The sequence below is a fragment of the Acetobacter sp. DmW_136 genome (assembly GCF_008690365.1).
Taxonomy (GTDB): Bacteria; Pseudomonadota; Alphaproteobacteria; order Acetobacterales; family Acetobacteraceae; genus Acetobacter; species Acetobacter oryzifermentans.
The window spans coordinates 115,344-162,091 of sequence record NZ_VHON01000027.1 but is presented as its reverse complement, the minus strand read 5'-3'; the positions used below and the strand labels follow the sequence as shown (position 1 = coordinate 162,091).

Here is a 46,748-nt window from a genome sequence, read left to right as displayed (position 1 = left end):
GGGTTCCCAGATCAGCACGGCACCTATCAGCACCGCAGCACCCAACAGGTAAGTGGCGGAGCAGAAGGCAATAATCTGGGCTATGGCAAAGGAATTAAGGCCCCAGTTGCGGTAAAGCCGATACCGCACGGCAGCGCCAGATACAGCGGAAAAGCCCAGATTGTGTGAAAGCACATAGGAACAGAACGCCGCAAAAGCCGCCCGCCGAAAAGGCAGCTTACGATACCCTACCTGAATGACAGCAAGCTGATCATAAAAGGACAAGATAAAGTAAGACAGCAGCGTGCAGCCAACCGCCATCCACATCTGCCGGGCCGGAATAGCCTCCATAGCGTGGCGGATGTCTGAAATGCGCAGATGCCGCAGTTCGTGCTGCACCACCACAATGGCGGCCACCATAAGCAGCAAACCAAGAATATGCGGCAGATGCTTGAGCCACTTTTTCCATCCCCCTCCGCCCGGAAGCGAAGAAGGGGGAGCTGGTGGGGGTGGGGTCTGCGTCATGTAACTTGCGGCGCTACGTTTTAAACCTGCGTCTCGCGCAGGAGGGCTGTATCTATCAGAGCCACGGTTTCTGCCACGCCATACAACGCAACAAAGCCACCAAAGCGCGGCCCTTCCTTTTGCCCCAGCAGCACTTCATACAGGCAGGTAAACCAGCTCCGCAGCGGTTCAAACGCGTGGCGCTTGCCTACTTCAAACACCAGATTCTGCAAGGTGCCAGCATCTGCGGCTTCACCTTCATAGCCACGCAGGCATTCTGCCAGATCAGTCAGGGCAGCGCGTTCCTGTTCGGTGGGCGCACGGAAGGTTTTGGCCGGGCGCACAAAATCTGCGTAATACGCTACAGCATGTTTCACCAAGCATGCCAGCATGGGGTGTGTTTCAGGCGAAACGGCAGCATCATACCGGCGGATAAAGCCCCACAGCACTTCTGGCGTATCTGCATTGGCAACGCTGGCAAGGTTGAGCAGCATGCTAAACGGCACCGGGCTGCCTGCATCTTCTGGAATGTGGCCCTTATGGATAAACCATGCCGGGTTGGCACGCAGATCATTCCCCGTGGGGTTTTCGGCCTGCAACACCTTGGCTTTATCAACGTGTGTAAGATATTCATCCGCCGTTTTGGGGATAACATCAAAATATAACCGCTTGGCGCGCTGCGGCTGGTTGAACATAAACTGTCCAAGGCTTTCTGGCGGAGCGTAACGCAGCCATTCTTCAACAGAAAGCCCGTTACCCTTGGATTTGGAAATTTTCTGGCCTTTTTCATCCAGAAACAGCTCATACGTTAAGCCCGCTGGCGGAGTGCCGCCCAGAATCTTACAGATACGACCCGAAAGCCGCACGCTGTCTATCAGATCCTTGCCAGACATTTCATAATCAACACCCAGCGCATACCAACGCATGGCCCAGTCGGCCTTCCACTGCATTTTGGCATGGCCGCCGGTTACGGGTGTTTCAAACACCTCACCGTTGGAAGGGTCTGTCCAGCGCACAATACCGGCTGCGGCATCTATGGCGTCCATCTTCACTTGCATCACCTCACCTGTACGGGGGTGAAGCGGCAGAACGGGGGAATAGGTGGCGCGCCGGTCTGCCCCCAAAGTGGGCAGAATAACCTTTAGAATGTCATCATGCACTTCCAGCACGCGGCGGAGTGCCGCATCAAACCGACCAGAGGTGTAATACTGGGTGGAAGACGCAAACTCGTATTCAAAGCCGAAGCTGTCCAGAAACGCGCACAGGCGGGCATTGTTATGCGCGGCAAACGATTCGTGCGTGCCGAACGGATCTGGCACGCGGGAAAGAGGCTGACCGATATATTTTTCCAGCATGTCACGCTGGGGCACGTTATCGGGCACCTTGCGCAAGGCATCCATATCATCGGAAAAAGCCAGCAGGCGCGAAGGGCGGCCTGTTAGGGCTGTGTAGGCCTGCCGCACCCATGATGTGCGGGCTACCTCACCAAACGTGCCAATATGCGGCAGGCCGGAAGGGCCATAGCCCGTTTCCAGCAGCGCCGGGCGTGCATCGTCCTCACCGTTGGTGGTGCTGCGCACACCAACATGATCGGCTAGTTTACGCGCCTCCTCAAAAGGCCAGGCACGTGGAAGATCGGAAACGGGAGCGGATCGGCTTTCTGACATGGCGGGAAGCTATGAACTGGACACGCTGCGGTCAATCCAAAAACGCGCAGCACAGGAAGGATAAGGGCAAATTTTACCATATCATTGACGTTAACAGCCCTGCGTTTCATGCTTTACACCTAAATAAAGAAGGCTTCAGCAAAGGACAGGCCCAACCCATGCGCCGCACCTCCGCCCTTATTCTTATTGGCAACGAAATCCTTTCCGGTCGCACAAAAGATGAAAACATCCAGTTTCTGGCCCTCCGCTTAGGTGAACTGGGGATTCCTCTGCGCGAAATCCGTGTGATTCCGGATATTCGGGAAACCATCATCAACACCGTGACAGAAATGCGTGCGAAATATGATGAGGTTTTTACCACCGGCGGCATTGGCCCCACGCATGATGACATCACAGCCCCCTGTGTTGCCGAAGCTTTTGGGGTGCCGTGGGAGTTCCACCCCCCCACCTTCAAACTGCTGGAAACCTATTTTGGGCCAGAAGAGTTTAACGCTGCCCGCCAGCGTATGGCCAAGCTGCCGCAGGGGGCCATACCCATTGTAAACCCTGTTTCACTCGCGCCCGGCTTTAGCATTGGCAATGTGCACGTTATGGCAGGCGTGCCGCGTATTATGCGCGGCATGTTTGATGCCCTTGCCCCTAGCTTGCAAAAAGGCGCGCCTGTTTTTTCCCGCACATGGCACACCACATCACTTTTTGAAGGCACGTTGGCCGATGGGCTGGAGGCCATTCAGAATCGCTTTCCGGATCTGGATATCGGCTCCTACCCTTTCCACCGGGAAGATGGCCGCCGGGGTGTGGCCCTTGTGGCCAAAGGGCAGAACCGAGCCGAAGTGGAAGAAGCCGCCAGTGCTATCCATGATCTTATCAAAACAAAAGGCGGCACCCCTGTAGAAGGAGAGCCGCCTGTCTAACGCCTTGGCTTCCTCCCCACCGCTTTTGCACCCGGGGGGAGGAAAAATGCGTGTGTTAGCTTAGAGCTTCACGCCCCATTGCCAGAAACTTTTCACGCCGCAATTCTTTCAGGCGTGCCGGTGCAATTGGCAGAAGCGTTTTAAGTTCTTCTGTCAGCGCTGTGCGCACAGATTCGATTGCAACAGCAGGCTCCCGCTGTGCCCCGCCTACGGGCTCAGGAATAATCCGGTCAATCAGCCCCAGCTTCTGCAAATCCTGCGCGGTCAGCCGCAGCGTTTCTGCTGCCGTGCTGGCCTGCTTGGGATCACGCCACAAAATGGACGCACAAGCTTCGGGCGAGATAACGGAGTAGATGGCGTTTTCCAGCATCATCACCCGGTCACCCGCACCCAGCGCCACGGCGCCACCAGAACCACCTTCACCAATTACGGTGGCAACAAGTGGCACGGGCACTTCAAAACAGGTGGCAATAGAACGGGCAATGGCTTCGGCCTGCCCGCGCTGCTCGGCATCAATACCGGGCCATGCGCCTGCGGTATCAATAAATGTTAGAATCGGCATGTTAAAGTGCCCGGCCATTCTCATCAGCCGTTGCGCCTTGCGGTAGCCCTCTGGCCGCGCCATGCCAAAATTATGCTGAAGCCGGGTTTCAAGGTCTGAACCGCGTTCAGTCCCGATCACCATAACCGGTGTGCCGTCAAAACGGCCCATGCCACCAATAACAGCTTTATCATCTGCAAACAGACGATCCCCCGCCAGCGGCGTAAAGTCTGTTATCAGCGCATTCACATAGTCCTGCGTGTGCGGACGTTGCGCATGGCGGGCCACCTGCACCTTCTGCCACGGCGTAAGCTTGGCATAGATGGCACGCAGGTGCTTTTCCGCCTTTTCAGAAAGACGGGCCGTTTCTTCTTCTATGTTGACCCCTTCAGGGTCAGTCATTTGCCGCAATTCGTCGATCTTGTTTTCAAGTTCGGCGACGGGCTTTTCGAAATCCAGGAACTGACGCATGCAGAAGCCGATAGCACAATGACGTGTAAAACCAAGTCACTTCATGCAACCAAACATATCTGAATGTCGATTTTTCACTTGGTGTGGGCAGAATCCGCCGCCAATGGGTGATGCGCCTGCACAGCTTTTTGCAGGCGTTCTGTCTGCACGTGCGTATAAATCTGGGTGGTGGCGATGTCTGCATGCCCCAGCAACATCTGCAAAGCCCGCAAATCCGCCCCATGCGCCAGCAAATGCGTTGCAAAGGAATGGCGCAGCACGTGGGGAGAAAGACGTGCCGGATCAATTTCTGCCCGTATGGCCACTGTGTGCAGAATCCGGTCGAACGCCTGCCTTGTCATGGGTTTTGCAGGGTCACGACCGGGGAAAAGAAAGGCGCTTTCCAAATGCGCATCCACTTCCAGCAGCGCTTGTGCGGCTTCCCGCGCGCTATCTGAAAGCGGCACAAGGCGTTCCCGCCCACCTTTGCCGCGCACCATAATCATCCGTTGGTCACCAGCTATAGCTTTGCGTGGCAAGGCCAATAATTCAGAAATACGCAAGCCAGAGGCATACAGCAGCTCCAGCGCTGCCTTGGCCAAAATACCGCGTCGTTTTTTAGGCAAAGATGCCCCATCTGGTTCAGCACAGGCATTCAGCAGTGCAAGCACTTCCGATTCGGATAAAAAACGCGGCAAAGGCGTGCGGGGTTTGGGGCTATCCAGATGCGCCGCCGGGTTATCGGCCCGCATGCCTTCACGCAGCAAAAACAGATAAAATTGCCGGATGCAGGACAAACGCCGCGCAACCGTGCGCCGCGCCTGCCCGCTGCCTACCAATGCAGCCATCCAGTTCTGCAACCCCTCGGTTGTAGCCGTTTGCAGGGTTTGCCCCTCCCGCGCCAGACTTTCAGCGCAGGAGGTTAGGTCTGCTTCATACGCAGCCAGCGTGTTGGGGGCGGCTGCGCGCTCGGCAGCCAGCATCTCCAAAAAAAGATCAACGCCCCCACTTATCATGGCTTACGGATGTGCAGGTGCTGCCGGGGCCGGAGCGGCAACCGGTGACGGAGGGGCCACAGGCGGTGGCGGCGCAACAGCCGCAGGCGGGGCAGCAGGCGCAGCAGGCGTGATGGTGGGCTGGGCAGGCGCTGCTGGCACAACAGCGGAAACCACCGGGGCCGGAGGTGCGGCAGGCACCGCCACGCTGGTAGCAGCGGCAGATGTGGCCGGGGCGGCCAGCGGCAGATCACGATGCACTGGCTGGGGGATAGGTGGGTGTGCGCTTAGGCCCAGCGCGGCAAAACCGCCCAGAACAACCGCAAACACTGCGGCGGCAACAATCAGAACCGTGCGGTTCATGCAGCTTGGCTCCCTTAACTGATATAGGTGTGTTCTGTCTGCTGTATGTTAAGCTGTGTTCCATGTCATCACGTATCTCTTCTCCCCACTCCGAAACAACGGACCCGCCGCCCATTCCGCTTGATCTGGAACGGGTCAGCCGTAGCCACGGTTCTGGCATCATCCCCTTTGGCCGCAGCATTGTGCTTGTCGGCCTTATGGGGGCAGGAAAAACCACCATTGGCCGCCCCCTCGCCACGCGGCTGGGGCTGCCATTTGTTGATGCCGATGTAGAAATAGAACGCGCGGCGGGCTGCTCTATTGCAGATGTTTTTCGCCTGTACGGTGAAGCCGCTTTTCGTGATGGAGAACGGCGGGTGATTCGCAGGTTGCTGGAAGGCCCCCCCATGGTACTGGCCACTGGCGGCGGCGCGTTTATGGATTCCACCACCCGCGCCTTGGTGCGTGAGCGTGCAGTTTCCATTTGGCTGCGTTGCCCTCTGCCCGTGCTGGTGCGCCGTGTTAGCGGGCGCACGCATCGCCCGCTTTTAAACACGACATCCCCGCGTGACGTGCTGGAAAACCTTATGGCCATCCGCCATCCGGTTTACGCCGAGGCAGATATTATTGTTGATTGTGGAGACAACAACGTGGAGCACACAACCACGCGCGTTATGGAAGCCCTTGCCCTTTCGCGCCGTCCGTTAAGGTTACCTGTTACCTTGGCGCATACATCCTATGATGTGGTGATCGGCACGAATCTGATCAGCCGCGCGGGTGCCTTGCTGGCCCCGGTGCTGCCGCAGAAAAACGTTGTCATTATTACAGATGAAAACGTGGCGCCGCGCTACCTGCATCAGTTGGAAACCGCCTTGGCGGAAACCGGCATTACCTCCCGCAGCCTGCGCGTGCCGCCGGGGGAACAGACCAAGTGTCTGGAAATGTATCAAAAGCTGACAAACAACATTCTGGAGCACGGCATAGAACGCCGCACCAGCATTATTGCGCTGGGTGGCGGCGTGGTGGGGGATCTGGCCGGATTCGTGGCGGCTACCACGTTGCGGGGTCTGCCTTTTGTGCAAATTCCAACCACGCTGCTCTCTCAAGTCGATTCTTCGGTTGGGGGCAAAACGGGCATCAACACCCGTTGGGGCAAGAATCTGTTGGGGGCGTTTCATCAACCACTTTGCGTGCTGGCAGATGTTTCTACCCTTGCAACCTTGCCGCGCCGTGAGCTGGTGGCCGGTTATGCCGAAATTGTGAAGTCCGGACTCATTGGGGATGAAGCACTGTTTGCATGGTGCGAAGAAAACGGCGCCGCCGTGCTGGATCAAGACCCCGAAGCACTGGCAATGGCTGTACAGCAGGCTTGCGCCTTTAAAGCCCGCGTTGTGGCGGCCGATGAGCGCGAGCAACAAAAAAGCAATGGCCGCGCCCTGCTCAATCTGGGCCACACATTTGGCCATGCACTAGAAGCCGAACTGGGTTATGATGGCCGCCTTTTACATGGAGAGGCTGTTTCCATCGGCCTGAATCTGGCTTTTGCGCTTTCCGTCCGTTTAGGCCTGTGTCCCCGCGCGGATATGGAACGCGTGAATCGCCATCTGGAAGCCTTGGGTATGCCCGCACACATCCGGGACCTGCCCCACACCTTCCGCACGCAGGATCTCATGGCCCATATGCAGCGCGATAAGAAGATGCAGGATGGGCGCCTTTCCTTCGTGCTGGCACACGGAATCGGTCAGGCATTCACCACGCGGGATGTACCCGCAACAGCCGTAAAAGAGGTGTTGGAAGCAGATGGTAGCGTGGCTTAAAAGCGGCTACGCACAGCCGCTGTTAAGCATCGGGTTGTAAATGTGTCACCTTGCCGCAATTCCGCCTTAATCAGACGAGAATGAGGGCGAGATACATGCTTTTGCAACATGTTATGGAAAGAGCCAGAAACCGTGGAAATACTTTTGCGCCAGAAACATATTCGTCCCACGAAATGAACTGTTGCAAATACAACACGGTTATGGCTTGTAATCACTAAGAGTATGAAGCTTCGGGTTTCTATTTTGGAACTGATCGTTTTATACGGCTTTAGGCATCTAGCTGGACCTGCCCGCTGAAATGGTTGGTGGGTTAGTCGAACAGATGAAATATTGAGGACCAAAAAATGCGTCTCCGCACGGCGTTACTTGCAACGACACTGATGGCAGCGGCTCCGGCGGCCGCATCTGCCACCACGATTACAGGCCCGTATGTAAACGTGGCCGGTGGTTATAACCTGGTTCAGAATCAGCACGCTCACCTGAACGGTGCAAACGCTGCTGGCGCCCCTCCGGGTGGAACCTCCTCTCAGCTGCGCCACAACACCGGCTTCACCGGTTTTGGTGCGTTTGGCTGGGGCTTCGGCAACGGCCTGCGCGCTGAAGTTGAAGGCGTTTACAACTACTCCAACATTGACCACCGTCCGGGCACATCCCTTCCTGGCCATACCCGTGGTTCCGACCAGTCCTACGGCGGTTTCGTGAACGTGCTGTATGATATCGACCTGAAGCAGTTCGGTATTGATGCACCTGTCACGCCGTTTGTTGGTGTTGGTGCCGGTTACCTGTGGCAGCACTACAACCCGATTGACACCAACTATGCTCACGGCGCTGGTCATACCCGCATCGGTGGCACAAACGGTGGCTTCGCTTATCAGGGTATCGTCGGTGCCGCTTACGACACAGGCATCCCGGGCTTCCAGGTGACCACAGAATACCGCATGATCGGTCAGCCGGGCTCCTTCTCTGACGGTGCGTTCCACTACTCCGGTTCCAAGGGCACCGGCGGTAACGTGAACTTCGATCACCGCTTCAACCACCAGTTCATTCTGGGCCTGCGTTATGCGTTCGATACGGCTCCGCCGCCGCCGCCGCCGGCTCCGGTTGTTGCTGCTCCGGCTCCGCTGCCAGCTCGTTCCTACCTGGTGTTCTTCGATTGGGATAAGTCTGTCCTGACCGCTCGCGCTCGCCAGATCGTGGCAGAAGCTGCTCAGGCTTCCACCCACGTTCAGACAACCCGCATCGAAGTTAACGGTTACACCGATAACTCCGCAGCTCACCCCGGCCCGCGCGGTGAAAAGTACAACTTGGGTCTGTCCCTGCGTCGTGCTGACAGCGTGAAGGCAGAACTGATCCGTGACGGCGTTCCGGCTTCCGCCATTGACGTGCACGGTTACGGTGAAGCTCACCCGCTGGTTCCGACCGGCCCGAACACTCGCGAACCGCAGAACCGTCGCGTGGAAATCATCCTCCACTAATCGGCCTGCTTCCGGTTTCGGAAAAAAGAAAGGGGTGCCTTCGGGCACCTCTTTTTTTATGTCTGCTTTTTCTGCATTCCAGTTTAAAGCTTTATGCCATGAACACTGCATCCCCTTCTGCTTCCGCCGCCACAACCAAGCTTATCCGTCTGATAAAGTTTGGCATGGTGGGCAGCCTTGGTTTTTTGTGGGATTCTGGCACCGTTTACGCATTGCGCCCTCTTATCGGGCTTACGGCTGCAACATTGGTGGCGTATTTTGTAGCCGCCACGCTTAACTGGATTTTTAACCGAATCTGGACATTCAAAGGCGCAGGCCACCATGAACATCCTGTGCTTCAGTGGCTCAGATTCCTGAGTGCCAACAGCCTTGGTTTTTTTCTAAACCGCGGCACGGTTTACCTGCTTTTCTATATTTTCCCGTTTTGCATGCAGCACCCCATTATTGCGCTGGCCGCAGGAGCCGGGGCAGGCATGCTGGCCAATTTCAGCATGAGCCAGAAAGTAGTCTTTCGGGAAAAACCGCCAGCTTCTGCGCTGGAACTGGCGGAAATGTCGGTGGAAATTTCACCGCCAACTTCGCATCAAACCTCTGATACGTAATTTAGCCATATCACGGGCCATTCTCTGCCCTCTTTCAGATCAGCGCAGTGTGCGCTACATCTGGAACACAGGTTAAGAGAACCTTGCCGTTTTCATCTGGCCGTGAGGTCCCTTTCCGCAAGTGTGGAAGCATCACGTGCCCAACCAGTTTCAGGATCGTCTGCCTCACGCCATGCTGACAACAAACGAAATTCGCACCGCTTTTCTGGAGTATTTTGCCAGCAACGGTCACCAGATTGTACCTTCATCGTCTCTGGTTCCCAAGAACGACCCCACCCTGCTGTTTACCAACGCGGGCATGGTGCAGTTCAAGAACGTGTTTACCGGCCAGGAAACCCGCCCCTACTCTCGCGCAACCACTGCGCAAAAGGTTGTGCGCGCCGGCGGTAAGCATAACGATCTGGACAATGTGGGCTATACAGCACGGCACCACACGTTTTTTGAAATGATGGGCAATTTCTCCTTCGGTGATTACTTCAAACCCGAAGCGATTGAATTTGCATGGAATTTGGTAACCAAGGGCTTCAACCTGCCCAAAGACAAGCTTTTGGTCACCGTTTTTGCAGAAGATGAAGATGCCGCAGGCCTGTGGCGCTCCATTGCCGGGCTGGATGACAGCCGCATTATCCGCATTCCCACATCAGATAACTTCTGGCGTATGGGGGATACCGGCCCCTGCGGCCCTTGCTCCGAAATCTTTTTCGATCACGGCCCAGATGTTCCCGGTGGCCCGCCCGGCTCCCCCGATGAAGATGGGGATCGGTTTGTCGAAATCTGGAACCTCGTGTTCATGCAGTATTTCGAAGACCCACCGGGCACACGTTCTCCTCTGCCGCGTCCCTCTATTGATACAGGGCTGGGGCTGGAACGCTTTGCCGCTATCATGCAGGGCAAGCGCGATAACTACGATACAGATACGTTTGTAGCCCTTATTCAGGCTTCGGCGGATCTCACACATCAGGCTGCTGAGGGCCCATTCAAAGCCAGCCACCGCGTGGTGGCCGACCATCTGCGCTCCACTGCCTTCCTGATTGCTGATGGCGTGCTGCCTTCCAAGGATGGCCGAGGCTATGTGCTGCGCCGCATCATGCGCCGCGCCATGCGCCACCTGCACATGATGGGCACCACAGAACCCACCTTCTACAAGCTCCTTCCTGCCCTTATTCAGCAGATGGGTGGCGCGTATCCTGAACTGGTGCATGGTGAAGCCCTTATCCGTGAAACCATGCGTGGTGAAGAAGAACGCTTTAAAGCCATGCTGGATCGTGGCCTGCACTTGCTGGAAGAAGAAAAATCTCATCTGGCCAGTGGTGCGCCCCTGCCGGGTGATGTGGCCTTCCGTTTGTATGATACGTTCGGCTTCCCGCTAGATCTTACGCAGGACGCCCTGCGCGGTTCTGGCCATGATGTGGACGTTAAAGGGTTTGAAGATGCCATGTCTGTGCAGCGCCAGCGCGCCCGCGCAGCTTGGACAGGCTCTGGCGATACAGCTGTAGAAACCATCTGGTTTGAAGCACGAGACAAGTTCGGGGCTTCCGAATTTCTGGGCTACAGCACAGAACAGGCAGATGGTGAAGTTCAGGCCGTTATTGCTGGCAATGCGTTCCTGAAAGAAGCCCCGGTTGGATCTGAAGTGGCCGTGCTGCTCAACCAAACCCCTTTCTATGGTGAAAGCGGTGGTCAGGCGGGGGATACAGGCTTTCTAACAGCCTCTGGTGTTAAAGTTGCCATTACGGATACGCAGAAAAAAGCAGGGGATCTGATCGTGCATTACGGCACGGTAACAGAAGGCACGCTGCGCCCCGACATGGCTGTAACCGCTACGGTGGATCATGACCGCCGCAGCGCCATTCGCGCGCATCACTCCGCCACCCACCTGCTGCACGAAGCCCTCCGCCGCCATTTAGGTGCGCATGTAGCGCAGAAAGGTAGCCTGAACACGGCTGAACGCCTACGCTTTGATGTAAGCCAACCCCGCCCGATTACGGATGAGGAACTGGCCGCCATTGAGGCAGAAGTGAACAACCGTATCCGCGAGAACTCGCAGGTTGTCACACGCTCCATGACACCGGATGAAGCCATTGCCGAAGGGGCCACCGCCCTGTTTGGTGAAAAATACGGTGATGAAGTGCGCGTGGTTTCCATGGGTGCTGGTGCAGACAACAAGGCCCCGTGGTCTATGGAGCTGTGCGGCGGCACGCACGTCAACCGCACGGGGGATATCGGGCAGTTCCGTATTGTTTCGGAAAACGGCGTTTCCGCCGGTGTGCGGCGTATTGAAGCTGTTGCAGGCAAAGCTGCGCAGGATCTTACTGTTTCCAACGAACAGCGCCTGACACAGATGGCCACCATGATGAAGGTTTCTGTGGCCGATGCGCCAGAGCGTTTGGCCGCAGTGCTTGAAGAACGCCGCCAGATGGAAAAACAAATTGCCCATTTGCAGCGCCAGTTGGCAACAGGCAACGTGGCAGCTGCGGGTGTAGATAAAATTGGCGCGGCACGTCTGGCTACCCGCAATGTGGGTGAAACGCCCCCGCGTGAACTCAAAGGGCTGGCAGAAACCATTCTCAAGCAGGGCAATGCCGATGTGGTGGTGCTGATTTCCACCGCAGATGGCAAAGGCAGCGTTGTTGCCGCCGTTGGCCCGGAAATGGTGGAAAAAGTGGATGCCGTAGCCCTTGTGCGTGCTGCCAGTGCCGCCATGGGTGGCAAAGGTGGCGGCGGGCGGCGCGATATGGCGCAGGCTGGTGGCCCGGATGCACAGGCTGCTGATGCTGCATTTGCCGCCGTGCGTGAAGCCCTGAAGACCATGGCCTGAAACATCGGCCAAACGGGAAGGAACTCCTAAGCGCCTTCCCGTTTTCTTTCCTTCATGTTGGCTTTCGCGTAAGGATTACTCCATGTCGCTACTTGCTTCGCTTAAACTTGTTATTGCGCGCCCGCACCGGGAAGCGCGCCCCTTCCTTTTGGCATCTGGTGCCACGGCTGCTTTGGCCTATTGGGCTGGCTGTAAACTGCGCTGCCCCGTATTGCGCCGCGTGGGCCATGCCAGCACAGGCTTTTTTGGCTTCTGCCTGTATTTCTTTCGTGATCCAGAGCGGGTTACCCCTGCCCGTAACGATGTAGCTGTAGCCCCGGCTGATGGACACATTGTTTCCATCGAAAAAGTGGCCCCACCGGCAGAACTGGATATGGGCACAGCACCGGTATGGCGCATTGCCACCTTTCTTTCCGTGTTAGATGTGCATGTTAACCGCATGCCTGCCGCTGGCACGGTTACACGTGTTGCCTACCACCCAGGCTTGTTTCTGAACGCCAGCCTGGACAAGGCTTCTGAACAAAATGAACGCAACGCCCTAAGCCTTACCCTGCCGGATGGCCGCATGATGGCTGTGGTGCAGATTGCCGGGTTGGTGGCGCGCCGCATTGTGTGCTCCGTAAAGGAAGGAGACAAAGTGGAAGCTGGCGAACGCTTTGGTATTATCCGCTTTGGTTCGCGCACAGATCTGTATCTGCCACCGGGTGTGGAACCTCTGGTTTCTGTCGGGCAGACAATGGTAGGCGGTGAAACCGTCATGGCGCGGTTGTAAAACAGAGCAATCGTGACACAACCTTCCTCATCTCCTTCTGCTCCTGCGCAGCAGACTTCCGAAACACCGCGCCGTCGTCGTCGTTTACGGCGGCGGGTACGCAGTAAAATACGCGGGCCATCCTTTAACCGGCTTATCCCCAATATACTCACCATGTTGGGGCTTTGCGGTGGCCTTATGGGTATGCGCTTTGCTGTGGATGGGCGTTTTCAGGCTGCTGCCGTGGCCTTGCTGATTTCCGCTTTTATTGATGGGCTGGATGGCCGTATTGCCCGCCTGCTACGCGGTTCCACCCGTTTTGGCGCAGAGTTTGACAGCCTTTCCGACTTTTTGTGCTTTGGGGTGGCTCCTTCCTTCTTACTGTATTTCTGGGCGCTGAAGGATGGAGGGCGTTACGCTTTTCTGCCGTGCATTATGTTTACCGTGTGCATGGCGCTCCGGTTGGCGCGGTTTAACGCCAATCTGGATGGCGAACATCATCAGCCCAAATATGCCAGCAACTTCTTTACTGGCGTGCCTGCACCCGCAGGTGCCGGGTTAGCTCTTTTCCCGCTTTTTTTGGGGCTGGAAGCACAAAAGCTTGGCATAGACTGGCTTTACCGGCTCACGCGTCTGCCGTGGATTCCTACACTTACCTTGGCAAGCACAGGGTTGCTGCTGGTTTCCACTTTGCCGGTCTGGTCATTCAAGAACTTCAAGGTGCCAGCTCAGTATGTTCTGCCGCTTATGCTGGGTACCGGGCTTTATGCTGTGGTGCTGGTGGCGGATCCGTGGGCTGCTCTGGCCGCTGCGGGCGTGATTTATATGTTCCTATTGCCCCTCAGCCGCCTAAGCTTTCTGCGGCTTAAAAAAGCAGCAGAAGACCTGCAAACCGATGAAGACGATATAGAAGAAACCCCAGCACCTTCACACAGCTGAGGTTTCAGGTTCCTTTGGAGGAACGGCCTGTTTGCCAAACAGGGAACACAGGCCATTTAGAACATCCTGAGGCGCAGGCGGGCAGCCGGGTATTTTCAGATCTATGGAAACCCGGCGCTCCAACCCACCCAATACCGTATAATTTTCGGGAAACATGCCGCCATCCAAGGCGCAGCTTCCTACGGCAATCAGCCCTTTAGGGGTAGGCATGGCCTGCCATGCGGCTTCCAGCACCGGAGCCATGGCACGCGTAAGCGCGCCGGTTATGAGCAGCACATCAGCATTGCGAGGCGATGTTACAAAACCAAAGCCCGCGCCTTCCATATCATATGGCGCATAACGCAGGGCCTGTAGCTCCATCCCACAGCCGCCACAGCCACCTGTATCCACATGGAACAAAAGCAGCGGCCAGCGCGGGCCTACGGGCTTCATGCGCCGGATATCCTGCTTAAAGGCTGCATCAAATACTGCCCGTATCAGCCCCATGTGTTTTTGCCTTTCATTCCGCCCACGTGCACTGTTTACCTATCCAGCGCTGCTGCGTTGATATCCAATGACCGTGCAAGCAAGGCAACATCATCTGGCTGATGCCCCGGCAATATCGCCTCAAACGTCAACAAAGCGGCGGAAGATGGGGTGCGGGTAAAAACCTGTTCTACCCGGCCATCACGCAGGCGCACCCAGTACAGAATACCGCCCCACGGGCCTTCCACCATGCCTGTGCCTTCACCATCCTGCATGGAAAGCTGCACGCTGCCACCAGCCGTTAACCCAATGCGGGAGGCCACTTCATCCAGCATACGCAGGCTTTCCCCCACCTCCTCCAATAAAAGCATGGCGCGGTCTTCTACCGTGCCATCCTGCCTACCAGAGGTGAAGCGCCATATACCTTCGTACCCCGGCATCATACGGCGGCCATCACAATCCCACCCGGCGGCACGTGCTGTGGGGCCATCCAGCCCCACACGCTCCAGCAAATCTGCCGTAACCTTACCCATGCCCGCCAGTTGCATGGAAAGACCCGGATATTCTTGCCACAAAGCCAGCAAGGCTGGGTAATCACGCGCGGCCACCTCGCACAGGCGGGCGCACATATCGCCCATTTGCGTGGCGTGGCGCAGGGAAAGGCCACCCGGCACACATACATCCATCAACAGGCGTGAGCCGGTAATAGGGGCGGCCTCCTGTATCATCCGCTCTCGTAACGCCATGCAGCCAGAGGCTACCAATCGTGCCCCTGCCAGACGTGCCATATCCGCCAGTAGAAAAAGATGGTGGTAAATGCGTTCCAGTTCCAGCAATGCAACACGCAACAGCCGAATTTCCGGGCCGACCTGCTCCTTGCAGGCATCTTCCACAGCCAAACAGAACGCCACCTGCTGCGCAACAGATTGCCCAGCCGCCACACGTGCGCTGAGTTTACACGCATCTTCTACCCGGCTGTGACGCCAGCGCAGTTCCATGCCCCGATGTGCATAACCGGTAACTGTTTCCGTTGCGCGAATACGCCCTTCTCGCAGGGCCAACGCCACATGCAAAGGTGGTTCCATGCCGCCTGTGGCAGGCCCCCAGCCATCCGCCATATCACCCTCTTGGTGCATATGTTCCGCAGGCTGAAAGTGGATAAGCCCCTTCTGCCCTCCGCCAGCCCCCGGATGCTCCGCCAAAGGCATGGAAGAAGACCACACATCATGGTCCAACAAAGGCCTGACATCCGTAGCCCACATACCCTCTGCGCCGTACAGATCGTAAATGCGGCGTTCATACAGGCAGGAAATATCTCTTGCGGGAGAAAGTGCGGGGTATCGCCCATCTTCCAGCGCCAATGTGGCTGCCAGCGGTTGGCCATCTGGTAAAAACAGCGCATGTACATCTGTGCCATCACACCACAGGCCTACAAACGGCAGATCATCATGCTTGAGCGCATCTACCAGATCGCGCCATGCCATTTCTTGTAGCCGAAAGCGCCACGGGGTTTCTGTTTCCTCCCCCGCCCAGATATGAGAAGCCGCGTTCATTTCAGAAAGCTCCCAGCATCATAGCCAGTGGCACCAGCAGCCCCGTAGCTGTCAGCACGGAACAGGCTACACGCCCGGCAGCATCCTGCGGCCAGAAATGATGCGTAATGTCCCGCGCAGGCACAGCACGCGTAACTGCCGCCAAAATACCCGCAACTGTCAGTAACGCCAGCGGCCATGACCAATCACTCATCATGGAAAGCAGGAGCAGGCAGCCCACAAATGGCGCGCCGGGCGGAAAACAGGCCAAGGTATTAACAGCCCAACCACGGCCTGCACGCCCGCCACCGGCAAGGCACCAACCGCATAAAAACAGCAACGCTGCCACATCGGCCTGAATACCAACCGCTATCAACGCCAATGCAGATGGAAAGGTGCGGAACAACCTTTGCCTATCGGGAAAGCGCCCGGCACAGGCCGTAAGCCACACAGAAAGCAGACCACACAGCACAAGGGCGGTTTCAAACGCCTCTCCCCCATGTGTGCGCAGGCGCATGGCCAGCAACAGGGCCGCCCCGGCAAATGGCAGAAACAGAAAAGTATCATTTTCATCCTGCCAAAATTGCCCAAAGGGAGAAAGGCCGGTTAACACCACCAAGCCGCAAGCCATCATCAGGCCAGAAACAACGGTATTGGCTGGAAGCAGCAAGCCGGAAAGCACCAAAAACGTGCCAACCGAGCCATTACGGATAAGCCCCCACCCCATTCTGGCCTGCCCGGCTGGGCGGGTAAAAACAAATACCCCCCATGCCAAAGCGGCTTCTAAAATACCCAACCCCACAGCGGGATCTGGCGCAACACAGGCCAACCCCGCCAAAGCGGTGGAAACATGCGGCAGGCTACGTACCAGCCTGTCATGCAAGATGCCGTTTTCAAGCACCATCAGCAGCAGGCCAAAAGCCAGCATGACACGCCCGGCACGCTGCACGGGGTCATCATCCCACCCAGCGGCCACAGCGCCCGATGCCGGAAAAACAAAAACTGCCAACGCCAGCACACAGCCTATGGCAGACATCCATATTGCCAGTTCACGGCTACGCGCCACAGGCACCGCACATACTGCGGCCGCCCCCAAAAAGGGCCACACAAATGCCAGTGCCGCCAGAAACATGCCTGCCCCTGCTGTGCCTGTCATGCTGCATCTCCGTTCTTTTCTGGAGAGTCGGGGGAAGATTTTTTACGGGCGGAAGGTGGGCGCAATGGCACCACGCGCGGCATAATACGGTGGATGCACATCCCCCCAAGCATGGCCACAACAGCACCAGCCAAACCGGCCACACCCACCACAGAGGGTTGATGCGCCTGCACGCCACACAGCAGCACACCTTCAACACACGTAAGCAACCCGGCCCATTGCCATACCATGCTATGCTGGCAGATAACCGAAACCAGGCCAGCCACAACCACACATAAACTGGCAGGAAACACCGCAACACCTGCGCGCGTGCAGGCCAGAAGCAACAACACCATCAGGCCAAGTGCAAAAAACGGTATGGCGCTGCCTGTGCGTTCCCGCGCGGCATCATGCTGATAGCGCAGTAAAAACAGCACTGGCCCTATGGCAAAAACTGCGGCCATCGCCGCCCCTGCCTGCTGTAAAGGGGTATGCCCGTCCACCAGCATAGCAGCAGCGGCAACCAGCCCCAGCAAAGGCAAAAAACCGATACCCCGCGCCACAACGCATAGCGCCAGCAAGGGCATGAGAATGGCGGCCAGTGTCATGAAGGTTCTCCTTCCGGCGCTGGCTCTGTTGAATAGCCTTGGGTGTTTTCATCCTCAACGTTGTGGTTTTCAGGCTCAGATGGGGGGGCTGCAACGTGAGAAGAAGTGACCTGCCATGCCAGAACGCCCAGCAGAAAAATAGCACCCAACCGCACACGCGCCCTACGCCCTGCAGGCAGCAGAGCCATACGCAGCACCGCCAGCATGAAAGACGCCACAAGCAGCTTGAACATCCATAGACCCAAGCCTTCTACACATTGGGTTAGCCAGTTTTCGGCCCCGCTTTCTCCCGGCATGGCCAAGCTGCCTGCCCAGGCCACATCTGCCGCCAACGTAACCCAGCACATCTGCATGCAATCTGCTGCTAAAAGCCACATGGCTCTATCCGGGCCGGAAAGTGTGGCAGAAGCTGTTTGCTCATCCCGCCGTGCCAAGGCTGTTGCCAAAAACAACGCCACACCAGCCAGCACGTAAGGTGCGCCTTCTGTAATAGGAGAAAGCACATGCAGCCTGCCCAAAAACGCAACCAGATCATGCGCCCCGGTTAGCAACAGCACGGGCGTTAACACCGGCAAGAGCAACGCATCCGCCACAATGGCCGCGCATCCTTGTTGTGCGGCAGAGGCCTCCTGCACAGCCTGAGGCAAGTCCAGCAAAACACCTACGGCCACCAGAATGGTGCATACAAGCAGCATGCCCGGTGCGGGAAAGCCCGGCATTGTAAGTGTAAATACCGGCACCAACCCACAGGCCAACACTGCCAGCACCAACGCCAAGGCACAAAAAACGCCGTTCAGCCCATCTTGCCGCCCATATAAGGACGGACGGCGGAACTGGTGCCAGATTTCCTGCCACCTCCCCCCTGCAGGAAAGCGCGGTTCACCCACCAATCGGCCAGCAAGACGATGCACCCACCCCGCAAACCACGGTGCTACAAGCACCATAAGGGCTGCCTGAATGGCCAGAGCAGCAACACAGCCAAATGCCCAGCCCCATGTTAAATCCTGCTTCATTTTCCTACAAACAGCCCCACCAGCAGGCCGCCACCCAAAAGCAGCAGAATCAACACCAAGCCCTGTGTTTCACACCATTCGGCACCCCGGAACAACCAACGCCTGCCGTAACGCAGGGCAACACGGCTACGGCGGGCCAGCCGTTTGTCCTTTCGGGTTTCAGCCGCCAACCCAAAAAGCGCCATGCAGGCAGGCCATAAAGGCGCCGCGCCTTCGTAAGAAACTGTGCGCCCTTCTGCGGGCTGTATGATGGGTGCGCCTTGGCGCCATACTGGCACCGGCTTGATAACACGCCCAAAGGGCAGAAAACCCAGCAACCTTACCAGCATGGCAGCCGCCGCCAAGGCCGCACCCAACGCCAAAAATGTAAAAACAGGGGTAAAACTGGCCCCGCCGCCTTCCAGCCAGATTGTAGCAATGCGGCTCCACTTCAGCGGCGGCACAACAGGCCCCACCACCAAATGATCCGCCAGCGAAAGCCATAGCCCCGGTAAAAGCACAAGCAACATGGCGGCCCCAGCACATATCCAGCTAGGCCACACAAACTCGGCAGCCACGGGGGCCTGATTTGGCTGAAAAACAGTGGAAGGAAACAGCAGGGCCGCACCTGCGCGCAGCAACCCGGCCCCCATAAGCACCATAATGCTGCCCAGCAGTGCAAGCAGCAGCATTATGGTAAGCGCGCCAACGGGTTGCGCCACGGCAATGGCATCATACGCGCCAACAAGCAGGCTCCATAAAACGGCAAACCCGCCAAAAGGCGGCATAATGGAAAACAGCATTAACAAGCCAGCAACCAGCACATGGCCAGAAAGGGAGGCAATGCGGCGCTTTGGTTCTACCTGCTGCCATTGCGCCAGCCATAACAGGCCAATAAGGACCAACATGGGGGCGCCCATACCCAGAATAATGGCCATACGGAATGTTTCCATACCGCCAAAACTGGAAACCAAAGCCAGCGCAACAGCCACCACCAATATGCCATACCATGCCGCACATAGCCCAGATGCAATACGCGCCAGACCTTTATCGCGCATGGCTTGCAAAGTGCCTGTTGCCGCCACCAAACATCCGCTGGCCACCAGCATAACCTGTGGCAGCACAGAAAGCTCACCCACTTCGGCCAAAAGGCGGCCCAACAAAAACAGCCCCACCATACCGGGCAGCACAGCTGTAGGCCCTTTTTGCACAGAAACCGCCCAGCCCATCAGCAGCACAGTCAGGCACAAAAGCGGCACACAAAAAGGGCTATCTGCAGGAATACAAGCGGGCAACACAGCAAATGGCAGACACACACTGCGCCACCCACCTGCTGCTAAAAGCACCAGCGCCGTGCCCGTAAGCAACCCAAATACCAGCGGAGAAAGGGCCAGAAAGCCCATGCCCACAAACACGCAGGCCAACGCCGCAGCGCCACTACCGGCTACGCCCCCGGCAAACGCCAGCAAAACAAGCATGGGCAAGGCTGGGCCATCCAGCCCAAAAACCGGAAACCAGCTAAGTTCGCCCTCCAGCTTGCACGCAGCTCCCACAATGGCCAACACGCCACAGAGCGCCCACAGGCCACCCATAATTTCTGCCCGCCACACCGCAGCACCACGCAGAAGCCTGTCTGGCAGCACTGCAAAAACGCCCAGCGCAGCAAATATCGCCAGCAAACTGCAAAGAACAAAGGAGGTGAAAATGGAACCCGGCCCCAACCTGCTATGAAATCCGGCGGATAACACCATGACAGCCGGTTAATGACAATCTATTCAACGCCGCGAAATGCGTGAAACGTATTTTCTGTCCTGTATGGCCTTTGCTGTGCCCCTTACCGGCAACAGGGAACGGGCAAGCCAACGCTGCCGCGCCTTTACTGGCAGGGAAAGGGCAGAATACTCATCCCGCACCGCTTCCACCAATATCAGGCTACCCGCGCCGGGGCAGAGCATCTTGCCTGCAATATCCATTTTTCGTCCGTTATGGCGCATCCAACGCATAGCGCCCGTGGGTAGAAAAAGAGCTTCATCCCATTGTTCTGGTTTAAGCATGGCAGATGCAAGCGTTTGCTTGAGACATCGGCGGGAAAAAGCCGCATCGTGCCGGAATGGCGTGCCCCGCAACCGCGCCCGGCCACCAAAACGGCTGGGCACAATTAACAGTAGCCTGCCATCGGGCTTCATCACCTGCCCGGCAGCCCGCAGAACAGATACGGAGTGTTGGCGATCATCCAGCGCATGCACCATTAATACCCGGTCAAACTGCTTGGGCTGAAACGGCAGGCTGTGCAGATCCACCACACAGCTTAGACCGGGCGTGGATGTCGCGCCCCATAGCGGCGCATTGGCAGCAACCAAACAGGCTGGTGTGGCTCTGCCATTCTCCAACTTTTCCAGATACGCAGCCGTATGCCCTAGCCCCAGCACAGCGTGCTGCTGCCCCAGATCTGGCCAGAACCAGCGCAGACGTTCACCAACCAGAGCCAGAAAGCACTGGCCTCTTGCTGTTGTGTAAAAACTGCTTTCCGGCGGCATGACATCGAGCATTCTGCATGTCTATCATACGGTTTGTGACCCCGTCATGATTTGCCTTCCCTATTTTCAAATTTCCACAGCAGGAGCTTTCCCCATGCCTCTTGATGTTCAGGCCATTCCTGTTCTGTCCGACAATTACGCGTGGTTTTTGCGTGATACGGAAACAGGCACAACCGCAGTGATAGACCCCGGAGAAGCCGCGCCCGTTGTGAACTTTATTGAAAAAGAAGGTGGGCGGCTGGATCTGATCTTGCTCACGCATCACCATCATGATCACACCGGCGGCGCGGAAGCACTTCGCCAGCGCTATCATGCCCGCGTAGCTGGCCCCGCGGCCGAGCAACAGCGCATGCCGCCGCTGGATATTGCTTTGCACGATCAAGACAGCCTTGCCGTAGGGGCCTGTACCGGCACTGTTATTGCTGTGCCGGGCCATACGCTGGGCCATATTTGCTTTTACTTCCCCAACCCACCTTCCCTGTTTTGTGGGGATACGCTGTTCAGCCTTGGGTGTGGCCGACTATTTGAAGGCACCGCTGCACAGATGTTTGAGAGCCTGCACAAGCTGGATGCCCTGCCCGATGCAACGCGTGTTTATTGCGGGCACGAATATACGCAGAGCAACAGCGCCTTTGCCTTACATGCAGAACCACAGAATGCCGCGTTAAAGGAACGTGTAGCGGAGGTGCGCCGCCTGCGGGCCGAAAACAAACCCACCGTACCCTCCACATTGGGGATGGAACGCGCCACCAACCCCTTTTTACGCGCAAAAAACGTGCAAACCTTTGCTCAACTCCGCCGCGAGAAAGATACGTTTTAAACCCTTCAGTTTGCGCGCGCACGCCCTACTTGTGCTCCGGTTTCTTGCGCTGCATGGCGTGCCGCCTGAAAAACAGGTTGCAGGGCAGAAACCGGCAGCGTTCCCAACTGCATGGTGCCGTTACGCAACATTAACGGCATTTGCAGGTTACCGGGTTGTTCCCGCGTAACACGCGCCAGCATGGTGGCCATGCCTGTGGCTTCCTGCGCAGAAAGTGTGCCTTCACGCCGCAAGTTCTCTAAAAAGGGCTGCCAGTTTGCAACGCTCAGCCAAAAATCTCCCGTGGGGTGTAAAAGCTCTCCGCCGCGCACCTGCCCTGTCATTTTCAGGTTCAGATCACGCCAGCGGGCTGTAAAGCGTTGCACCAATACATCTGGCCATGCGGCGGCACCATTGGATGGAAAAATACTTTCGCGCACATTTGTTGTTGGCCCCGGTATGGCAACAGCAGCCTGCACATCCTCCAGCACCGTTTGCCAACCCGTTATGCCCCAACGCTGGGCCTTAACAAAAATGGAGGCGGTGCTTTGTTCCTGCGTGGCCTGCATGTTCCAAAAGGCTTTGCCCCGCACATTTTGCAGCACCATATCACCCATATGGCTGGCACCGGCAGGGAACAGCACATGCAAGAAAGGTGTTTGAAAAACGGCATGGCCCGCCACCCTTCTGCTTAACGGAAGATCCAGTTCTATAGGGTCTCCCTCCATCCGCAACACAACGGGAGTTTCCTCCCCTTCCTGCGCATTATGGAGCGTTTCCATTACCATCGGACTAACCAGCCGCACGTGTACGAAAAAGGGACGCCAGAAAGCTGTATTCGCTGTAACGCGGGTAGCAGCGTAAATGATCTGAAAAGCAGAGGACCGCGCCGCCAATAATGGCGTGCAGACCATACGCATATTTTGCGTATCCAATTGCGCATACCACGGCCACCCATTTACCACGCGGGATGTGTAATGCGTCTGGCACCCTAAGGGCATGGTGTCTGCCTGCTTTTGCAGATACTGCGCGCTTGCCCACCAATAGCTACTTAAAACCAGAAAGCAGCCACCAGCCCCTACAGCAAAACTAAGAAGCGCTTTTTTCATTCACACCCTTTTTCTGAACATTCATGGCGGTTTTCTACAGAGTCTCGGCTTTTATCCACAGGCAAAGGCGCTTCGCCGTTATTCTGTCATATTCAAAACAGTTTGTAGGGGAAAACCTGATGATGCTTTTTACGCGGGAAAATCTTTTCAAAAAAATCCCTGAATATGAAAGACAAAAATAAGACAGACCTGTCATTCACAAAAAATTTACAAAGTATTCATTTTGCATTTTACAGATATTTACAGAAAAACCACCCCGATTACTGATGCAACCGCACACATGCGCAAGGTAAATTCCACAAAGTTATCCACATGCTTTGGGGATTTTATCCCCCGCCATCAGGCTAAGGGCTGAAATGTTTTTTCCTGTTCGCGCCAACCTGCTTCAATATCCGCCAGCAAGGCTGCGCGCTTGGCGGGGCCTACGGCTGGGCCAATAGCAATATGCAAAACGCCAGAGCGTTTGAAAAACGCATTGCGCCCCCAGAACAGACCAGAGTTGGTGGCAACCGGAATAACAGGCAGTTTGGCGTGGTTAGCCATGGCAGCAATGCCCGGTTTAAGTGCTACGTGCTCACCCGGTGCCGTGCGTGTGCCCTCAGGAAAAATAATAATCTGCCGGTCTGCCTTCAGGGCTTTATCTGTTTCCTGCAACAGCATGCGCATGGCCTTAGCCCCTGCCGCACGCTCAATAGGCATCATGCCCGTTAAAACCAGCATGGGGCCAAGCAGCGGAATACGCCGCAGCTCCCCCTTCATCACATAACAGGGGCGGGGCAGCAGCAGCATCCATATCAACGTATCAAAAGCGGATTGATGTTGGGATGCAATAAGTGCCGGGCCATGGGTGGGCAGATGCTCCAGCCCCGTGATTTCCACCTTTACGCCGCAAATATTGCGAAACAGCGCCAAAACCAGCCGAGACCACAATTTTGCATAAGGCAGCGCCAGCCTATGCGCAAACCAGCGAATGGGAAAAGCCCCCACCCCCATAAGCAGCGTAAGCAGAAAAGCCAGAACGTTAAACAGAACGGAACGAAACACAGACATTCAAAAAACCCAGCGCAGCCTCAAAGATCATTCATGACATGTTGCATCTGGACACCAGAAAAAAAGCCCATATGCAAGCAGCAAGCATACAGGTGCTGCATCTGCCATGCCTGTTTCGGCTGGCATCCACCTGCCCCACGCTGTATAGAAAAGCCCGATCTGCACAGGAAGACAGGATAATATGAGCGATTACAAGGTTAAGGATCTCTCTCTCGCTGAGTGGGGCCGCAAGGAAATTTCCATTGCCGAAGGCGAAATGCCCGGCCTGATGGCCCTGCGCGAGGAATACGGCCAAAGCAAGCCGCTGAAAGGCGCACGCATTGCTGGCTGCCTGCACATGACCATCCAGACCGCCGTGCTGATTGAAACACTGGTGGCCCTTGGCGCCACGGTGCGTTGGTCATCTTGCAACATCTTCTCTACGCAGGATCATGCTGCGGCTGCCATTGCTGCTGCGGGCGTTCCCGTATTTGCATGGAAAGGCCTGTCGGAAGAAGAATTCTGGTGGTGCATTGAACAGACAGTGAAGGGCCCCGATGGCTGGACCCCGAACATGATTCTGGATGACGGCGGTGATCTGACCGTGCTGATGCACGACAAATACCCCGAACTGCTGGCCAACGTGAAAGGCCTTTCTGAAGAAACCACAACAGGTGTGCACCGCCTGTGGGAAATGCAGAAAAAAGGCACGCTGAAGGTTCCGGCCATTAACGTGAACGACAGCGTTACCAAATCCAAATTCGATAACCTGTATGGCTGCCGTGAAAGCCTGGTGGACGCAATCCGCCGTGGCACAGATGTCATGATGGCTGGCAAGGTTGCCGTTGTTGCCGGTTATGGTGATGTGGGTAAAGGTTCTGCTGCCTCCCTGCGCAATGCAGGCTGCCGCGTTCTGGTTACGGAAGTAGACCCCATCTGTGCCCTTCAGGCCGCCATGGAAGGCTACGAAGTAGTGACGATGGAAGAAGGTGCCCCCCGTGGTGACATCTTTGTAACCGCCACCGGCAATGTGGACGTTATTACGCTTGACCACATGCGCGCCATGAAAAACCGCGCCATTGTGTGCAACATCGGCCACTTTGATTCTGAAATTCAGATTAACGCGCTGCGTAACTTTACGTGGGACAACATCAAGCCGCAGGTGGACGAAGTTGTGTTCCCCGATGGCAAGCGCCTGATTGTTCTGTCCGAAGGCCGTTTGGTGAACCTTGGCAATGCCACAGGCCACCCTTCCTTTGTGATGTCTGCTTCCTTCACCAACCAGACGCTGGCCCAGATTGAACTGTGGACAGCGCCGGAAGGTAAATACGAAGCCAAAGTGTACACCCTGCCTAAAAAGCTGGATGAAAAGGTTGCGGCCCTGCATCTGGCCAAGGTTGGCGCACATCTGAGCAAGCTGAACAAAGAGCAGGCCGAATATATTGGCGTGCATGTAAACGGCCCGTTCAAGCACCAAGACTACCGCTACTGATTTTTTCAAATCAGAGACACAAAAGGGGTATGGGCCGCCAGTTGGCCCATACCCCTTTTTTATGTTCTGCCTGCTTTGCCTTTACGGGGCAGGCTGCCTTTTTCTGGCCATCTCTTGTAAAAAAACTTAATATTCAGAAAGCATTAAGCGCTCTATGCAACAAGCAATGCTGCTGTATGCTTAGGGGCAGTTGCATGGCTTGCCTTTAAGCATTCTGCTTCATTGTATTGTACAAAGTCATGCTGGCTCTTGCGAAAGGATTTCTGAACATGAGCATTTTTGGCTCCATTCTCTCCGCCATTTTCCATCATGCCAAGGCTGCCACGCCAGACACCACATCCCCCGCCAATGCTGGCGCACAGCCTTCTGCTGCTGCCGCTGCCGCTCCGGGCACCATTCCGCCTGCTGGCACGCCGGTAAATGTTGATGCCGTGCTGGCCGATATGGCTGCAAAAAATGGCCAGAACCTGAACTGGCAGGAATCCATTGTGGATCTCCTGAAGCTTCTGGGCCTCGACAGCTCCTTGGATGCTCGCAAAAAGCTGGCTGGCGAACTGGGCTATACGGGTGACACAAACGATAGCGCCACCATGAACGTTTGGCTGATTAAAGAAGTGCGCCAGAAACTGGCCGAAAACGGCGGTAAAGTACCTGCTGGCCTGTAATATCTGGTAAGAAAAACCAGTTTTACCGGTTAAAATAAAAGGCGTGCTGCTTACGGGCGGCACGCCTTTTTTATTAAGGCATCAAGCAGACACAGGCACATTTGGTTTTAGCCCCAAACCGTAACACCCGGCCCCGGCCTACATTTACCCACGCGCAGCTAATTTGGATGGGCCTGTATTTTCTTTAAGTGCTGCGGTTTTATCAGAATCCTGGTGATAATCTGCCGAATCCACCACCACCACGGCTAAACCCGAAATGGCGGTGGGCTTTCTGTCTGGCCGCAATAGGGCTCTAAAGCGAATATCCACGGCAGCCCATTGCTCATATTCCGCATCTATCAGGCCGTGCTTATCAATAAACACGTTTAACGATGCCGGAATACGAATACAGCCCTCAGATGCCGTATGGCCTAGCCGTTGCTCCAGATAAACGGGATCGGTTGCGTGCATTTCCAACCGGATCTGGCCTTTTTCTCGGCTGGGCAGCCAGCCTTTTTCAGCCCACTGCCAGCCAAAATCCCATACCCGCATGCCTTTGATACCGTTGCCGCGAATACCATTTTCATTTTTGGTGCCCAGCGCGCGGTAACCCAGCCGATCTGCCGTGTTGGTAAACACCCCTGTTGGCGTGATGTAATAATACTTACGCCCCGTTGTGCCAGTAGAAACCTTGGTGCTGCCAATAACCTGCCAGTCTGGATCATTCGGCAAAGCCAGAATCAGACACAGACGCTGCACAGAGGGGTTGCGATCCACCACCACCAAAACCTGTGGCCGATCAATAGTGTACCCGGCCTGTTCCAACTGCTGGCGTGCCAATGCAATCCATGCGGTTTTACGTGCGGTTGAAACTTTAAGGGCTACGGGCACTTCGTGCCGGAAATCCCGCGTAAGGCTATCTGCTTCCTTACGGGCTTCATCATCATCCACCACAGGCATTGGGGGAAGCTGCGCGGCTTCTTCCGGTGGTGGGGTATAAGGCACATGCCCATCCGGGGCTGCCTGCGTGGTTACAGGCGTTTGTGCGCCATCACCCTGTATGGGTGGTTTTTCTGGCCGGGATTCTTCGGTTTGAGAGGCCGCATCTGGCGCAGGCGTTTGGGCCGCAGCAAACCCGCCCGGTGCCAAAAGCAGGCTACCAGCCATTGCCCATACAGTTGGATGCCTTGGCACAAACATGCCACCTCTCTCCCATCTTCTGAATGGAAGAGAGTATGACACCACTTTCAGCTAGAAGGAAACTTTCAGATGTTGATCGCGCGGTTGTCAGCGCCCAACGCGGCTTCCTTCACGGCTTCACTCAGGGTTGGATGTGCGTGGCACACGCGGCCGATATCTTCGGCAGAGGCCCCAAATTCAATGGCCATTGTGGCTTCGGCAATCAGTTCACCAGCACATGGGCCAATAATATGCACACCCAGAACGCGGTCTGTCTGCTTATCTGCCAGCACCTTTACAAAGCCATCCGTCATGCCCAAAGCGCGGGCACGGCCATTGGCCATGAAGGGGAACTTGCCGGTTTTGTAAGCCACGCCCTTTTCTTTAAGCTGCTCTTCCGTAAAGCCAACGGAGGCAACTTCCGGCCATGTGTAAATCACACCCGGAATGGCATCGTAATTGACATGCCCAGCCTGACCAGCCAGCAGTTCTGCCAAAGCTACGCCTTCTTCTTCTGCCTTATGGGCCAACATGGGGCCTGCAATAACGTCACCAATGGCGTAAATGCCCGGCACGCTGGTAGCGTAATGTGCATCCACCTCAACACGGCCACGCTTATCCAGCGCAATACCGGCTTCTTCTAGCCCCATGTTTTTGCTGGCAGCGGTGCGGCCCACAGCAACCAGAACTACATCGGCCTCAAGCGTTTCGGCAGCACCACCGGCTGAAGGTTCAACCGTCAGCACCACGCCTTTTTTGGTTTTTTCGGCTTTGGTCACCTTATGGCCCAGCTTCATTTTGAAGCCCTGCTTCACCAGCAGCTTCTGGAACTGGGAGGCCACCTCATTATCCGTGCCTGGCACCAGACGATCAAGGAATTCAACAACAGTTACATCGGCACCCAAACGGCCCCATACACTGCCAAGTTCCAGACCGATCACGCCGCCACCAATCACGACAAGGCGCTTGGGCACTTCGGAAAGCTCCAGTGCACCCGTGGAGGTGACAATAACTTTTTCATCTATCTCAATGCCCGGCAGATTTGCACTGTTGCTGCCGCTGGCAATAACAATGTGCTTGGCGGTAACGGGCTTGCCATCCACGCTAAGGCGGCCTGTGCCTTCCACCTTGCCGTGGCCTTTCAGCCAGGTGATACCATTCTTCTTGAACAGATATTCAACGCCCTTCACGTTGGCGCCAACAATATCTGCCTTACGGGCCTGCATGCGGGCCAGATCCAGCTTTACGCTATCAATCACCACACCATGAGCGGCAAAATCATGCCCGGCGGCATGGTAGTTTTCGGAAGACTGAAGCAGCGCCTTGGAAGGAATACAGCCCACGTTCAGGCAGGTGCCGCCAAGCGTTGCGCGCTGTTCAACACATGCAACCTTAAAGCCAAGCTGTGCAGCGCGAATGGCGCACACATACCCACCGGGGCCAGCACCAATAACCACTACATCGTAATCTGTTTCTGCCGGAGCCTGTGCTGCCGGGGCCGTTGCGGCAACGGGCTTAGCTTCTTCTGCCTTGGCCGCAGGAGCGGCAGCTTTTGCGGCGGGCGCAGAACCAGCAGCACCGGCTTCCAGCGTAGCCAGCACAGCGCCCACTTCTACTTCATCACCTTCTTTAACGGCATGATTTTCAAGCCGACCGGATGCAGGAGCAGGCACTTCTACGCTTACTTTATCTGTTTCCAGCTCAACAACGGGCTCATCTACTTTTACAGCTTCACCCGGCTGCTTCAGCCACTTCCCCACCGTGGCGGTCGTAACGCTTTCTCCAAGTGTGGGAACTTTAATTTCAATCGGCATGGGTCTCGTCTCGCTCACGTAGGGATATGCAGAAAAATTGGCCGAAGAGGTGCACATTCACCCCTTCGGCAACCACGCTATCAAACTTCAATCAGAAGGCGGCGCGGGTCTTCTACGTTCTGCTTCACCCGCACAAGGAAGCTAACGGCTTCCTTGCCATCTACAATGCGGTGATCATAAGAAAGGGCAATATACATCATCGGGCGGATCACCACCTGCCCGTTCACTGCCACCGGGCGTTCCTGAATGGAGTGCATGCCCAGAATACCAGACTGCGGTGCGTTCAGGATGGGGGTGGACAGCAGAGAACCGTAAATACCGCCATTGGTGATGGAGAAGGTGCCGCCAGAAAGTTGATCCAGCTTAAGCGTACCTTCACGCGCTGCCTTGCCAAAACCTGCAATGGTTTTTTCAATTTCGGCATAGCCCATTTTGTCGGCATCACGGATAACCGGCACCACCAGCCCATTTGGCCCACCCACGGCAATACCGAGGTTTACGAAATCACGGTAGATAACGTCATCACCATCGATTTCTGCGTTAATGGCCGGGAATTCTTTCAGGGCTGCCACAACAGCGCGGGAGAAGATGGACATATAGCCCAACTTGACACCGTGCTTTTTAACAAACGAGTCCTGATATTCGGCACGCAGCGCCATAGCGCCGGACATGTCGATTTCATTAAACGTTGTCAGCATGGCCGCCGTGTTTTGTGCCTCCTTCAGGCGGCGGGCAATGGTGCGGCGCAGGCGTGTCATTTTCACGCGTTCTTCACGCGGGTCATCATTACGCGGCGGCTTGGGGGCAGCGGCTGGTGTTGCAGCCTGTGGGTTAGCCAAAAAGCCCAACACATCACCCTTGGTAATACGGCCACCAAGGCCTGTGCCTGCAAGCTGCTGTGCGCTCAGGCCGTTTTCAGCCATCATCTTGCGGGCTGCTGGCAGAGCGGCACCGGCATCTACTGCTGGCGCAGGTGCGGCGGCCTTAGGAGCTGGCGCTGCGGCTTTTGCCGGAGCAGCCGCAGCTACGGGTTCTGCTTTCTTTTCCGGGGCAGCGGCTTTGGCTGCTGGTGCCGCACCGGCCTTACCGGGTTCCAGAGTGGTTAGCAGTGCGCCCACTTCTACTTCCTGATCTTCCTTGGCAGCCTGCGGGCCCAGAATACCAGCCTGCGGCGCAGAAACTTCTACGCTCACCTTATCTGTTTCCAGCTCAACAATCGGTTCATCTGCCTGCACCGCTTCGCCCGGCTGCTTCAGCCACTTGGCCACGGTTGCTGTGGTTACGCTTTCGCCCAGTGTCGGCACCTTGATCTCGACAGACATCCTGTTCCCCATCTTTTCTTCAAATCCCCGGCGCCATTTTAATTTTTGGCAATGGCGCCGGGGGTGCGCCCGTATTTGCGGGCCGTTTTCTTCAATTCAGCCTAATCCGGTTCAGCCAGACTTTTTCAGCCCTAATGCGCGTTCAACCAAGTCTGCCTGCTCTGCCGCATGAATACGGGCAAGGCCGGTGGCCGGGCTGGCTGCTGCTGCACGGCCCACATATTGCGGGCGGCCTGCCTTATGGCCTGCGGCAACAAGGGCTGCTTCAATCCGCCTGTCTGCAAAATGCCATGCACCACCGTTTTCCGTTTCTTCCTGACACCAGACAATGTCTGCTTCAGGATAGCGCTTAAGTTCGGCGGCTAGGGCTGCTTCCGGGAAGGGGTAGAGTTGTTCCAGACGCAGGATGGCAACATCCTTAATGCCTTTTTCCCGGCGTTCGGCCAGCAGATCGTAATAGACCTTGCCAGAGCAGATCACCACGCGGCGCACCTTGTTATCGGCACCCAGATCATCAATTTCGCCAATAACGGGTTTAAAGCGTGTGCCCGGCCCAAAATCTGCCAGTGCGGAAACAGCAAGTTTGTGCCGCAGCAGAGATTTCGGTTCCATCAGGATCATCGGCTTGCGGTAATCCAATTTAAGCTGGCGGCGCAGAGCATGGAAGTAGTTTGCTGGCGTGGTGATGTTGCAAACAAACATGTTATTTTCAGCGCAAAGCTGAAGATACCGTTCCAGACGGGCAGAAGAATGTTCCGGCCCCTGCCCTTCGTAACCATGCGGCAGCAGCATGACCAAACCGGACATACGCAGCCACTTGGTTTCCCCCGAAGCAATAAACTGATCGATAATTACCTGAGCACAGTTGGCAAAATCACCAAACTGGGCTTCCCACAGCACCAGCGTTTGCGGGTTGCGCACGGAATATCCGTATTCAAACCCAAGCACGCCGTATTCTGAAAGAAGCGAGTTCCAGATTTCGATTTGCGCCTGCTTGTCCTGAATGTGGTTTAGCGGCGTAAATGGTGTCTGGTTGACCTGATCCGTCCACACGGCATGACGCTGGCTAAACGTGCCACGCTGGCAATCCTCACCAGAAAGACGCACACGGTGGCCATCCAGCAGCAGAGAGCCAAAGCCCAGAGCCTCACCAGTTGCCCAGTCAAACCCTTCACCCGTGCTGAACATATTTGCCTTGGCCTTAAGCTGGCGGGCAATTTTGGAATTCAGGTTGAAGCCTTCTGGCACTTTTGTAATGGCTTCGCCAATCTTGCGCAGCGCATCCAGTGCAACACCTGTTTCAGGGAAGGCGCGTTCCGGATCATGCCCGGCAGCCACAAGGCCTTTCCAGCCACCTTCCAGCCAGTCTGCCTTGTTGACCTTATAAGACTGAGCAGCCTTGTAATCTTCATCCAGCTTGGCGTGGAAGGCATCCCACTGGGCCTTCACTTCGTCATCCGTCACAACGCCTGCTTTTACAAGGTGTTTTGCATAAAGCGTATGTGGCGTATCATGCGCGGCAATGGCTTTGTACATCACCGGCTGCGTAAAGACGGGCTCATCCGTTTCGTTATGCCCGTGGCGGCGATAGCAGATGATATCCAGCACAATGTCGCTTGCAAAAGCCTGACGATAATCCGCAGCAAGGCGGGAGACGTAAATGACCGCCTCGGCATCATCACCATTAACATGAAGCACGGGGGCTTCAATGGATTTTGCAACATCGGTGCCGTAAACGCCCGAATGCCCACATTCTGGATTGGTGGTAAAGCCAATCTGGTTGTTCACCACCATATGGATGGTGCCGCCGGTGCGGTAGCCCGGCAGTTGGGACATAGCAAAGGTTTCGTAAACAATACCCTGCCCGGCAAATGCCGCATCACCGTGGATGATAACGCCAAGGCTGGACAGGCGTTTTTCTGTATCGCCCGCATCATCCTGAATGGCGCGCACCTTACCGCACACAACCGGATCAACCGCTTCCAGATGGGAAGGGTTGGGCTGGAGGGAGATATGCACCGCCTTGCCTGCTACATCCACATCTGTGGAGGAGCCAAGGTGGTATTTAACGTCACCCGAACCTTCAACATTGTCTGGTTTGAAAGAACCACCAGCAAATTCGTTAAAGATGGCCACGTAAGGCTTGCGCACTACGTTCACCAGCGTGTTCAGGCGGCCACGATGCGCCATGCCGATGGCAACGGATGTCACCCCCTGGCTGGCGCAGGAATCAATAATAGCGTGCAGAGAAGGAATGGAGATTTCCCCCCCTTCCAAACCAAAACGCTTCGCACCCACGTAGCGCTTCTGGCAGAAGGCTTCAAACCCTTCTGCTTCGGTCAGATTGGCTAGGATAACCTTCTGCTCTTCCACCGTTACGCGGGCGCGCCAGTTATCGCCTTCCAACCGCTTACGCAGCCATTCGCGCTGTTCATGGTTACGGGCATACATGTATTCCGCGCCAATGCTTTCGCAATACACAGAACGCAGCGCCGCAATAACCTCGGAAACCTTGGCCGTGTTCTTGCCCTTGAGCAACGGATCAAGCAGTGATCCAATAAACACTTCGCGGTTTAGGTCTTTTTCACCAAAACCGTATGATGCGGGATCCAGCTCTTCGGTTTTATGCGGCACCTTCAGGCCCAGCGGATCAAGCGAGGCTTCCTTATGTCCGTATTCACGATACGCACGGATCAGCCGGGCAATGGCCAGGCTATCCTGCGCGGCCAACCCACCAGCCGGGCCACCTTTTCCTTTTGGAGCGGGTGCGGGTTCATCCCCCGTGATAATGGAAGGGCGTGGCGCCCAAGAGGCTCCAACGGCATCCTTCAGCACTGCGGCTTCATCATCGCCCAGCGAGCTGAACAGAATATCGAAGGACGGATCTACACTTTTAGGATCCTTCGCCCACTGGGCATACAGATCCGCAAGGTAAGCGATATTGGCACCGTTAAGAGCGGTTGCCAGTACGTCCGAAACCGCCATCTCACATTCCTCCTTGCCGCGGGGCACATGCGCACCGTTGGCCAGATATTGCGTTGTTCTCCACCGTAAACCGGACCATTTTTTCTTCACTCCGCCCCATAGCGCGGAGCGTCCCCTGTGTCCTTTTTGCCGGAAAGCCATCCCGCTTCCGGCTTGTTCTGCATCAAAGAGCTAGACCGCGTATGTGGCGGGAACAAGGGCGTGGGATGTCACGCTCTAGAGAGGCTATGAGCCTGTTGCGCAGCCTGCGCCCCATGCTCCAGCCAGCTTTCACTTCCCATCTCAGCGAGACGTGATGCCGTACGGGCAAACGCATCTGCACCATCCCCATCTGTAAACAACTGGTCGGGCTGGGCATCAGCCGAGGCAAACAGCAGATTTCCGTTGTCATACAAGGCATCTATGAGCGTGATGAAGCGCCGGGCAAGGTTGGCATCATCCTGCCCCATGCACGGAATGTTATCGACAATCACCACCGGAAAACGCTTGGCCAGCGCCAGATAATCATTCGGCCCACGCGGTTTGCCACACAAAGAGTTGAAATCAAACCGGCACACCGGGCCTGCCGCCATATCCACCTCAAACACGCGCCCACTAAATTTTAGGTCTACCGGGCCGGGCTTTTCATCTGCTGCATAGCGGGCAAAAATTCTGTCCAGCCTGCTTTTGGCCTGAGAATCCGCAGGCACAAGCCATGTTTCACGGTCTTGCTCGCGCCCACGGCGATAATCACGCTGCGAATCCAGCTCAATCGTATCCAGTTCGCGCTGGATAATGGCAATAAACGGCTTAAACGCATCTGCGCCGGGGCGGTTCTGGAACAACTGCGAAGGATCTGTGTTGGAGGTGGCAACAATAACCACCCCATTAGCAAACAAGGCCTCAAACAGCCGCCCCAAAATCATGGCGTCGGCAATGTCATTCACCTGAAACTCATCAAAGCACAGAAGCTGCGCCTTGCTGGCGATGGTTTTGGCCAAAGGCGGAATGGGATCTGCCATATTGGGGTTGGCGGCTTTAAGATCATGCAGATCACGGTGCACATCCTGCATGAAGCGCAAAAAGTGGATGCGTTCCTTTTTTTGCACGGGTGCGCAGGCGTAAAACAGATCCATCACCATGGTTTTGCCGCGCCCCACACGGCCCACAATATACAGCCCACGCGGGCGCGCCGGGCGGGTGGCAAACGTATCTGCCTGCGGGCGCAGCCTGCGGGCCAACCCAGCCAAAAGCCCCTTGGCTCTGCCTTCTATCCCTTCCACAGGAGGCGGCGCAGCCGTGGCGGGCATGGAAGCAAGCTCCTGCCACAAGGTGTTCAGCCGCGTTACAACGCGCAGCTGGTCTGGATCACTCTTCAGTTCCCCTGCCGCAATACGCTGCTGGTAAACTGCCAATGGCCCCAGCCGTATTGCGGCCGATGCCCCGTTCATGTCTGTCTGTGTCATAATCCTGCCCGATAACGGCTCCACCGCACTTTCCGCAAGCGTACAAGCCTCTCCTAACCGTGTCGTGACAAAAAGCGCCACATCTGATGCAGTTGTGATCGGTTTAGACCACATAATTCAGAGAGGCGATCATGACAGACTGGAATGCTTACCGTGCAAACATGGCACAGAATGTCAAAACGCTGGCGTCCCTAACACCCAATACTCTTAAAGGGCTGCAAACGCTGGAAACACCCCTACCAGAAAAAAAGCATCTGGATGATAAAACGCGTGAACTGATTGCACTGGCCGTAGCTGTTACCACCCGGTGCGATGGCTGTATTGCCGTGCACTCCGCCGCTGCCAAAAAAGCTGGTGCAACCAAGGAAGAAATAGCCGAAGCCCTTGGCGTGGCCGTGGCGCTAAATGCAGGGGCCGCCCTTGTTTATTCCAGCCGCGTGATGGAAGCGTTTGAAGATACGCCAGAATAAGCCCCTTTTGCTTATTCTGAAGGTGCTAGTGGCAGAACAGGCATACCGTGGCCGCCGGGCTTTAACATCCAAGGGCGTTGCCCACGCCATGCACGGTCTGTTCTGACCACATTGCCGCTTTTATGCAAAAATATTGCTTCTGCCCCGTTTTCCCACGCTGAAAACCGATCCAGCCTTATAGGCGCATTCAGACAGGAAACACGTAAGGGTGCCACGCTGATAACCACATCCGCACCCGTACATATATCGATAGGCAGAAGTAAACGCCCATCCGAGGCATCCTGCCTGCGCACTACAACATCCTGCCCATGCAGCAACGCCACGCAGGTATCTGGCGTGTTTTCTGCTCCGCATGTAAGGGCACCGTCGGGCGTTTCTCCCTCCGGCGGAAATATGCCTACGGGTTGAGCAAAATATTGGCCCCATGCCTGCATAACAGGCCGCGCTGCACGGGATTGGCCCATGACATATATTTTGTCAGACTCTCTTATCCCTACCAACCCACCATCCGGGCTGATAATTACATCTGGCTGCACTAAAAGCCACGGGCTTACCATACCCAGCACCAAACCAGCGCACCCAGCCCAACGCCAGCGCTGCCGCCACAGACATATCCAGCACAGGCCCAACATAACGGCCAGAAGCCCCCACCCCGGCATGTGCGGCACAACCACACGCGCAGCAGGCCAATGCGCCACCATATGCGCCAGCCATATAACGGGGCGGATACCCACACCCAGCAGCCATAAAAACGGGGCATCCATGTGGAGGGGCATAAACGCGAGGGCAATTAAGCCAAGCGGCATAATCCACACAGCCATCAGCGGCACAGCCACCATATTGGCCACCACAAAAAATGGCTGAATAACGCCAAAATGCGCCATAGCCACCGGTAAGGTGGCACATCCTGCCAGCACGCTGGTCAATGCCAAAACAACGCTATGCCACGCCAGCCAGTGCCCAAGCCCTGTTGTGCTGGCCCGCCAGCGCGTAAGCTTTGGCTGCAACACCTCATACCCGGCTACCAGCGCCATCACTGCCGCCATAGACATCTGAAACGCAACACCCATCACCACCTGCGGCATCCATAGCACCAGCACACAGGCCGCCACCGCCAAGCCGCGCATGGAAACAACACGCCGCCCCGCCGCAACGCCCAGCACGGCAACTGCGGCCATTAACAGGCTGCGCTGGGCAGGCAGATGCGCCCCTGTCAGCAGCACATAAACCAGCCCCACATCCCATGCGCAAAAGGCGGCCAATGCCTTACAGGGCCAGCGCAAGGCTGTGTATTCCGTAGTCGCCAAAAGCAGACGGCTAGCGGCCATAACAATGCCCATCACAATACCCAGATGCAGCCCTGCAACAGCCAGAAGATGCGCCAAGCCAGAGGCTGCAAAATCTTCCCGCAACTGTTTTTCTACAGTTTCGGAAGCCCCCACCAGCACGGTGGCAGCCACACCACCTTCTGGGCCGGGTAGAATGGTATGGATGCGGGCATTTATGCGTTCGCGCAGGTTTTCAAACCACAATTGCAGCTTATGGCCTTGTGCCGGCACAACAAGCTGCACAAACCCCAAAGCCCGGCCACTTCCCGCCTGATTGGCAAACCATGCCTCAAACTGTCTATCCCGCGCGCCGGGCAGCACTGGAAATGGAGGGGGCTGCAAAAGAACCTTAACCCGAAGGTGATCTCCCACCCGCAGCGCAGCCGGATCATTGGGTTGGAGATACACAGAAAGCACGCGCCGCAGCGGCGGCATGCCATCATCCAACGCATTGTAAAAAACGGTCTGCGCCAGATCTACTCTGCGCTGGAACGGGGCATCCGTGCCATCTTCTGGCGGCAACAGGGCAATGGCCTGCACTGTGCCCGATATTTCTGTGGCAAATCGGGGTAAATCGGGCATAGGCGTATGCCTGTGCGTGCCACCCCACGCCGCGGCAAACCCAATAGCCACAGTTATGCACCCGCCCCAGAGCAGACGCCCCCAAAGCGAATAACGCCTGCGCCATGCCGCAATACTGGCCAGCACAGCCACACCACACGGCAGCACAAACCCCACCGGCAGGTTGGGTTCTGTGTGCAACAGGCCAAAATACAGCACCGCACCCAGCGCCAAGCCCACCGGTGCCCACAACACCAGCCGCCTTTGTTCCTGAACAAGCAAAGAATGCAGGTGTAACATCAAGCGTGGCATATGGCTCCTTGCGCTCGCGCATGGTATGGAACCACCCCATGACCACCATCCGTACACGCTTCGCTCCGAGTCCTACAGGCCTGCTGCATATTGGCAACGCCCGCGCAGCCCTGTTCAATTTCCTCTTTGCCCGTCATCACGGCGGCGAGTTCCTCCTGCGTATTGAGGATACCGACCGTGAGCGTTCCACCCAACAGGCTGTAGACGTTATTTTTGACGGTCTGGCCTGGATGGGGATTGAACCGGATGAAGAACCCGTCTTCCAATCCTCGCGTGAGGCGCGGCACCGGGAAGTTGCCCTTGAGCTGCTGGAAAAGGGCCTCGCCTATAAATGCTATTGCACGCCGGAAGAGCTGCACCAGATGCGTGAGGATGCCAAGGCCAAAGGCCTGCCCCCACGCTATAACGGCATGTGGCGGGATCGGGACCCCTCCGAGGCTCCGGCTGGCGCACCTTTTGCCGTGCGTATTAAAGCCCCGCGTGAAGGGGAAGCCACCATTCATGACCTTGTGCAGGGTGAAGTGCGCGTTGCCAATGCCGAACTGGATGACATGATCATCCTGCGATCCGATGGCACCCCCACCTATCAGCACGCCGTTGTGGTGGATGACCACGATATGGCCATTACCCACGTTATCCGTGGTGATGACCACTTAACCAACACCTTCCGCCAAGCCATGATCTACCGCGCCATGGGGTGGGATCTGCCACGCTTTGGGCATCTGCCGCTTATTCATGGCCCGGATGGCGCCAAACTTTCTAAACGCCACGGCGCGCAGTCTGTGGTGGAATTCCGTGAAATGGGCTACCTGCCCGAAGCCCTGTGCAACTACCTGTTGCGTCTGGGCTGGGGGCATGGAGATGCAGAAATCCTCTCTAGAGAAGAGCAGATCAAGCTGTTTGATATTGATGGCGTTGGCCGCTCTCCTTCCCGCATGGATTATGCCAAGCTGCTGCACATCAACGCCGTATGGCTGCGGCAGGCGGATGATGAACGCCTGACCAACGATGTGATGGAACGCTTTAAAAAGATGGACGGCGTAAGTGTGGATGAAACCACCCGCGCCCGCGTGGCTGCCCTGATGCCGGGGTTGAAGGAACGCGCACGCACGCTGGTTGAACTGGCAGAAAGTGCGGCTTTCCTTGGCCGTCAGGTGCCGCTGGCATTCAATGACAAAGCACAAAAGCTGCTCACGCCAGAAGCCCGCACCATGCTGGGTGAACTGGCGCGTGATTTGGCCGCCGTGCCAGATTTTACACCAGAAGCCATTGATACCACCTTGCGCAACTTTGCTGAAAAGCATGAACTCAAGCTGGGTAAAGTAGCGCAGCCTGTGCGTGCCGCCGTTACAGGCTCCAACACATCCCCCGGCATTGATGCCACCCTGCAAGCACTGGGCAAGGATGAAACCCTCGCCCGTTTGGGAGCCGTTCTGCATGGCTAGCTTTCCCGGCCGCCACACCCGGCATCTGCTCGGGCTGGAAGGCATGACGCCCGACCAGATTGAGCCTTTGCTGGATCTGGCCGAAAGCTATGCCCTGCTCAACCGCTCCCGCAAGGTGCCGCGTGATGTGCTGCGGGGGCGTACCCTTATCAACCTGTTCTTTGAGGACAGCACGCGCACCCGCACATCTTTTGAGCTGGCGGGCAAGCGTTTGGGGGCGGACGTTATCAATATGTCCGTTGCCCAATCCTCTGTGAACAAGGGTGAAACCCTGCTGGACACCGCCGCCACGCTTAACGCCATGCGGACAGACCTGCTGGTGGTGCGCCACGCTCAATCCGGCGCACCGGCCCTGCTGGCGCAAAAGGTGGAAGCCAGCGTGGTAAATGCGGGTGACGGCATGCACGAGCACCCCACACAGGCCCTGCTGGATGCGCTCACAATTCGCCGCCACTTGGGCACACTAGGCGGGCTAAAGGTAGCCATTTGTGGGGATGTAGCCCATTCCCGCGTGGCGCGCTCCAACATCTTCTTGCTTACAGGCATGGGCAGCACGGTGCGGCTTGTTGGGCCACCCACACTGGTACCCGGCGCCATGAAGCAACGCGGGGTGGATATCTTCCACAACATGGAAGAAGGCCTCCAAGATGTGGATGTGGTGATGATGCTGCGCTTGCAGCGTGAGCGCATGTCCTCTGGCCTTATCCCCAGCGCGCGTGAATATTTCCGCTTTTTCGGGTTGGATCAGCGCCGGTTGCAGTTGGCCCGCAAGAATGCGCTGGTAATGCACCCCGGCCCCATGAACCGCGGCGTGGAAATAGACAGTCTTGTCGCTGATTCTGACCAGAGCGTAATTCAGGAACAGGTTGAAATGGGCGTTGCCGTGCGCATGGCCGTTCTGGACCGCCTTACCCGCAGCAGGCCCGCCGCATGAATACCCTTTTATTTGAAAACGTCCGCCTGATAGACCCCGCATCCGGGTTGGATCAACCCGGTCGCCTGCTGGTGCGTGATGGCGTTATTGTTGGCACAGATAAAGCCGGAGCCGAAGGCGCACCGGAAGAAGCCACCGTTATTGATGGCAAAAACGCTGTGCTGTGCCCCGGCCTTGTAGATATGCGCGTAGAAATTGGTGAACCGGGGTATGAATACCGTGAAACCGTTTCCTCCGCCGCGCGGGCCGCTTCCGCCGGGGGTATTACCACCCTTGCCGTGCTGCCCACCTGCAAACCAGCCATAGATAACCCGGCCCTTGTGCGTATGCTGCGCACCCGTGGGGAAGAAACCGGAGCCATCACCATTCTGCCCTACGGTGCCCTTACCAAAGGGTGCGAAGGCAAGGAACTGGCCGAAATTGGCCTGCTGCACGAAGCGGGAGCCGTGGCCTTTACAGATGGCGCACGTGCGCTAGACCCCGCGCGGTTAATGCGGCTGGCCCTTTCCTACGCCAGTGGCTTTGGGGCCATGATTGTACAGCACCCTGAAGAACCTTCGCTGGCAGGCTCTGGCTGCGCCACTGCTGGGGCTTTGGCCACACGGCTGGGGTTACCCGGTATTCCCGCAGCGGCAGAAGCCATTATGATTGCGCGGGATATGCGGCTGGCTGAACTTACGGGCGGGCGGCTGCATTTTGCCCATGTTTCCACCGGTGAAGGTGTGGCCCTTATCCGCCAAGCCAAGGAACGCGGGTTGAATGTAACCTGTGATACCGCGCCCCCGTATTTTGACCTGAACGAAAACACGATTGGTGATTTCCGCACCTACGCCAAGTTCTCTCCCCCATTGCGGAGCGAGGAAGACCGGCTGGCCATTTGCGCCGCGCTGGCAGATGGCACGATAGACGCCATTGGTTCAGACCACCTCCCGCGTGATGCAGATGACAAGCGCCTGCCCTTTGCGCAGGCCGCAACCGGCGGCACAGGTTTGGTAACGCTTCTGGGGGTTACGCTGGCACGGGTGCATGATGGCACGCTCACACTGCCTCAGGCTCTTTCTTTGCTAACCCATCGCCCGGCACAGTTGCTGGGTGCAGAATGCGGCACGCTGGCCATTGGCGCTGCGGCTGATCTGTGCTTGTTCGATCCCGAACAAAGCTGGCTGGTGGAAGCTGGCAAACTGCCGGGCCGGGCGCAAAACACACCCTTTGATGGTCGCCCGCTGGAAGGCCGTGTGCTTGGCACATGGAAAGCAGGCCGCCGGGTTTATGAGGCAGGGCAGGCATAATGGACTCCCTGCCCCCTTATGCCTTAAAGCTTATCGCGGCCATGGCGTTCATGGGCTACACGCTGGGCAGCGTGCCCTTTGGGCTACTCCTTACCAATCTGGCTGGTGCGGGAGATTTACGCAAAATTGGTTCCGGCAATATCGGGGCCACCAATGTCTTGCGCACGGGCCGGAAGGATCTGGCAGCAGCAACGCTGCTGCTGGATGCTGCCAAAGGTTTTTTGGCAGTCGCCATTGCCTGGATTATGACGCCGCCTGATTTTTCAGACAACACCGTAACCGTGGCTGCACTGGCCGCTGTGGTGGGCCATTGCTACCCGATTTTTCTGGGGTTCAAAGGCGGCAAAGGCGTTGCAACCGGGCTGGGCGCCATGCTGGCCCTTTCTCCGCTTACCGGGCTGGCTGGCTGCGCCACATGGCTGGGTGTTGCCAAGCTGACACGCATTTCCTCTGCCGGTGCCTTAGCGGCCTTCATCATCATGCCGGTGGTGGTGCTCGCACTTTATGGTTTTTCCTTTCATGCTTCCCCCAAGCCATTGGCTGCTGTGCTGATCAGCGTGTTGGTGATTGCGCGGCATCATGAAAACATTGTCCGCATTTTTAGCGGGAAAGAACCGCGGATTGGTGAGAAAAAGCCGTGATCTGCAACTTGGCTATCTGATTTTTCGCATATGACATCTCTACCCGCCTGCCTACGTCTGGCCCGTACTGAACAGGTTGGCCCACGCACATGGCGGAAACTGGTAGATAAATACGGCTCTGCCGCAGCAGCGCTGGAAGCCCTGCCTTATCTGCCAGTGCGGGGGCGTAACCAGCCGGTTATGCCGTCGATGGATGTGGTGATGCGGGAGATAGACGCCACCTTGCAAATGGGTGGCTGTTTTCTGACACTTTTTGATACAGATTACCCTGCTTTTTTACGCCAGATTCCGGATGCGCCGCCTGTGCTAAGTGTTCTGGGCGATGTTGCATGCCTTAGCCGTGCAGGAGTCAGCATTGTGGGGGCACGCAATGCCTCTGCACAGGGCATGCGACTGGCAGAAAGCCTTGCAACAGAACTGGTAGAAGCCGAGCTAAGCGTTATTTCCGGCTTGGCGCGCGGCATTGATAAAGCCGCCCATAAAGGGGCGCTCCATCGGCTGGGCTGCACCGTAGCCGCCATTGCCGGCGGGCTGGATTGCCCCTACCCACCAGAAAATGCCAGCCTTCAGGCAGAAATTGCCCAAAAAGGCGCAGTGGTAACCGAAGCCCCACTAGGCACGGCCCCTTTGGCGCGCCACTTCCCGCGCCGTAACCGGCTTATTGCAGGCTTGGGCCTTGGCTGCGTGGTGGTGGAAGCAGCACCCCATTCTGGCACACTCATTACTGCCCGCATGGTAGTAGATTATGGGCGGGAGTTATTTGCCGTTCCCGGATCACCGCTAGACCCGCGTTGCAGGGGCAGTAACAATCTTTTGCGTAATGGCGCTGTTTTAACAGAAAGCGTGGCAGATATTTTGCCGCATTTGCCGCCTGTTGTTCCTCAACCTACTGGCTCTACACACTCCCTTTCCAGCGTTACCGCACCACGCCAGAAAAAATCTGCATCTGCTGCGCAAACTGGCCTGCCTTTTGTTTCAGACCCTCCGGAGCCTGCATTTTTTACTTCTCCCCAAAATGTGGATGAAAAAGAGCCAATTGCCTTAAAACCGCATTTTTCAGCGCCTTCCACCGCACAAGATGTGCGCGAAAACCTGCTTTCGCTCCTCTCCTTTACGCCCATAGCGGTTGACGATCTGATAAGGCGCTGCCAGTTCTCGGCTTCTGCCGTGCTTGTCGCGCTCACGGAACTTGAGCTTTCTGGCTGCGTCTCCACTTATTCTGGGGGCATGGTCGGTCTGGCGGATAATCAGGCAGAAACGGCAGGGTAAGTGCTGCTTGCAGGCAGGTCGGAGAGAGTATGACTGACGTTGTTGTGGTCGAATCGCCCGCAAAGGCAAAAACGATCAACAAATATCTAGGTGATGGCTACACGGTGCTGGCCTCCTTCGGGCATGTGCGCGATCTGCCACCCAAGGATGGCTCCGTGCTGCCGGATGAAGACTTCACCATGAAGTGGCAGTCTGATGAACGGGGCATGAAACAGGTTGCCGCCATTGCCAAGGCGCTTAAAGGCGCCCACCGACTGTATCTGGCCACTGACCCTGACCGCGAGGGTGAAGCCATTTCGTGGCATGTGCGCGCTATGCTGGAAGAACGCAAAGCCCTGAAAGGGGTGGATGTTCAGCGCGTTACGTTTAACGAAATTACCAAATCCGCCATTCGGTACGCCATGGAACACCCGCGGGATCTGGATTTCCCGCTGATTGAAGCCTATCTGGCCCGCCGGGCGCTGGATTATCTGGTGGGCTTTACGCTTTCCCCGGTGTTGTGGCGCAAACTGCCCGGCTCTCGCAGTGCGGGGCGTGTGCAATCTGTGGCGCTCCGCCTGATTTGTGAGCGCGAAGCCGAGATTGAGGTTTTTAAGCCGCGGGAATACTGGAGCGTTATTGCATCGCTGCTTACCCCTGCGGGTGCCGCCTTTACCGCACGGCTAACGCATCTGAACGGCAAAAAGCTGGATCAGTTTGATCTGCACAATGCCGAACTGGCCGAAGCTGCCAAAAAAGCGGTGGAAGCTGAAAACCTTGCCGTAAAATCTATTGAGCGCCGCAAGGTTCGCCGCAACCCGCAGCCACCGTTCACCACCTCTACGTTGCAGCAGGAAGCCTCCCGCAAGTTGGGCATGAGCGCGCAAACCACCATGCGCACCGCCCAGCAGCTTTATGAAGGCATGGATCTGGGCGGTGAAACTGTAGGTTTGATCACCTATATGCGAACCGATGGCGTGACGATGGCGCAGGAAGCCATTAATGCTATCCGTCAGCATATCGGCCAGAAAATTGGCACGGAATATGTGCCCGCCAAGCCGCGTATCTATACTTCCAAGGTGAAAAACGCGCAGGAAGCGCATGAGGCCGTGCGCCCCACAGATGTTTCCCGCACGCCCGACTCCGTTGCTCGGTTCCTGAACAATGATCAGCGCCGGTTGTACGAACTGGTATGGAAACGTGCAGTTGCCAGCCAGATGGAAGCCGCATCTCTGGATCAGGTGGCGGTGGATATTGCTGGCCCCTCCGGCCAGACCGTACTGCGCGCCAATGGCTCCATCATCACGTTTGAGGGCTTTCTCAAGCTCTACCGTGAAGGGCGCGATGATACGGAAAAAGCAGCGGATGATGATGCCCGTATGCTGCCCAGCATGCAGGAAAAAGACCCGCTCAAGCGCGAAAAAGTGGATGCCGAGCAGCACTTCACCCAGCCGCCGCCGCGTTATTCCGAAGCATCGCTGGTCAAAAAGATGGAAGAGCTGGGTATTGGTCGCCCCTCTACCTATGCTTCCATCCTGACCGTATTGCAGGATCGCAGCTATGTGCGGCTAGAAAACCGCCGCTTTATTCCCGAAGCGCGCGGGCGTCTGGTTACGGCCTTCCTTGTCTCGTTCTTTGAGCGATATGTGGATACGGGCTTTACCGCCAGCCTTGAAGAACTGCTGGATGATATCTCCGGTGGCCGCGCACAGTGGAAGCAGGTTCTGGCAGCATTCTGGAACGATTTTTCCAAAGCCGTATCCGGCACCAAGGAACTCACCATTACCGATGTGCTCAACGCACTCGATAAGGACTTGGGGCCATTCTTCTTCCCCGATCGGGCGGATGGATCAGACCCGCGGGTTTGCCCTTCCTGCGGCACAGGCCGCCTTGGGCTGAAGCTCGGCCGTTATGGCGCATTTATTGGTTGCTCCAACTATCCGGAATGCCAGTACACCCGCCGCTTAACAGCAGATAGCGCCGAAGAAGGTGATGATGCCGCCCTTAAGGACGGTATGCGCCTTTTGGGCCAGAACCCGGAAACAGGTGAGGATATTACTGTGCGCCAAGGCCCGTGGGGCCTGTATGTGCAGCAAGGGGAACCCAACCCCGAAGACAAAAAAGCCAAGCCCAAGCGTGCTTCTCTGCCCAAAAACATCAATGGGGAAAGCATTACGCTGGATCAGGCCCTTGGCCTGCTTTCCCTGCCCCGCCTTGTTGGCGTTCACCCCGAAACGGGCGAGCCCATTCAGGCCGGGCTTGGGCGCTTTGGTCCATTTGTAAAAATGGGCGCGGTATATGGCTCTCTGGACAAGGACGATGACGTTCTAACCATCGGCCTGAACCGCGCTGTGGATGCACTGGCCAAAAAGCTGGCCTCCATCCGCAATCTGGGTGTGCACCCCAAGGATGGTGAACCGGTTATGGTGCGCAAGGGCCGCTTTGGCCCATATGTGCAGCATGGTCAGATAGTAGCCACCCTGCCGCGCGGCACAGATATGGATGCCGTAACGCTGGATGAGGCCGTGGCGCTGTTGGTAGACAAGGGCAAACCTCTAAAAGCCAAGGCTGGCGCCAAAAAGAAAACCACCACCAAAACAACGGCCAAAAAGAAAACCGCAACCAAAAGCACAGCCAAGGCTGATGAAGACGGTGCGGAAAAAGCGGCGCCCAAGAAAAAAGCACCCGCCAAAAAGAAGGCCACCACCACAACGCGCAAGAAAAAAGCCGAGACCGAGTAATCTGTCGTGTTGGCAAGCCCGTATGTTTCTGCCCTGCCATCTGTGCAGGAGCTACGGGCTTTTCTTAAAAGCCGCGCCGGAGCCGCCACCGGGCTAACGGACATTCTGCGTACCTTCCAGCTTCCCGTGCGGCAAAAGGCCAGCATACGCGCTTTGCTGCACGATATGGCCGTTGCGGGGGATCTGCTTGATCTTGCTGCCGGCACGCTCAAGGCTTCCATCGGCCTGCCAGATGTTGCCCGTATGCGGGTTTCCTATATTCGGGATGATGGCAACGCAGCTGGCTTTTTGGCCGATGATGCACTCTCCCGCCTTGTTGTATTGCTGATAAAGCCGCCGGATACGCCGTATCTTTTCCCCGGCGATATGGTGCTGGTACGCCTGCGCCCGGCAACGGGCACTCAAAAGCGCGAGGCGCGTGGCCTGCGGCTTCTTACCCGGCTTGATAACAACCTGCCCGTTACCCCCGCCAACACGCCAGAACCCTTGTTGCTGCCATGTGATGCGCGGTTAAACCTGCCGCTTACCCCAGAAGAAAGTACAAACTCCCTCCCTCTCGCACCGCAGCAGATTGGGCTTGCAACACCGCATGCTCTGCCTCATGGCGCTTATGCGGGACGTGTGCACAGCGTTTTGGGCAAGGCGGATGATGCAGGCATGCCCTCATACCTCAGCCTGCTTATCCATCATCCACCCACTACATTTTCAGAACAGGCCGAGGCCGAAGCCCGGCAGATCGTACACCAGAACACTGCCTTACAGAGCGCACCTGCGCCTTCTGGCCGCACAGATTTACGCCACCTGCCGCTTATCACCATTGATGATGCCTCAGCGCATGATTTTGATGATGCACTCTGGGCCGAACAAACGGCTGAGGGTTTTCATCTTATTGTGGCCA

At 56.6% G+C, this 46,748-nt stretch carries 38 protein-coding genes (1 of these 38 only partly in view); 18 read left to right on the top strand and 20 right to left on the bottom strand.

Annotation, left to right across the window (positions count from 1 at the left end):
• Both FKW31_RS09455 and FKW31_RS09450 read right to left on the bottom strand, forming a co-directional pair.
• Positions 1-504, bottom strand: a 504-nt coding sequence (locus FKW31_RS09455; protein ID WP_150178400.1) for a YbhN family protein, incomplete at its 3' end; no start/stop codon positions are given.
• A gap of 20 nt (positions 505-524) precedes the next feature.
• Complete coding sequence (locus tag FKW31_RS09450; protein WP_006116201.1) at positions 525-2,150, bottom strand: lysine--tRNA ligase; 1,626 nt, start codon at positions 2,148-2,150, stop codon at positions 525-527.
• Positions 2,151-2,308: 158 nt separating this feature from the next.
• Between FKW31_RS09450 and FKW31_RS09445 the strand changes: the two genes are divergently transcribed.
• Entirely contained in the window at positions 2,309-3,064 is a 756-nt protein-coding gene (locus FKW31_RS09445) for a molybdopterin-binding protein (protein ID WP_150178399.1), read from the top strand.
• Between the two features lie 55 nt (positions 3,065-3,119).
• Here FKW31_RS09445 and FKW31_RS09440 read toward each other — a convergent pair whose 3' ends face one another.
• From FKW31_RS09440 to FKW31_RS09430, 3 genes are all read right to left on the bottom strand, one after another.
• A complete protein-coding gene (locus FKW31_RS09440) occupies positions 3,120-4,076 on the bottom strand; it encodes an acetyl-CoA carboxylase carboxyltransferase subunit alpha (protein WP_006116204.1) in 957 nt (318 codons plus the stop codon).
• 74 nt (positions 4,077-4,150) lie between these two features.
• On the bottom strand, positions 4,151-5,071 hold the full coding sequence (locus FKW31_RS09435) for a site-specific tyrosine recombinase XerD (protein WP_006116205.1): 921 nt from the start codon (positions 5,069-5,071) through the stop codon (positions 4,151-4,153).
• Positions 5,072-5,074: 3 nt separating this feature from the next.
• On the bottom strand, positions 5,075-5,413 hold the full coding sequence (locus FKW31_RS09430; RefSeq protein ID WP_150178398.1) for a hypothetical protein: 339 nt from the start codon (positions 5,411-5,413) through the stop codon (positions 5,075-5,077).
• A gap of 62 nt (positions 5,414-5,475) precedes the next feature.
• Here FKW31_RS09430 and aroB point away from each other — a divergent pair, with 62 nt between their 5' ends.
• The 6 genes from aroB to FKW31_RS09400 all read left to right on the top strand — a co-directional run bounded on the left by aroB (position 5,476) and on the right by FKW31_RS09400 (position 13,794).
• Entirely contained in the window at positions 5,476-7,209 is a 1,734-nt protein-coding gene (gene aroB / locus FKW31_RS09425; protein ID WP_081461443.1) for a 3-dehydroquinate synthase, read from the top strand.
• Positions 7,210-7,553: 344 nt separating this feature from the next.
• A complete protein-coding gene (locus FKW31_RS09420) occupies positions 7,554-8,684 on the top strand; it encodes an OmpA family protein (RefSeq protein ID WP_006116208.1) in 1,131 nt (376 codons plus the stop codon).
• Positions 8,685-8,782: 98 nt separating this feature from the next.
• Positions 8,783-9,286 (top strand): GtrA family protein, encoded by a 504-nt coding sequence (locus FKW31_RS09415; protein ID WP_150178397.1) that lies wholly within the window; start codon positions 8,783-8,785, stop codon positions 9,284-9,286.
• A 172-nt stretch (positions 9,287-9,458) separates the two neighbouring features.
• Positions 9,459-12,104, top strand: coding sequence for an alanine--tRNA ligase (alaS, locus tag FKW31_RS09410; RefSeq protein WP_150178404.1), 2,646 nt, complete (start codon positions 9,459-9,461; stop codon positions 12,102-12,104).
• An 82-nt stretch (positions 12,105-12,186) separates the two neighbouring features.
• The gene (locus FKW31_RS09405; protein ID WP_006116211.1) at positions 12,187-12,876 is read left to right on the top strand and encodes a phosphatidylserine decarboxylase; all 690 of its coding nucleotides are present in this window, start codon (positions 12,187-12,189) and stop codon (positions 12,874-12,876) included.
• A 12-nt stretch (positions 12,877-12,888) separates the two neighbouring features.
• On the top strand, positions 12,889-13,794 hold the full coding sequence (locus FKW31_RS09400; protein WP_150178396.1) for a phosphatidylcholine/phosphatidylserine synthase: 906 nt from the start codon (positions 12,889-12,891) through the stop codon (positions 13,792-13,794).
• Here the strand turns inward: FKW31_RS09400 and FKW31_RS09395 are convergent.
• Genes FKW31_RS09395 through FKW31_RS09365 form a run of 7 tightly spaced genes read right to left on the bottom strand, consistent with a single transcriptional unit; the run spans position 13,783 to position 21,075 of the window.
• On the bottom strand, positions 13,783-14,280 hold the full coding sequence (locus FKW31_RS09395; protein ID WP_006116214.1) for an NADH-quinone oxidoreductase subunit B: 498 nt from the start codon (positions 14,278-14,280) through the stop codon (positions 13,783-13,785). The genes FKW31_RS09400 and FKW31_RS09395 overlap by 12 nt on opposite strands.
• Positions 14,281-14,315: 35 nt before the next feature.
• Positions 14,316-15,812 (bottom strand): NADH-quinone oxidoreductase subunit D, encoded by a 1,497-nt coding sequence (locus FKW31_RS09390; RefSeq protein ID WP_150178395.1) that lies wholly within the window; start codon positions 15,810-15,812, stop codon positions 14,316-14,318.
• Between the two features lies 1 nt (position 15,813).
• Positions 15,814-16,947 carry a hypothetical protein gene (locus FKW31_RS09385; RefSeq protein WP_150178394.1) on the bottom strand — a complete coding sequence of 378 codons (1,134 nt, stop codon included), beginning with the start codon at positions 16,945-16,947 and terminating at the stop codon, positions 15,814-15,816.
• Positions 16,944-17,534 (bottom strand): hypothetical protein, encoded by a 591-nt coding sequence (locus FKW31_RS09380; RefSeq protein ID WP_150178393.1) that lies wholly within the window; start codon positions 17,532-17,534, stop codon positions 16,944-16,946. Before FKW31_RS09380 ends, FKW31_RS09385 begins: the two co-directional genes overlap by 4 nt.
• Positions 17,531-18,547, bottom strand: a complete 1,017-nt coding sequence (locus FKW31_RS09375; RefSeq protein WP_063353752.1) for a hypothetical protein — start codon at positions 18,545-18,547, stop codon at positions 17,531-17,533. Before FKW31_RS09375 ends, FKW31_RS09380 begins: the two co-directional genes overlap by 4 nt.
• On the bottom strand, positions 18,544-20,277 hold the full coding sequence (locus FKW31_RS09370) for a hypothetical protein (RefSeq protein ID WP_150178392.1): 1,734 nt from the start codon (positions 20,275-20,277) through the stop codon (positions 18,544-18,546). The genes FKW31_RS09375 and FKW31_RS09370 overlap by 4 nt, the downstream gene beginning before the upstream one ends.
• 24 nt (positions 20,278-20,301) lie before the next feature.
• Complete coding sequence (locus FKW31_RS09365; protein WP_150178391.1) at positions 20,302-21,075, bottom strand: methyltransferase domain-containing protein; 774 nt, start codon at positions 21,073-21,075, stop codon at positions 20,302-20,304.
• Positions 21,076-21,157: 82 nt separating this feature from the next.
• On the opposite strand from FKW31_RS09365, the gene gloB reads away from it, so the two are divergent.
• Positions 21,158-21,883, top strand: a complete 726-nt coding sequence (gene gloB / locus FKW31_RS09360) for a hydroxyacylglutathione hydrolase (protein ID WP_150178390.1) — start codon at positions 21,158-21,160, stop codon at positions 21,881-21,883.
• A 5-nt stretch (positions 21,884-21,888) separates the two neighbouring features.
• On the opposite strand, the gene FKW31_RS09355 is transcribed toward gloB, so the two are convergent.
• Both FKW31_RS09355 and FKW31_RS09350 read right to left on the bottom strand, forming a co-directional pair.
• Positions 21,889-22,971 (bottom strand): DUF2125 domain-containing protein, encoded by a 1,083-nt coding sequence (locus FKW31_RS09355; RefSeq protein ID WP_150178389.1) that lies wholly within the window; start codon positions 22,969-22,971, stop codon positions 21,889-21,891.
• Positions 22,972-23,310: 339 nt separating this feature from the next.
• Positions 23,311-24,021: a 1-acyl-sn-glycerol-3-phosphate acyltransferase gene (locus tag FKW31_RS09350; protein WP_150178388.1), complete on the bottom strand. Its 711-nt coding sequence runs from the start codon at positions 24,019-24,021 to the stop codon at positions 23,311-23,313.
• A gap of 181 nt (positions 24,022-24,202) precedes the next feature.
• Between FKW31_RS09350 and ahcY the strand changes: the two genes are divergently transcribed.
• Positions 24,203-25,492, top strand: a complete 1,290-nt coding sequence (ahcY, locus tag FKW31_RS09345) for an adenosylhomocysteinase (protein ID WP_006116224.1) — start codon at positions 24,203-24,205, stop codon at positions 25,490-25,492.
• 269 nt (positions 25,493-25,761) lie between these two features.
• On the top strand, positions 25,762-26,157 hold the full coding sequence (locus tag FKW31_RS09340; protein ID WP_035354235.1) for a DUF3597 domain-containing protein: 396 nt from the start codon (positions 25,762-25,764) through the stop codon (positions 26,155-26,157).
• Positions 26,158-26,301: 144 nt separating this feature from the next.
• Here FKW31_RS09340 and FKW31_RS09335 read toward each other — a convergent pair whose 3' ends face one another.
• From FKW31_RS09335 to zapE, 5 genes are all read right to left on the bottom strand, one after another.
• Complete coding sequence (locus tag FKW31_RS09335; RefSeq protein WP_150178387.1) at positions 26,302-27,336, bottom strand: L,D-transpeptidase; 1,035 nt, start codon at positions 27,334-27,336, stop codon at positions 26,302-26,304.
• A 65-nt stretch (positions 27,337-27,401) separates the two neighbouring features.
• A complete protein-coding gene (gene lpdA / locus FKW31_RS09330; RefSeq protein ID WP_035354020.1) occupies positions 27,402-29,129 on the bottom strand; it encodes a dihydrolipoyl dehydrogenase in 1,728 nt (575 codons plus the stop codon).
• 80 nt (positions 29,130-29,209) lie between these two features.
• A complete protein-coding gene (gene odhB / locus FKW31_RS09325) occupies positions 29,210-30,451 on the bottom strand; it encodes a 2-oxoglutarate dehydrogenase complex dihydrolipoyllysine-residue succinyltransferase (RefSeq protein WP_063353745.1) in 1,242 nt (413 codons plus the stop codon).
• A 111-nt stretch (positions 30,452-30,562) separates the two neighbouring features.
• The gene (locus FKW31_RS09320) at positions 30,563-33,436 is read right to left on the bottom strand and encodes a 2-oxoglutarate dehydrogenase E1 component (protein ID WP_063354873.1); all 2,874 of its coding nucleotides are present in this window, start codon (positions 33,434-33,436) and stop codon (positions 30,563-30,565) included.
• Between the two features lie 209 nt (positions 33,437-33,645).
• On the bottom strand, positions 33,646-34,995 hold the full coding sequence (zapE, locus tag FKW31_RS09315) for a cell division protein ZapE (protein ID WP_006116233.1): 1,350 nt from the start codon (positions 34,993-34,995) through the stop codon (positions 33,646-33,648).
• 17 nt (positions 34,996-35,012) lie between these two features.
• Between zapE and FKW31_RS09310 the strand changes: the two genes are divergently transcribed.
• Positions 35,013-35,351 carry a carboxymuconolactone decarboxylase family protein gene (locus FKW31_RS09310; protein WP_006116234.1) on the top strand — a complete coding sequence of 113 codons (339 nt, stop codon included), beginning with the start codon at positions 35,013-35,015 and terminating at the stop codon, positions 35,349-35,351.
• A gap of 11 nt (positions 35,352-35,362) precedes the next feature.
• On the opposite strand, the gene FKW31_RS09305 is transcribed toward FKW31_RS09310, so the two are convergent.
• Complete coding sequence (locus FKW31_RS09305; RefSeq protein WP_150178386.1) at positions 35,363-37,552, bottom strand: ComEC/Rec2 family competence protein; 2,190 nt, start codon at positions 37,550-37,552, stop codon at positions 35,363-35,365.
• A gap of 38 nt (positions 37,553-37,590) precedes the next feature.
• On the opposite strand from FKW31_RS09305, the gene gltX reads away from it, so the two are divergent.
• The 7 genes in view from gltX to FKW31_RS09270 are tightly spaced (at most 30 nt apart) and all read left to right on the top strand, a layout consistent with a single transcriptional unit that may run on beyond the window.
• Positions 37,591-38,997 carry a glutamate--tRNA ligase gene (gltX, locus tag FKW31_RS09300; protein WP_035354241.1) on the top strand — a complete coding sequence of 469 codons (1,407 nt, stop codon included), beginning with the start codon at positions 37,591-37,593 and terminating at the stop codon, positions 38,995-38,997.
• Positions 38,990-39,931, top strand: coding sequence for an aspartate carbamoyltransferase catalytic subunit (locus tag FKW31_RS09295; protein WP_035354029.1), 942 nt, complete (start codon positions 38,990-38,992; stop codon positions 39,929-39,931). The genes gltX and FKW31_RS09295 overlap by 8 nt, the downstream gene beginning before the upstream one ends.
• Entirely contained in the window at positions 39,928-41,220 is a 1,293-nt protein-coding gene (locus tag FKW31_RS09290) for a dihydroorotase family protein (RefSeq protein WP_150178385.1), read from the top strand. The genes FKW31_RS09295 and FKW31_RS09290 overlap by 4 nt, the downstream gene beginning before the upstream one ends.
• A complete protein-coding gene (gene plsY, locus FKW31_RS09285; protein WP_089178743.1) occupies positions 41,220-41,861 on the top strand; it encodes a glycerol-3-phosphate 1-O-acyltransferase PlsY in 642 nt (213 codons plus the stop codon). Before FKW31_RS09290 ends, plsY begins: the two co-directional genes overlap by 1 nt.
• Positions 41,862-41,891: 30 nt before the next feature.
• Positions 41,892-43,130, top strand: a complete 1,239-nt coding sequence (gene dprA / locus FKW31_RS09280; protein WP_150178384.1) for a DNA-processing protein DprA — start codon at positions 41,892-41,894, stop codon at positions 43,128-43,130.
• Between the two features lie 29 nt (positions 43,131-43,159).
• Complete coding sequence (gene topA / locus FKW31_RS09275) at positions 43,160-45,850, top strand: type I DNA topoisomerase (protein WP_150178383.1); 2,691 nt, start codon at positions 43,160-43,162, stop codon at positions 45,848-45,850.
• Positions 45,851-45,856: 6 nt separating this feature from the next.
• Positions 45,857-46,748: the 5' portion of a ribonuclease R family protein gene (locus tag FKW31_RS09270; protein ID WP_150178382.1), read on the top strand. It continues 1,139 nt past the right edge of the window; only the first 892 of its 2,031 coding nucleotides appear in the window; it begins with the start codon at positions 45,857-45,859; its stop codon lies off the right edge, out of view.

Bases quoted from the DNA above. Each gene is read 5' to 3' on its own strand.
- FKW31_RS09450 (WP_006116201.1), bottom strand. From the start codon at position 2,150: ATGTCAGAAAGCCGATCCGCTCCCGTTTCCGATCTTCCACGTGCCTGG.
- FKW31_RS09445 (WP_150178399.1), top strand. From the start codon at position 2,309: ATGCGCCGCACCTCCGCCCTTATTCTTATTGGCAACGAAATCCTTTCC.
- FKW31_RS09440 (WP_006116204.1), bottom strand. From the start codon at position 4,076: ATGCGTCAGTTCCTGGATTTCGAAAAGCCCGTCGCCGAACTTGAAAAC.
- FKW31_RS09435 (WP_006116205.1), bottom strand. From the start codon at position 5,071: ATGATAAGTGGGGGCGTTGATCTTTTTTTGGAGATGCTGGCTGCCGAG.
- FKW31_RS09430 (WP_150178398.1), bottom strand. From the start codon at position 5,413: ATGAACCGCACGGTTCTGATTGTTGCCGCCGCAGTGTTTGCGGTTGTT.
- aroB (WP_081461443.1), top strand. From the start codon at position 5,476: ATGTCATCACGTATCTCTTCTCCCCACTCCGAAACAACGGACCCGCCG.
- FKW31_RS09420 (WP_006116208.1), top strand. From the start codon at position 7,554: ATGCGTCTCCGCACGGCGTTACTTGCAACGACACTGATGGCAGCGGCT.
- FKW31_RS09415 (WP_150178397.1), top strand. From the start codon at position 8,783: ATGAACACTGCATCCCCTTCTGCTTCCGCCGCCACAACCAAGCTTATC.
- alaS (WP_150178404.1), top strand. From the start codon at position 9,459: ATGCTGACAACAAACGAAATTCGCACCGCTTTTCTGGAGTATTTTGCC.
- FKW31_RS09405 (WP_006116211.1), top strand. From the start codon at position 12,187: ATGTCGCTACTTGCTTCGCTTAAACTTGTTATTGCGCGCCCGCACCGG.
- FKW31_RS09395 (WP_006116214.1), bottom strand. From the start codon at position 14,280: ATGGGGCTGATACGGGCAGTATTTGATGCAGCCTTTAAGCAGGATATC.
- FKW31_RS09390 (WP_150178395.1), bottom strand. From the start codon at position 15,812: ATGAACGCGGCTTCTCATATCTGGGCGGGGGAGGAAACAGAAACCCCG.
- FKW31_RS09385 (WP_150178394.1), bottom strand. From the start codon at position 16,947: ATGACAGGCACAGCAGGGGCAGGCATGTTTCTGGCGGCACTGGCATTT.
- FKW31_RS09380 (WP_150178393.1), bottom strand. From the start codon at position 17,534: ATGACACTGGCCGCCATTCTCATGCCCTTGCTGGCGCTATGCGTTGTG.
- FKW31_RS09375 (WP_063353752.1), bottom strand. From the start codon at position 18,547: ATGAAGCAGGATTTAACATGGGGCTGGGCATTTGGCTGTGTTGCTGCT.
- FKW31_RS09370 (WP_150178392.1), bottom strand. From the start codon at position 20,277: ATGGTGTTATCCGCCGGATTTCATAGCAGGTTGGGGCCGGGTTCCATT.
- FKW31_RS09365 (WP_150178391.1), bottom strand. From the start codon at position 21,075: ATGCTCGATGTCATGCCGCCGGAAAGCAGTTTTTACACAACAGCAAGA.
- gloB (WP_150178390.1), top strand. From the start codon at position 21,158: ATGCCTCTTGATGTTCAGGCCATTCCTGTTCTGTCCGACAATTACGCG.
- FKW31_RS09355 (WP_150178389.1), bottom strand. From the start codon at position 22,971: ATGAAAAAAGCGCTTCTTAGTTTTGCTGTAGGGGCTGGTGGCTGCTTT.
- FKW31_RS09350 (WP_150178388.1), bottom strand. From the start codon at position 24,021: ATGTCTGTGTTTCGTTCCGTTCTGTTTAACGTTCTGGCTTTTCTGCTT.
- ahcY (WP_006116224.1), top strand. From the start codon at position 24,203: ATGAGCGATTACAAGGTTAAGGATCTCTCTCTCGCTGAGTGGGGCCGC.
- FKW31_RS09340 (WP_035354235.1), top strand. From the start codon at position 25,762: ATGAGCATTTTTGGCTCCATTCTCTCCGCCATTTTCCATCATGCCAAG.
- FKW31_RS09335 (WP_150178387.1), bottom strand. From the start codon at position 27,336: ATGTTTGTGCCAAGGCATCCAACTGTATGGGCAATGGCTGGTAGCCTG.
- lpdA (WP_035354020.1), bottom strand. From the start codon at position 29,129: ATGCCGATTGAAATTAAAGTTCCCACACTTGGAGAAAGCGTTACGACC.
- odhB (WP_063353745.1), bottom strand. From the start codon at position 30,451: ATGTCTGTCGAGATCAAGGTGCCGACACTGGGCGAAAGCGTAACCACA.
- FKW31_RS09320 (WP_063354873.1), bottom strand. From the start codon at position 33,436: ATGGCGGTTTCGGACGTACTGGCAACCGCTCTTAACGGTGCCAATATC.
- zapE (WP_006116233.1), bottom strand. From the start codon at position 34,995: ATGTGGTCTAAACCGATCACAACTGCATCAGATGTGGCGCTTTTTGTC.
- FKW31_RS09310 (WP_006116234.1), top strand. From the start codon at position 35,013: ATGACAGACTGGAATGCTTACCGTGCAAACATGGCACAGAATGTCAAA.
- FKW31_RS09305 (WP_150178386.1), bottom strand. From the start codon at position 37,552: ATGCCACGCTTGATGTTACACCTGCATTCTTTGCTTGTTCAGGAACAA.
- gltX (WP_035354241.1), top strand. From the start codon at position 37,591: ATGACCACCATCCGTACACGCTTCGCTCCGAGTCCTACAGGCCTGCTG.
- FKW31_RS09295 (WP_035354029.1), top strand. From the start codon at position 38,990: ATGGCTAGCTTTCCCGGCCGCCACACCCGGCATCTGCTCGGGCTGGAA.
- FKW31_RS09290 (WP_150178385.1), top strand. From the start codon at position 39,928: ATGAATACCCTTTTATTTGAAAACGTCCGCCTGATAGACCCCGCATCC.
- plsY (WP_089178743.1), top strand. From the start codon at position 41,220: ATGGACTCCCTGCCCCCTTATGCCTTAAAGCTTATCGCGGCCATGGCG.
- dprA (WP_150178384.1), top strand. From the start codon at position 41,892: ATGACATCTCTACCCGCCTGCCTACGTCTGGCCCGTACTGAACAGGTT.
- topA (WP_150178383.1), top strand. From the start codon at position 43,160: ATGACTGACGTTGTTGTGGTCGAATCGCCCGCAAAGGCAAAAACGATC.